Source organism: Pasteurella sp. P03HT, from assembly GCF_054052285.1.
Genome location: NZ_JBSIUM010000003.1, coordinates 173,015 through 219,848, shown reverse-complemented (window position 1 = coordinate 219,848; position 46,834 = coordinate 173,015). Strand labels below are relative to the sequence as shown.

Sequence of the window (46,834 nt, the reverse complement as noted above, 5' to 3'; positions counted from 1 at the left end):
CCATTCTTCAAAGGTTACCGTCCACAGTTCTATTTCCGTACAACTGACGTGACAGGTACAATCGAATTACCAGAAGGCGTAGAGATGGTAATGCCTGGTGATAACATCAAGATGACTGTAAGCTTGATTCACCCAATCGCGATGGACCAAGGTTTACGCTTTGCGATCCGTGAAGGTGGTCGTACAGTTGGTGCAGGTGTTGTAGCGAAAATTATCAAATAATTTCGTTTGACATATTGAAAAGAGGCGTACCCAAAAGGTATGCCTTTTTTGTTACTTAAATTTTAAAAAATAAATTGGTTACTTGATGTGAGGCATATCGTTAAAAATACGCTATATGCACCTAAAAAGTGAATTATCTGCTGTAATTTTAATATGCAAGTTTGAAATAAAGTGCTACAATCACGCGTTCAGAAATGAATCCCTATTTTTAGATCAAGTAATGGATTAAATTATGGCGTTAGAAATTGAGAAAAAGAAAAATACGCACGAAGATGACAACTTAAAATCAAAAGGCTTGAATAGCTTATTATGGGTTTTAGTGTTTATCGTTATTGCGGGAGCAGCATTAGGTAATATTTATCTTGTAGAACAGTTTTCTACTCCAATTCGTGTTGTTGGCGTAGTTGTTTTGTTGCTAGTTGCATTAGGTATTGCAGCATTAACAAATCAAGGTATGAAAGCGCGTCATTTTTTCAGTGAGTCAAAAATTGAATTAAGAAAAATTGTATGGCCGTCACGTCAAGAAGCAATGCAAACAACATTCATTGTGGCTGGCGTAACAATCCTTGTATCGTTAATTTTATGGGGATTAGATTCGGTTATTGTTGCGTTAATTACGTTCTTAACAGATTTGAGGTTCTAATATGACAGATACCGCACCAAAAAAACGTTGGTATGTATTACAAGCTTTTTCAGGTTTTGAAAGTCGCGTTGCGGCAACTTTACGTGAATATATTAAGTTACACCAGATGGAAGAGCAGTTTGGTGAAGTGCTTGTTCCAACAGAAGAAGTTGTTGAGAATGTGGCTGGGAAAAGACGTAAAAGTGAGCGTAAGTTTTTTCCTGGTTATGTGTTGGTTCAGATGGAAATGAATGATGAAACTTGGCACTTAGTACGTAGTGTACCACGTGTTATGGGTTTTATCGGTGGAACAGCTGATAAACCAGCACCAATTTCACAACGTGAAGCAGATCGTATTTTAAATCGTTTACAAGAAAGTTCAGAAAAACCACGTCATAGAAAAGAGTTCCAACCTGGCGAAGAAGTACGAGTTACAGAAGGTCCATTTGCTGATTTCAATGGTACAGTGGAAGAAGTGGATTATGAAAAAGGTCGCTTAAAAGTTTCAGTCTCGATTTTTGGTCGTGCGACACCAGTTGAACTTGAATTTGGACAAGTTGAGAAGACAAATTAGTTTTGATTGTGCTTTATTTTAATAAATAAAGTGCGGTCTTATTTTAAGTAATTTTACTTGAAGTTTGGGCTGTGTTTATTTAAAATACAGCCTTTTCGTAAACAGGGGAGCTAGTAATAGCGTGATTACCCATTCTAGAGGAAGCTAAAAATGGCAAAAAAAGTACAAGCCTATGTTAAGTTGCAAGTTGCAGCTGGTATGGCTAACCCTTCACCACCAGTTGGTCCTGCATTAGGTCAACAAGGTGTGAACATTATGGAATTCTGTAAAGCATTCAACGCTCGTACTGAGAGCTTAGAAAAAGGTTTACCAATTCCAGTTGTTATCACTGTGTATGCAGACCGTTCATTCACTTTCATCACTAAAACTCCTCCAGCAGCAGTATTATTGAAAAAAGCGGCAGGGATCAAGTCTGGTTCTGGTAAACCAAACAAAGATAAAGTGGGTAAAGTAACTTTAGATCAAATCCGTCAAATCGCTGAAACTAAAGCAGCAGATATGACTGGTGCATCTATCGAAACTAAGATGAAATCAATCGCTGGTACAGCTCGTTCAATGGGCTTAGTGGTGGAGGAATAATACGATGGCTAAATTGACTAAAAAAATGAAAGCAATCAAAGCTGGCGTAGACTCTACAAAAGCATATGAAATCAATGAAGCAATCGCAGTATTAAAACAATTTGCGACAGCTAAATTCGTTGAGAGTGTTGACGTTGCGGTTAACTTAGGTATCGATCCTCGTAAATCTGACCAAAACGTACGTGGTGCAACTGTATTACCACACGGTACTGGTCGTTCTGTACGTGTTGCTGTGTTCACTCAAGGTGCTAACGCAGAAGCTGCTAAAGAAGCTGGTGCTGATTTAGTCGGTATGGAAGATTTAGCTGAATTAGTGAAAAAAGGTGAAATGAACTTTGACGTTGTTATCGCTTCTCCAGATGCGATGCGTGTTGTTGGTCAATTAGGTCAAATTTTAGGTCCACGTGGTTTAATGCCAAACCCTAAAGTTGGTACTGTAACACCAAACGTTGCTGAAGCTGTGAAAAATGCGAAATCTGGTCAGGTTCGTTACCGTAATGATAAAAACGGTATTATCCACACTACAATCGGTAAAGTTAACTTTAGCGAAGAACAATTAAAAGAAAACTTACAGGCGTTATTAGCTGCTTTAGCTAAAGCAAAACCGACGACATCTAAAGGTGTCTTCATCAAGAAAGTAAGTATTTCAACAACTATGGGTGCGGGTGTAGCTGTTGATCAGTCTTCACTATAATCTGTAGAAAATACTAAAAAGAGACCGCATTTTAGCATATAAATTGCGGTCTTTTTATATATGAAAAAGACTTACCTCGATTTTGCTAATTGATATAATTTCGCAATATTTTGTGCTGTTGAAATAAGATTTTCACGCCCATTGTGTAATACTATATCTAACTTATCCAATTGACGTAGTATCGGAAAAACGGCATCTATGCCGATATCATAGATTATTTCGTAGTCTTCTTTTAAACTGCCTACGATTGCAATAACGGGTTTGTTAAATAATTTCGCGGTTTTAGCGACACCAGCGGCAGTTTTACCTTGTACAGTTTGACTATCCATACATCCCTCACCTGTGATGATTAAATCAGCATCCTTAACCTTTTCAACAAGATTAACAGCCTTGATGACAATATCTACACCAGATTGGAGTTGTACGTTAGGAAGTAATAACAGTCCCGCTCCCATTCCACCTGCGGCACCACTGCCTGCGAGATCACGAATAGCGAGTTGATATTGTTGCTCAACAAGAGTTGAAAAGTGATATAAAGCATGGTCGAGTTGTTTAATCATTTCTGTGGTAGCGCCTTTTTGTGGGCCAAAAATAATGGACGCTCCATTTTCACCACACAATGAGTTGGTGACATCACAAGCAATATATAACTCAATGTTGTGTAGGCGTTGATCTAAATTTGTAAGATCAATAAAGGAAAGCCTTTCTAAAGCAGCTCCACCAAATTTTAATTCTTGGTGTTGAGCGTCAGTAAATTTTCCACCAAGCGCCTGTAACATCCCTACACCAGCATCATTTGTTGCACTACCACCAATGCCTAAAATGATCTTTTTTACACCAGCATCAAGTGCTGCTTTAAGTAATTCTCCTGTTCCGAAACTGGTTGTAATGAGTGGATTTCTTTTTTCAAAAGGAACGAGATGTAAGCCTGATGCTGCAGACATTTCGATAAAGGCAGTTTGTTTATCGCCAGATAGTCCCCATACAGCAGAGACACGATTGCCGAGTGGTGCGGTCACTTTTGTTGAGATGAGGCAACCTTGTGTAGCATCCACTAGCGATTGGACAGTCCCTTCGCCACCATCAGCCATTGGAACTATAATGTACTCGGCATCAGGAAAGACTTTTTTAAAACCAAACTCAATTGCTTGAGCGGCTTCAAGTGCAGTTAAACTTTCTTTAAATGAATCAGGTGCAAGCACTATTTTCATCTTCTTATCCTATATAGCTTGATTACACAGCAGTAGGTATTAAAGAATACATCATAGCAACAGTTTATTTTTTGATAAATCGTATTTACAAAAAAATAAATTGTGATTATAATCTTGCATCTGAATTTTACCATTTGAGTGATGGTAAAGTAATTGATGGTGCTTGACCAATTTCAAGCCCCATCGAAGACCGTAGGGGAAAGGCATTATTTCTTAATTATCCTACGTAGATGGTGAACAGAATAAGAATTTTTCTTGCTTCTGTGCACCGAAGTCGTCCTCATAGTTATTGTTGTCTATGAGGTAATTTAAGTCCGAGAAATCGGAGTGTATTCAGGAGCTAAAAGCCAATGGCATTAAATCTTCAAGACAAACAAGCAATTGTTGCTGAAGTAAACGAAGCAGCCAAAGGTGCCCTATCAGCTGTTATCGCGGATTCTCGTGGTGTGACAGTAGATAAAATGACTGAATTACGTAAAGTCGCTCGTGAAAACGGTGTTTCAATGCGTGTTGTTCGTAATACATTATTACGTCGTGCAGTTGAAGGTACTGAATTTGAGTGCTTAAAAGATACGTTTGTAGGTCCAACACTTATCGCATTCTCTACTGAACATCCAGGTGCTGCAGCACGTTTGTTCAAAGATTTTGCAAAAGCAAATGATAAGTTTGAAATTAAAGGTGCAGCCTTTGAAGGTAAGATTCAAGATGTTGAATTCTTAGCAACATTACCAACTTACGACGAAGCAATTGCACGTTTAATGGGTACAATGAAAGAAGCTGCGGCAGGCAAACTTGTTCGCACTCTTGCAGCATTACGCGACAAATTACAAGAAGCAGCTTAATTCAGCCGTTTCTTTACTCGTTTAACTTTTTTACTTTAGGAATTGATTGTTATGTCATTAACTAACGAACAAATTATTGAAGCGATTGCTTCTAAATCTGTAACTGAAATCGTAGAATTAATCACTGCGATGGAAGAAAAATTTGGTGTTTCAGCAGCGGCAGCAGCAGTAGCAGTAGCAGCGGGTCCAGCAGAAGCAGCAGAAGAGAAAACTGAATTCGACGTAGTTCTTGCAGCAGCAGGTGCAAACAAAGTTGCAGTTATCAAAGCAGTACGTGGTGCAACTGGTTTAGGCTTAAAAGAAGCTAAAGACTTAGTAGAATCTGCTCCAGCAGTATTGAAAGAAGGCATCTCTAAAGCTGAAGCTGATGCACTTAAGAAAGAATTAGAAGAAGCTGGCGCACAAGTAGAAATCAAATAATTTTTGATTTATTTGTCAGCCCTTCAAGGCTCAATGGCTGGTGGTTTTTCCATCAGCCATTTTGTGCTATCAAAACAGGAATAAATTTTCTCCGTTTGATAATTTCTGTTTTTCTCAAATTAATTACGTTGACATAATTTGGGGTATCCGCTCATCAGAAGTAAGGTTCAGAGTGCGGTCATCTGGAAACGGTATCTTTTTACATACATCGCATACATAGTGTTAGTTGTATAGCATTATGTGTTTGGTTCACTGAAACACAAGCAGAGGAACCCTATGGTTTACTCATATACCGAGAAAAAACGTATTCGTAAAGACTTCGGCAAACGTCCGCAAGTTTTAAATGTACCTTATTTATTAACAATCCAACTTGACTCTTTTGATAAATTTATTCAAAGAGATCCTGAAGGCCTGCAAGGCTTAGAAGCTGCATTCCGTTCTGTTTTCCCTATTGTCAGTAATAATGGCAATACTGAATTACAATATGTGAGTTACCAATTAGGTGAGCCAGTGTTTGACGTAAGAGAATGTCAAATTCGTGGTACCACTTATGCGGCACCATTACGTGTGAAATTACGTTTAGTCAGTTATGACAAAGATGCTGCACCTGGCACAATTAAAGATATTAAAGAACAAGAAGTGTATATGGGTGAGATCCCATTAATGACCGATAATGGTACCTTTGTCATCAACGGAACTGAGCGTGTTATCGTGTCGCAATTACATCGTAGTCCAGGTGTATTCTTTGATAGTGATAAAGGTAAAACACATTCATCAGGTAAAGTACTCTACAATGCGCGTATCATCCCTTATCGTGGTTCATGGTTAGATTTTGAATTCGATCCAAAAGATAACTTATATGCACGTATTGACCGTCGTCGTAAATTACCTGCAACCATTATTTTACGTGCGTTAAATTATACGACTGAGCAAATCCTTGATCTTTTCTTCGATAAAGTTGTATTTGAAATTAAAGATAACAAATTATTGATGACGTTAGTGCCAGAAAGATTACGTGGCGAAACAGCAACATTTGATATCGAAGCAAATGGGAAAGTCTATATTGAGCGTGGACGTCGTATTACAGCACGTCATATTCGTGCATTAGAAAAAGATCATATCACCCAGGTTGAAGTACCAACTGAATATATTGTAGGTAAAGTTTCAGCGAAAGATTATGTTGACCTCGAAACAGGTGAGGTGATTTGTCCAGCGAATATGGAAATTTCGTTAGAGATGTTAGCGAAACTTTCACAAGCTGGATATAAAACGTTGGAAACTTTATTTACCAATGATTTAGATCACGGACCATACATTTCAGAAACGTTACGTGTCGATCCGTCTAATGATCGTTTAAGCGCGTTAGTTGAAATCTACCGTATGATGCGTCCTGGTGAGCCACCTACAAAAGAAGCGGCAGAAAGTTTATTTGATAACTTATTCTTCTCTTCAGACCGCTATGATTTATCTGCTGTAGGTCGTATGAAGTTTAATCGCTCTTTAGGTATTGATGAAGAGACAGGCAGCGGTATCCTAAGTAACGAAGACATCATTGGCGTGATGAAAAAACTGATCGAAATTCGTAACGGTCGTGGTGAAGTAGATGATATTGACCATTTAGGTAACCGCCGTATTCGCTCAGTAGGTGAAATGGCAGAGAACCAATTCCGTATTGGTTTAGTGCGTGTAGAAAGAGCGGTAAAAGAACGCTTATCTTTAGGTGATTTAGATGCCGTGACACCACAAGATTTGATCAACGCGAAGCCTATTTCTGCAGCAGTAAAAGAGTTCTTTGGTTCGTCACAACTTTCACAGTTTATGGATCAAAACAACCCATTATCAGAAGTGACGCACAAACGTCGTATTTCTGCATTAGGTCCAGGTGGTTTGACTCGTGAACGTGCAGGCTTTGAGGTTCGAGACGTTCACGCGACGCACTATGGTCGTGTGTGTCCAATCGAAACGCCAGAGGGTCCAAACATCGGTTTGATCAACTCACTTTCTGTTTATGCGCGTACTAATGACTATGGTTTCTTGGAAACGCCATACCGTAAAGTGGTAAATGGTCAAGTGACAGAAGAAATTGAATATTTATCTGCGATTGAAGAAGGTAAATATGTTATTGCACAGGCGAACTCAAATCTTGATGAAGAGTTACGCTTTACTGATGCGTTCGTCACTTGTCGTGGTGAACATGGTGAATCTGGTTTATATCGTCCAGATGAAATTCACTATATGGACGTTTCAACTCAACAAGTGGTATCTGTTGCGGCAGCGTTAATTCCGTTCCTTGAACATGACGATGCGAACCGTGCCTTGATGGGTGCGAACATGCAACGCCAAGCTGTACCAACATTACGCGCAGACAAACCACTCGTAGGTACGGGGATTGAGAAAGCGGTAGCGGTAGACTCAGGGGTAACAGTCATTGCAAAACGTGGTGGGGTTATTCAATATGTTGATGCGTCACGTATCGTCGTGAAAGTTAACGAAGATGAAACCATCCCGGGTGAAGCGGGTATCGATATCTATAACTTAGTGAAATATACCCGTTCTAACCAAAATACGTGTATTAATCAGGTGCCTTGTGTGTCATTAGGTGAGCCGATTGGTCGTGGTGAGGTGTTAGCAGATGGTCCTTCGACTGATTTAGGTGAATTAGCGCTTGGTCAAAACATGCGTGTCGCATTCATGCCTTGGAATGGTTATAACTTCGAAGACTCGATGTTAGTTTCTGAGCGTGTTGTACAAGAAGATCGTTTCACTACGATTCACATTCAAGAACTTTCTTGTGTTGCGCGTGATACAAAACTGGGTTCAGAAGAAATCACCGCCGATATTCCAAACGTTGGTGAGGCAGCATTAAGCAAACTTGATGAATCAGGTATTGTTTACATCGGTGCTGAAGTGAAAGGTGGCGATATTCTTGTGGGTAAAGTGACACCAAAAGGTGAAACACAATTAACCCCAGAGGAAAAATTATTACGCGCAATCTTCGGTGAAAAAGCATCGGATGTGAAAGATTCTTCATTACGTGTACCAAACAGCGTATCGGGTACCGTTATCGACGTTCAAGTCTTTACTCGCGATGGCGTGGAAAAAGACAAACGTGCGCTTGAAATTGAAGAAATGCAATTAAAACAAGCGAAAAAAGACCTTGTGGAAGAGTTAGAAATCCTTGAGGCTGGCTTGTTTACTCGTGTTCGTAGCCTTCTCATCGCAGGTGGTTTCGATGCGAAAAATTTAGATAAATTAGACCGTACTAAATGGTTAGAGCAATCATTAAGCGATGAAGCACAACAAAACCAATTAGAGCAACTTGCTGAGCAATACGAAGAATTACGTAAAGAATTTGAACGTAAGTTAGAAATTCAACGTGGCAAGATCATCCAAGGTGATGATTTAGCACCGGGCGTATTGAAAGTGGTTAAAGTATATCTTGCAGTTAAACGTCAGATCCAGCCTGGTGATAAAATGGCGGGTCGTCATGGTAACAAAGGGGTTATCTCAAAAATTAACCCTGTGGAAGATATGCCATACGATGAAAACGGTCAACCAGTTGACATCGTGTTGAACCCACTGGGCGTTCCATCACGTATGAACATCGGTCAGATCTTAGAAACTCACTTAGGTTTAGCAGCGAAAGGTATTGGTGACAAGATCAATGCAATGATCAAACAACAACAAGAAGTGGCAAAATTGCGTGAATATATGCAAAAAGCCTACGACTTGGGTCACGGTTCACAAAAAGTGGATTTAAGTACCTTCACTGATGAAGAAGTGATGCGTTTAGCACAAAACTTACGTAAAGGTTTACCGCTTGCAACCCCAGTATTTGATGGTGCACACGAAAGTGAAATCAAAGGCTTATTAGAATTAGGTGGCTTACCAACTTCAGGTCAAATTACCTTATTCGACGGTCGTACGGGTGAGAAATTTGAGCGTCCAGTCACCGTTGGTTATATGTATATGCTCAAATTGAACCACTTAGTTGATGACAAAATGCACGCGCGTTCAACAGGTTCTTATAGCTTGGTTACACAACAACCATTGGGTGGTAAAGCACAATTCGGTGGTCAGCGTTTCGGTGAGATGGAGGTGTGGGCACTTGAAGCATACGGTGCAGCATATACCTTACAAGAGATGTTAACTGTGAAATCCGATGACGTGAACGGTCGTACGAAGATGTATAAAAACATCGTAGGTGGCACACATCAAATGGATCCAGGCACACCAGAATCTTTCAACGTCATTATGAAAGAAATTCGCTCGCTTGGTATCAATATTGATTTAGATGAAGATTAATCTGAAATCATAACCAAGCTTGGTGTAAAGCAATGTACGCTCAAGTGCGGTGAAAATATTAGACGTTTCAACCGCACTTGAATAAGTTTAACTCCGACAGGAGCAAATCTGTGAAAGACTTAGTTAAGTTTTTAAAAGCACAATCAAAAACAAGTGAAGATTTTGATGTGATCAAAATTGGTTTAGCCTCACCTGATATGATCCGTTCTTGGTCATTTGGTGAAGTTAAAAAACCTGAAACCATTAACTACCGCACATTTAAACCAGAACGTGACGGTCTTTTCTGTGCACGTATTTTCGGGCCAGTAAAAGATTATGAATGTTTATGTGGTAAATACAAACGCTTAAAACACCGTGGTGTAATCTGTGAAAAATGTGGCGTTGAAGTAACGCAAACCAAAGTACGTCGCGAACGTATGGGTCACATTGAACTTGCCTCACCAGTGGCGCATATTTGGTTCTTAAAATCACTTCCGTCCCGTATCGGTTTATTATTAGATATGCCATTACGTGATATTGAACGTGTATTATATTTTGAATCATATATTGTGATTGAGCCAGGGATGACTGATTTAGAAAAAGGTCAGTTATTAACCGAGGAACAATACTTAGATGCAGAAGATCGTTGGGGAGATGAGTTCGACGCAAAAATGGGCGCGGAAGCAATCCAAGCTTTATTGCGTGATATGGATTTACCTCAAGAATGTGAGAACTTACGTGAAGAATTACAAGAAACGAATTCAGAGACGAAGCGTAAGAAAATCACAAAACGTTTAAAATTATTAGAAGCATTTATCCAATCTGGCAACAAACCAGAATGGATGGTGATGACAGTATTACCCGTATTACCACCCGATTTGCGTCCATTAGTTCCACTTGATGGTGGTCGTTTCGCAACTTCAGATTTGAACGATTTATACCGTCGTGTAATCAACCGTAACAACCGTTTAAAACGTCTTTTAGACTTAATCGCACCAGATATCATCGTGCGTAACGAAAAACGTATGTTACAAGAATCTGTGGATGCGTTATTAGATAATGGTCGTCGTGGTCGTGCAATTACCGGTTCTAACCGTCGTCCATTAAAATCACTTGCGGATATGATCAAAGGTAAACAAGGTCGTTTCCGTCAAAACCTATTAGGTAAACGTGTCGACTATTCAGGCCGTTCTGTAATCACTGTAGGTCCATACTTACACCTACACCAATGTGGTTTACCGAAGAAAATGGCATTGGAGTTATTCCGTCCGTTTATCTATGCAAAATTAGAAAGCCGTGGCTTCGCTTCAACAATTAAAGCAGCGAAGAAAATGGTTGAGCGTGAAGACGCAATCGTATGGGATATCTTAGCTGACGTTATTCGCGAACACCCAATTTTATTAAACCGTGCACCAACATTGCACCGTTTGGGTATCCAAGCATTTGAACCATTATTGATCGAAGGTAAAGCGATCCAGTTACACCCACTTGTTTGTGCGGCGTTCAACGCGGACTTCGACGGTGACCAAATGGCGGTTCACGTACCATTGACATTAGAAGCACAGTTAGAAGCGCGTGCATTAATGATGTCAACCAACAACATTTTATCACCAGCAAACGGTGAGCCAATTATCGTTCCATCACAAGACGTTGTATTAGGTCTTTACTATATGACGCGTGACAAAGTGAACGGTAAAGGCGAAGGTATGTTGTTACAAGACCCTCGCGAAGCTGAGAAAGCATATCGTACAGGTCAAGCTGAATTACATTCTCGCGTGAAAGTGCGTATCACAGAATATGTGAAAAATGCAGCAGGTGAGTTTGAGCCTCAAACTAACTTAGTGGAAACCACAATTGGTCGTGCAATCTTATGGATGATCGCGCCAAAAGGTATGCCATTCAAATTGTTCAACCAAACATTAGGTAAAAAAGCAATTTCTAAGTTAATTAACGAGAGCTACCGTCGCTTAGGTATGAAACCAAGCGTACTATTCGCTGACCAAATTATGTATACTGGTTTTGCGTATGCGGCACGTTCTGGTTCATCAGTTGGTATCGATGATATGGTAATTCCTGCGAAGAAATACGAAATCATCAATGCAGCAGAAGCTGAAGTGGCTGAAATCCAAGAACAGTTCCAATCAGGTTTAGTAACAGCAGGCGAACGTTATAACAAAGTCATCGATATTTGGGCTGCAGCAAACGAACGTGTTGCTAAAGCGATGATGGAAAACTTATCTACGGAAGAAGTAATCAACCGTGAAGGTAACCCAGAGAAACAAGCATCATTCAACAGCATCTTTATGATGGCGGACTCTGGTGCTCGTGGTTCTGCGGCACAGATTCGTCAGTTAGCGGGTATGCGTGGTTTGATGGCACGTCCAGACGGTTCGATCATCGAAACCCCAATTACAGCGAACTTCCGTGAAGGTCTAAACGTATTACAGTACTTTATTTCAACCCACGGTGCGCGTAAAGGTCTTGCGGATACAGCGTTAAAAACAGCGAACTCAGGTTACTTAACTCGTCGTTTAGTTGACGTGGCACAAGACTTAGTGATCATCGAAGATGACTGTGGTACACACGAAGGTATCGTGATGACCCCATTAATCGAGGGTGGTGACGTGAAAGAAGCATTACGTGATCGTGTATTAGGTCGTGTGGTCGCTGAAGACGTATTAAAACCAGGTACTGATGAAGTATTAATTGCACGCAATACCTTATTAGATGAGAAATTGTGTGATGTGATCGATGCTAACTCGGTGGATAGCATCAAAGTACGTTCAGTTGTAACTTGTAATACAGACTTCGGTGTGTGTGCGAAATGTTACGGACGTGATCTTGCACGTGGTCACTTGATCAACCAAGGTGAAGCAGTTGGTGTTATCGCAGCACAATCAATCGGTGAACCAGGTACACAGTTAACGATGCGTACGTTCCATATCGGTGGTGCAGCATCTGCGGCAGCGAAAGAATCAAGTGTTCAAGTGAAAAACACCGGTACATTACGTTTAGCGAATGTGAAATTCGTGACTAACAACGAAGGTAAATTAGTATTAACTTCACGTAACACAGAATTAACGATTATCGATGCATTCGGTCGTACGAAAGAGCACTATAAAGTGCCTTACGGTGCGGTATTAAGCAAAGCGGATGGTCAAGAGGTAACGGCAGGTGAAACAGTTGCAAACTGGGATCCACATACCATGCCAGTTGTCTCTGAGGTGAGCGGTTTCGTTAAATTCGTTGACATCGTTGATGGCTTAACTGTAACTCGTCAAACGGATGAATTAACAGGTTTATCATCAATCGTAGTGCAAGACGTGGGTGAACGTGCGACAGCAGGTAAAGACTTACGTCCAGCAATTAAACTGGTTGATGCGAAAGGTAACGATATCTTAATCCCAGGTACAGACGTTGTTGCACAATACTTCTTACCAGGTAAAGCGATCGTCACATTAGACGATAACGCAGAAGTTCATATCGGTGACCCATTAGCACGTATTCCACAAGAATCTGTGGGGACAAAAGATATTACCGGTGGTCTTCCGCGCGTTGCGGACTTATTCGAAGCACGTAAGCCGAAAGAGCCAGCAATCTTGGCTGAAATCTCAGGTATCGTGTCATTCGGTAAAGAAACCAAAGGTAAACGTCGCTTATTAATCACTCCAGCTGAAGGCGAAACTTACGAAGAAATGATTCCGAAATGGCGTCAGCTCAACGTATTTGAAGGTGAGATGGTTGAACGTGGTGACTTAATCTCTGATGGTGCAGAAACGCCACACGATATCTTGCGTTTACGTGGTGTTCACGCCGTAACTGAATATATCGTTAACGAAGTACAAGAAGTTTACCGCTTACAAGGGGTAAAAATTAACGATAAACACATCGAAGTTATCGTACGTCAGATGTTACGTAAAGCAATCATCACGAAAGCTTATGACTCTGAATTCTTAGAGGGTGAGCAAGTTGAAGTTGCACGTATTAAGATCGTGAACCGTAAGCGTGAAGCAGAAGGCAAACCATTAGTTGAATTTGAACGCGAGTTGCTAGGTATTACTAAAGCATCTCTTGCAACTGAGTCATTTATCTCAGCGGCATCGTTCCAAGAAACAACACGTGTGTTAACGGAAGCAGCGGTTGCGGGTAAACGTGATGAATTACGTGGCTTAAAAGAGAACGTCATCGTCGGTCGCTTAATCCCGGCGGGTACGGGCTTCGCGTATCACCAAAACCGTCAGAAAAAAGTTGTCATGTCTGATGAGATGCCTGTGAAACTTTCAGCAGCAGATGAAGAGGAAATCGCATCCGAATTTGTGATGACTTCTGAAGATGCAAGCGCAAGCTTAGCTGAAATGCTTAATATGGTTGAAGTGGATGATGCAGAATAAGCCTTGATTCACAACGAACCCCGAACAATCTGTTCGGGGTTTTTTATTCGCTAAATAAGTCAATTCCTTTTATAATGACCGCACTTTATTCATAAATGACCACTAATGTGCGGTTCATTTTTACAAAAATCTGTGAGTGTCTATGAAACCCATTCAACCCCATGATGTTGGATTTTGGCTATTAACACAAGGTTCATCGTTGCATCTTATTGATGGTAAGTTACCACAAGGACAGGCGAGTGATTTTAATCTGCAAGGTTTACAAGCAATGCAGATTGGTGAATTCGCGCAGCAACCACTTTATTTAGTGGCGGAAAATCATTTGGATAGTCGAGAGTACTTTTCACTACGTGATCAACTTTCCCTGCCTCGTGATGTATTTAATTTATTAGGTCGCGGCGTGGAATTAAATTATTTTTTTAACACACACCGTTTTTGTGGTAAATGTGGCGAAAAGACACGGATAGTGGAAAATGAGTGGGCGGTGGAATGTTTGAATCCAGCATGTGCATATCGAACATATCCTGTGATTCATCCTTGTATCATCGTTGCGGTACGTCGTGGTGCGGAGATCTTGTTAGCAAACCATGTACGTCATAAAGATGGCATGTATACGACGCTTGCTGGGTTTGTAGAAGTGGGTGAAACCTTTGAACAAGCAGTACATCGTGAAGTATTGGAAGAAACAGGAATAAAAATTAAAAATTTACGTTATGTCGATAGCCAACCTTGGGCCTTCCCCAACTCTGTCATGGTTGGATTTTTGGCTGATTATGATGGTGGCGAGATCTGTTTGCAAGAGGCGGAAATTTGTGATGCAAAATGGTTTCGCTATGATGCAAAATTGCCAGCATTACCTCCACAAGGCACGATTGCATTACGATTGATAAAGCACACGTTACAGTTGTGTGAAGAGGAAGAAAGGAAAGTAAAATGACACCATTAAAAAATGATCGTTATTTAAGAGCGTTATTGCGCGAGCCTGTGGATATGACGCCAGTGTGGATGATGCGTCAAGCAGGGCGCTATTTACCAGAATATCGAGCAACGCGTGCGGTAGCTGGGGATTTTATGTCATTGTGCCGCAATGCTGAATTAGCTTGTGAAGTGACCTTACAGCCTTTACGCCGCTATGATTTAGATGCAGCAATTTTATTTTCCGACATTTTAACGATTCCTGATGCGATGGGATTAGGTTTGAGTTTTGGCGCAGGCGAAGGCCCAAAATTTGCGCGCCCAATTGAAAGCAAAAGTGCGGTGCAAAATTTGCCAATTCCAGATCCTGAGGGGGAATTACAGTATGTGATGAATGCCGTGCGTACGATTCGCCGTGAGTTAAAAGGCGAAGTGCCGTTAATTGGATTTTCAGGTAGCCCTTGGACACTAGCAACTTATATGGTGGAAGGCGGCAGTAGCAAAGCTTTTACCAAAATTAAGAAAATGCTGTATACCGATCCACAATTGCTTCATCAATTATTAGCTAAGTTGGCGGATGCCGTTATTTTATATCTCAATGCACAAATTAAAGCTGGTGCGCAGTCAGTGATGATTTTTGATACTTGGGGCGGTGTGCTTGGCCATCGTGAGTATTTAGATTTTTCATTGCAATATATGCACAAAATTGTGGACGGTCTGATTCGTGAAAACGAGAGTAGAAAAGTGCCAGTGACTTTGTTTACTAAAGGTGGTGGTTTATGGCTAGAGGCTATGGCAGAAACGGGCTGTGATGCATTAGGGCTTGATTGGACGGTCAATCTTGCTGATGCTAAAGCGCGTGTTGGGCATAAAGTGGCATTACAAGGGAATATGGATCCTTCGGTGTTATATGCTTCACCTGAACGTATTGAGCAAGAAGTGCGGACAATTTTGACCGATTTTGGTCAAGGTAGTGGGCATGTATTTAATTTAGGGCATGGTATTCATCAAGATGTGCCAGAAAATCATCCGAAAATATTTGTTGATGCAATCCATCAATATTCCAAACCTTATCATCAATAAAGAGCAGTAATATTATGAGAAATCCAATTCATAAGCGATTAGAAAATTTAGAAGCTTGGCAACACGTAACGTTTATGGCGTGTTTATGTGAGCGTATGTTGCCGAATTTTCAACTCTTTTGCCATGTGACTCAACAAGAGGAAAATGCGAAACGCTATCAAAATATTCTGAATCTCGTGTGGGAGTCTTTGACAGTGAAAGGCGCTAAGATCAATTTTGAGAGTCAGTTAGAAAAATTAGAGCATATTATTCCTGATATTAATGAGTATGACTTTTATGGCATTGTTCCTGCAGTTGATGCATGTGAAGGATTGTCTGAGCTGTTACATGCGATCATTGCAGGGGCGACATTAGAACAAGCGATTAAATTAAGTCAATTATCTCTACAAACGGTCACCACTTTGTTGGAGGCGCAAGCAGAACAAGAATTGAGCGAAAATGCGTTGAAAGAAAGTGAAGAAATCCAGCAAGAATTAGATGTGCAATGGCAAATTTACCGTGTTTTAAAGGACTGTGAGTCACGCGATGTAGAACTGATATTAAGCTTAAAAAGCGAGCTAAGAGAAAGTGGAATCTCCAATATTGGTATACAAATTGAACAATAATGTGACGTTTATAACAATTTTTAAAAATCTTTCTTTGTTTTATCGCTAACTTAGATTAAGCTTGCTGTTGCTGTGGTTACAGTGATAATAGCGATTGGAAACACACAATGTCTTTCCTTAAAATTTGAATAAAAGTAGAAGGTATTTATTTATGAATAAAACGGATTTAATCGATGCAATTGCAAATGCAGCTGATTTAAATAAGAAACAAGCTAAAGCCGCATTAGAAGCAACGTTAGACGCCATCTCTGGTAGTCTAAAAGCGGGTGAGCCAGTACAATTAATCGGTTTTGGTACATTCAAAGTGAATGCACGTAAAGCTCGTACAGGTCGTAACCCACAAACGGGTGCAGAGATTAAAATCGCTGCATCTAAAGTGCCAGCATTCGTTGCAGGTAAAGCATTAAAAGACGCAGTAAAATAATTAAGTCATCCTTTTCACATTTCAAAAGCTCTGTAGTTCGCTACAGAGCTTTTTATTTTATCACATTACTCCAAATGATAGTATTTTATTTACATATTATCATTACCTCTATAATATGCTACTCCTTAAAATTAAACATATTTAGGCTTAAATAGATATTTTCTATTATAACCTTAAGTAATCAAATGAAATTTTTACAAGGGATAAAACATGTGTGGTATCGTGGGTATGGTTTCTCATCGTCATGTCGCTGAATCACTATTAGAAGGACTGCGCCGTTTGGAATATCGCGGTTATGATTCAGCAGGTATGGCTGTTGTAGATGAACACAATCAATTGCAGCGATTACGTTGTGTGGGAAAAGTCGAAGTATTAGCACAGGCAATGGAAACACAACATTTATTCGGTAAAACAGGGATTGCGCATACGCGTTGGGCGACGCATGGTGTGCCAGCTGAGCAGAATGCCCATCCTCATTGTTCTGGACATTTCGCATTGGTGCATAATGGGATCATTGAAAACCATCAAACGCTTCGTTTAGCGTTACAAAATAAAGGTTATCAATTTCAATCGGATACCGATACAGAAGTGATTGTACATTTACTAGAATGGGAAAGTCGTCGTTCGGCTAACGTATTAGAGGCTGTGCAACGCGTAGTACAACAACTGAAAGGTGCTTATGCAATAGTGGTGATGGATTATTTAAACCCAACACATTTAATTGCTGCTCGTTCAGGGAGTCCTTTAGTCATTGGTTTAGGGCAGCAGGAAAACTTTTTTGCTTCCGATCAGCTTGCTTTATTGCATATTGCGAATCAATTTATTTTTCTTGAAGAAGGAGATGTTGCTGAGATTACCTCGACTCAAGTCAATATTTATGACTCAATGGGACAACGTGTGCAGCGAGCTTGTCACCAGCTTGATGTAGTAGCAGAACAGGCAGAAAAAGGTACCTTTTCTCATTTTATGCAGAAAGAAATTTTTGAACAACCCACCGCTCTTCTAAACACGATGCAAAGGTGCTTTAGTGAGCGTGAGGTAAATATTGAGCTTATCGGGAGTGAGGCAAGAAAATTATTTGAGCAGATTGAGCATATACACATTGTTGCATGTGGTACTTCTTATCATGCAGGTATGGTGGCACGTTACTGGTTTGAGGGAATAGCGGGGGTGAGTTGTGATGTTGAAATTGCGTCAGAGTTTCGTTACCGACAAGCCGTAACGCGTCCAAATAGTTTATTTATTACGCTTTCGCAATCTGGCGAAACAGCGGATACTTTAGCTGCCTTACGTATCGCGAAACAGCGAAACTATATCGCCAGTATGACGATTTGCAATGTTGTAGGCTCTTCTTTGGTTCGTGAGTCTGATTTTGCATTCATGACACGTGCAGGTGTGGAAATTGGCGTTGCCTCGACTAAAGCGTTTACTACGCAGTTAGTCGCATTGTTGATGTTGGTGATTGCAATCGGTAAGCAAAAAAAGGCGATATGTGCTGATAAAGAAGCAGAGATGGTCGAGGCATTAACATTGTTGCCAGCAGAAGTGCAAAAATTATTGGCATTGGAACCTGCTATTGCGGCTATAGCACAAGAGTTTGCGGCTCAGGAGCACGCGCTGTTTTTAGGTCGTGGAGAATTGTATCCTATCATGCAGGAAGCGGCATTGAAGTTGAAGGAAATTTCCTATATTCATGCTGAAGCTTATGCAGCAGGCGAATTAAAACATGGTCCGTTAGCATTAGTGGATGCCGCAATGCCTGTCATTGTCGCGGCACCTAATAATGAATTAGTGGAAAAAGTGAAGTCCAATATTGAAGAAGTGCGTGCACGTGGGGGACATATTTATCTTTTTACGGACAAAGAGGCTGGGTTTACCGCGAGTCAACAGGTTCGTGTTATTTTCCTTCCAACGACTCATGCGCTATTGACCCCTATTCTCTATACGGTGCCTATGCAACTATTCGCTTATCATGTTGCGTTAGTGAAAGGGACAGACGTGGATCAGCCTAGAAACTTGGCTAAAGCGGTGACCGTTGAATAATGTCATGAAAAATTGAATCGAAATAGAAGGAAATTGAACCGCACTTTTAGATGTGAGATAACGGGAAGCGATAATTGAGGAATGATTATAGTTTGTCTGCGTGATGAATCATCACAAAGCGTTCCCACAATTGTTCATCTGTTTCGATATGGTCAGGGTCTGTAATGATACAATGACTAATCGGGCAGACTTTCTGGCAAGTTGGGATATCGTAATGTCCTACACATTCTGTACACAATGTGGGATCAATGACATAGATCTCCTCACCCATTGAAATGGCTTCATTGGGACATTCTGGTTCACACATATCACAATTTGTGCATTTGTCAGTGATTAAAAGTGCCATGCTGTTTGTCCTTTGCATTTGCTGTGTTAAAGTGAAAGTGGCAGATTATAATGAATACAGTTTAAAAGTGAAATAGGAATTTTATGAACGAGAAAAAAACGCTGCAACTTTCGATTTTTGTGGTTTGCTTCTTAATGTTTTTATTGTCAGGTTGGTATTATTTTTCTAAACAAAAACAAGCGGTTGTCGTCGTGATTGATCGTAATTACGACTATGTTATGAAAAATGATCCAATCGGTCAAAATGCGACGGCACCGATTGATTATTATACTTTTGTCTTATCGTGGTCTCCTGCTTTTTGTTCTAAACAACGTCAGCGTTATGGCGATGATTTACCCACTTCATTACAATACCAATGTGGTTTAACTCAACAATTTGGCTGGGTGATACATGGTTTATGGCCGCAAAACGAACGAGCGAGACGCGTATCTGATCATCCTCGTTTTTGTCAGGGCGATCTTCCTATCGTCGCCCAAGAGGTCATTGAGCAATATTTACCAGAATCACCGAGTGCAAGCTTACTACAAGGCGAATGGGAGAAGCATGGTGCTTGTGCTTTTCCTCAAGCTCAGGCGTATTTTGAGAAACAACGGGAATTATACCGTACGTTGAAATTACCTCCTTATGAATTAAGCCGTAATGAATTGTTTCAATGGTTACGTAAAAATAATCCGCAATTAAGTGATGCTTATCTTGGAGCAAGTCGTAATGAATTATTCATTTGTTATGATTTGAATTGGAAGGTAATAGATTGCCCAAGAAGTCGCACAGGATATTAATTTTTATTCATTAAATAATGAAAAATGTTTGATCTAACGCAGTTACACCCTAGTGATAAAGGGGTATAATAAAAGCAGTTTTTCCAAATTTTAATTTAACTAAAATAAGAGGATTAAATATGTCAGTAATCAAAATGACAGACTTAGATTTAGCCGGCAAACGTGTGTTTATTCGTGCAGATCTGAATGTGCCAGTCAAAGATGGCAAAGTGACGTCTGATGCGCGTATTCGTGCCACAATCCCAACATTAAAACTTGCGTTAGAAAAAGGGGCAAAAGTGATGGTGACGTCACACTTAGGGCGTCCAACAGAGGGTGAGTTTGATGAAGCAAGCTCTTTAAAACCTGTAGTTGATTACTTAAATGCACATTTAGATGTTCCTGTTCGTTTAGTTCGTGATTATTTAGATGGTGTAGAGGTGAACGCGGGTGAAATCGTTGTTTTAGAAAACGTGCGCATTAACAAAGGCGAGAAGAAAAATGATCCTGAATTAGGGAAAAAATATGCCGCACTTTGTGACGTATTTGTTATGGATGCATTCGGTACCGCTCACCGTGCACAAGCATCAACTTACGGCGTTGCAGAATTTGCACCAGTCGCTTGTGCGGGACCATTATTAGCAGCTGAATTAGACGCGTTAGGTAAAGCATTAAAAGAACCAGCACGTCCGATGGTGGCAATCGTTGGTGGTTCAAAAGTATCAACAAAATTAGAAGTATTAAATTCTCTTTCAAAAATCGCTGACCAAATTATCGTGGGTGGTGGTATTGCGAATACGTTCATCGCAGCAGCGGGTCACAATGTAGGTAAATCGCTTTACGAAGAAGATTTAATCCCAGTCGCGAAAAACTTAGCAGCAAGCACCGATATTCCTGTACCAGTGGATGTGCGTGTTGGCTTAGAATTCTCTGAAACAGCAGCAGCAACTGAAAAAGCTGTCGATGAAGTGAAAGATGATGAATCAATTTTTGATATCGGCGATAAATCGGCTGCACAATTAGCAGAAATTATTAAAAACGCCAAAACGATTCTTTGGAATGGTCCAGTCGGCGTATTTGAATTCCCTAACTTCCGTAAAGGAACAGAAATCATTTCTCACGCAATTGCCAATAGTGACGCATTCTCAATCGCGGGCGGTGGCGATACGTTAGCGGCAATCGACCTATTCGGTATTAAAGATAAAATTTCTTATATCTCAACGGGCGGTGGCGCATTTTTAGAGTTCGTTGAAGGTAAAGTATTACCAGCAGTAGAAATTTTAGAAAAACGTGCAAATGGCTAATATAATAGGGGCAGGCTGAATTGAGCCGCCCCTATCTTTTTATCTAAAAGAAAGATGACGTTCGTAAAGAAAAACATTTATTCCAATCAAATAAAAAAGGAAGCAGAAAATGGCTAAATTATTAGATATTGTGAAACCAGGTGTAGTAACGGGTGATGATGTTCAGAAAGTATTTGCTTATGCTAAAGCGAATAACTTTGCGATTCCAGCAGTAAACTGTGTGGGTTCAGACTCCGTTAATGCGGTATTAGAAACTGCAGCACGTGTAAAAGCACCTGTGATTATTCAATTCTCAAATGGTGGTGCACAATTCTATGCTGGTAAAGGTTTAAAACCAGCAAGTGGCGCGCGTGCTGATGTACTTGGTGCAATCGCAGGGGCAAAACATGTTCATGCGTTAGCGGAAGAATACGGTGTGCCTGTTATTCTTCATACTGACCATGCAGCGAAAAAACTGCTTCCTTGGATTGATGGTTTATTAGATGCAGGCGAAAAATATTTCGCAGAAACAGGTAAACCGTTGTTCTCATCTCATATGATCGATCTTTCAGAAGAGCCAATGGCTGAAAATATGGCTATTTGCCGTGAATATCTTGCTCGTATGGACAAAATGGGCATGACACTAGAAATCGAAATCGGCATCACTGGTGGTGAAGAAGATGGCGTGGATAACTCTGATGTTGAAGAAGCTAAACTTTATACTCAACCAGAAGATGTGCTTTATGTTTATGACCAATTAAGTCCAGTCAGCCCGCGTTTCACTGTGGCTGCGGCATTTGGTAACGTACACGGTGTTTATAAACCAGGTAATGTGAAATTAAAACCGTCTATTTTAGGTGCTTCACAAGAATTCGTTTCTAAAGAACGTAATCTTCCTGCGAAATCAATCGACTTCGTATTCCATGGTGGTTCAGGTTCAAGCCGCGAAGAAATTCGTGAGGCAATCAGCTACGGTGCAATCAAAATGAACATCGATACGGATACACAATGGGCATCTTGGGATGGTATCTTGAAGTTCTACAATGCAAACAAAGACTACCTTCAAGGTCAATTAGGTAACCCAGAAGGTCCTGATGCACCAAACAAAAAATACTACGACCCACGTGTTTGGTTACGTAAAATGGAAGAATCTATGTCTAAACGCTTAGAACAATCTTTCGAAGATTTAAACTGTGTTGATGTATTGTAATTGATTAAATTGAGTTAAACTAAGACCGCACTATCATGTGCGGTCTTTTTATTTTTTAGGGATAAGTTGATTATTATGTTGTTATCAAAAAACCTTTTTTTATACATTAGTATAAATTTTCTTATTTTTAGTTTTAGTTCAGCTATTTTTCTCGTAAAAGGTGGACATAATTTTGCCCCTTTATTTTTGAGCTTAATTGGATTCGGCTATCTGATTTATGCTGTTGCTAAGCGGCATACACTTTCCTTATCTGTTGCGGAAAAAAGTTGGATAGGCTGCTTGATTTTTTATTGTGCTGTTTTTTTTCTGTCTTTTTTCTGGCATTCAGAAAAGATAAGGGAATTAGAGCATATCGGTAAATTGTGTTTTTTTATTCCATTATTGTATTTATTTGCACAATATAAGCCAAATGTAGATTGGTTTCTTAAAGGGATAGTATGTGGAGCGAGCATTGCAGGAATTGTTGCGATTTATGATCGCTTTATTTTAAATGTGTATGCCGCCTATTCGCCGCGTATATTACAAATACAGGCGGGGGATATTGCTATGTCTTTAGGTCTCTTCTCATTTGCTATTGGGTTGTATTATTTTAGTTGTAAACAGTATCGAATGATGTTGTTTGCTATTATTGCTACTTTGCTTGGTATTTTCGGGAGTATTTTATCAACAGCGCGCGGCGGTTGGATTGGGCTTCCTTTTTTATTATGTTTTGTATTATTCAGCTATCGGCAGTATTTATCGAAAAAAATAGGCTTATTTTTGAGTGTGTTGTTTGTGCTGTTGATCGCAGCGATGGCAATCACCCCTAAAACGAAATTGGTTGCCCGTGTAACCGAAGCCTATACGGAAGTACAACAATATTTTAGCCCACAAGAACAGCAAGAGAAAACCTCTGTTGGTGCCCGTTTAGAATTATGGAAAAGTGCGTTGCTGATGGCAAAAGAAAGACCTGTATTAGGGTTAGGAAGTGCGGGTGCCACGCAAAAGCGGCAATTACAGAACCAAGAAGGGTTAATCAGTGAATATGCTGCCAGTTTTACGCATGCACATAATCAATATTTAGATAATTTATCAAAATTGGGTTTTTTAGGTCTTACTGCCTTACTGGCGGTATTCTTTGTTCCACTTTATCATTTTTATCGAAAACGTAGTGTGACGGATAAAATACAGAATCTTGTGGCAATGTTAGCTGTGGTTCACATCATTTCAGTGATGTTTTATTCTTTAACGCAAGCATTTCTGACACATAATTCAGGTAATATTTTTTATTTCTTTTTGATTTTTATCTTTTATGGTTTATTAAAAGATAAAAATCAGTCATCGAGCTAAAAAAGCATGTGATGTGGGGATTAATAAAAAATGACGATTCCCCATATTACCGCAACATTGACCATCGCAATAAAAACGGCAGCCGAACCCAGATCTTTAGCACGTCCAGATAGTTCATGAAACTCTAATCCAACACGATCAACAACAGATTCAATTGCACTGTTCACTAATTCTAAGGCGAGTACTACGAATAGTGAACCAAGCATCAATGCCATTTCGACCGCACTTTCTCCTAACCAACATGCAAGTGGAATGAGAAAGACGCAGGCAAGGAGCTCATGGCGAAATGCTGTTTCGGATTTGATAGCAAATTTGAGTCCTTTCATTGAATAACCTGTTGCTTTAATTAAATGCGTTAATCCTGTTGTTTTGTGCATACTTCTGTTCCTATCTGTCTTTATGGTTAGAGTCGTTTTGCTTCAATAACATCGTCTAATTTGGCTAGGCGAGCGAGAATTTTACTTAAAATTTGAACGTTATTCAGTTCAATTTCCATATCGATTGTGGCTAATTGCTTTTTCGTATCTGTTCGACTCGATACTCCTAGTACACTGATTTTATCGTTAGCGAGTACAGTAGTGATATCACGCAAGAGACCACTACGATCACTGGCGAGGATGCGTATACTAATACGGAATCCACTGGCATAGTTTTCTCCCCAGAGCGATTCAACGACACGTTCTGGGTGAGCCTGTTGTAATTCGAGAAATTGTTCACAATCACTTCGGTGTATTGAGATACCGCGTCCCATTGTAATGTAGCCCATAATATGATCGCCAGGAATAGGTTGACAGCAACGGGCAATATGGTGCATTAAGTTTCCTACCCCTTCTACGATGACATAGCCTTTGGGCTTTTCTTTTTGTTGGTTATTTGCCGCACTTTTATTCGCTACATGACGAAGAATTTCTTCATCGACTTCTTGTGCGGTTGCTTTGATGAGCTTATTTTGTAGAAAATTGATGAGGTGATTGAGACGGATATCACCTCCCCCTAAGCCTGCATATAAGTCCTCAAGATTTTTTAAGTTATAACGAGGTAGCGCGTATTGTTCTATTTGTTTTAAGCTAAGATTTAAGCGTGCCATTTCGTTATCTAGCATGTCTTTGCCTGCGGGGATATTTTTCTCACGATCCTGTTTTTTGAACCAAGCATGAATTTTAGCGCGTGCTTTGGCGGTATGCGTAAAGCCAAGGTTGGGATTGAGCCAATCTCGGCTTGGGTTTGGATTTTTCTGAGTAATGATCTCGATTTGATCACCCATTTGTAATTGGTAGGTGAAAGGAACAATACGACCTGCTACTTTGGCACCAATGCAGCGATGTCCAATTTCACTATGAATACTATAAGCAAAATCCAGTGGCGTAGACCCTGTTGGTAAATCAATGACTTCCCCTTTGGGTGTAAAAACATAAACGCGATCATCGAACACTTGGCTACGCATTTCTGCCATAATCTCACCTGAGTCGGTAATATCATCTTGCCATGCAAGTAGTTTACGTAACCATGTGATTTTTTCCTCATAACCTGAGCGCCCACCCACTGTGCCTTCTTTGTATTTCCAGTGTGCTGCGACACCAAGCTCCGCATCATCATGCATTTGTTGTGTGCGAATTTGTACTTCGACAGGTTTCCCGCCTTTACCTAACACAACGGTATGGATAGATTGATAGCCGTTAGGTTTAGGGTTCGCCACATAATCATCAAATTCTTTTGGAATGTGTTTGAAGTGTGTATGGACAATACCAAGGGCAGAATAACAATCTTGTAATTTCGGTACGATAATACGTACGGCACGTACATCATAGAGGTCGCTAAAGGCTAAATGTTTCTTCTGCATCTTGCGCCAAATACTGTAAATATGTTTTGGTCGTCCATAGACTTCGGCATTCTCAATATTTTCACGCAGATAGCCATTTAATTCGGCGACGAAATCAGCAATATATTGCTCACGGTCTAAGCGACGCTCTTGTAGTAATTGGGCAATATTTCGGTATTGTTCAGGATGTAAATAGCGGAAACAGTAATCTTCTAATTCCCATTTCAATTGTCCGATACCGAGGCGGTTGGCGAGAGGAGCATAAATGTTAGCGCACTCTTTAGCCGCTAATACTTTATCTTCTTCCGAGCAATCTTGTTCTGCGTCGCGGAGAAAAGTGATCCGTTCTGCCAGTTTAATAATGACACAACGGAAATCATCTACCATAGCTAATAGCATACGACGTACGTTGTCCACTTGAGAACTGCTAGCAGATTGGCTGACATTGAGTTGACGGATATTGTCCATTTCCATCACGCCTTTTGCTAACTTACTAATATTGCTACCAAACTCTTCACTCACTTGTGGTAATTCAACAAGTTTATGGTTAATGACAGGATACAGCATTGCGGTCAGTAAGCTGTCAGCATCCATATTCAAACTGTGCAGAATTTCTACCATTTCGACTCCGCCGTGTAATGAACAAGTTTTTTGCTCAGAAGCCAGTGCGGTGATTTTTTGTTGTGAATAGTACCAGGCACGAATGAGGTTATCTCTGACTGGTGCGGGCAAGTCTAACTGTCCACACCAGGTTTCAATCACAAAATCTTTAGGATTCAGTAAATGAGAACTTCGTACTGCAACCATAATCTATCCTTATTGTTTTTCAAATAAACTGATGGATTCTAAATGCCCTGTATGAGGGAACATATCAATCATCGCGACTTTTTGTAGGCGGTAGCCAAGAGTGTGTAACATTTCTGTATCTCGTACTAATGTAGCAGGGTTACAGGAAACATAGACGATTTTTTCTGCATTTAGTTCACATAATGCTTGAAGTGCAAAGGCTGCACCAGCACGAGGTGGGTCTAATAAAATCTTGTTAAATGGTTGTGTTGCCCACGCGTGATGCACAAAAGGTTTATCCAAATCAGCTTGGTAAAACTGAACGTTCGTGCATTGGTTCTGTACTGCATTTTTCTGTGCTTTTGCTACCATGGCAGAGACCCCTTCAATACCAATGACATGTTTGACATGACGACTAATTGGTAAAGTAAAGTTTCCCATTCCGCAAAATAAATCTAACACATTATCTGTAGATTTCAGTTCCAACCAGTCTAATGCCGTGCTGATCATTTTTTGATTTAACTGTTTGTTTACTTGAATAAAATCACGAATATCAAAATGGAGCTGTAAGCCATTATCCAGTTGGTAATAAGGCGAATCGCCACAGACTTGAAGGAGATGATGGTCATCTTGCAAAAACAACATCAACTGTTCTTGTTTGGCAAAATAGATGAGCGAAGAGCGGTCTTCTTCGGCTAATTTTCCAGTGTGACGCAACAACATAGCTATACCATTATCCGCTTGAACAAGTTCTATGTGTCCTAAGTTTTTCGGGGTAGACCAGTTTCTCAGCAAGACAATAAGTTTACTTAAAAGATGATTGAGTGGTTTCGTTAAAACATGACACTGTTGAATGTTGACAATCTGTTGTGAACGTTTTTGTCGAAAACCGATATCTAACTGTTTTGTTTTTGAATTGAAAGACAGGCTGAGTCGCATTCTGCGACGATAGTGCCATATATCACCTTCAAGCATGGGCATCACTTGTACATGGGGCTGCAGTTTTTGTAGGCGCTGAAATAAGGCATTTTGTTTAGTTTGGCGTTGTAAATCAATGGCAATATGTTGGGTCTGGCAACCGCCACATAAATGATAATCAGTACAAACAGGGCGTTGGCGCTGATGGCTGACTTGTAAAATTTTTGTCGCAATAGCTTGACCATAATGGCGTTTTTCTTCGACAACCTGAACTTCCACTTTTTCTTGGGGTAAGGCATTTTCGATAAACCACGTTTTGCCTTGTATTTTGGCTACCCCTAATCCTTGATAGTCTAAATCAACGATATCGGTGACGAATTTTTTTCTTGTTTGCTGTGATTTTGGAGGAGTATAACGTAATACCATAATCTATTTTTGATACAACTTATATTGAGTAAATAACTCTCGGCTTTTTAATGGTTTATTCCCTAAATAAGGTTTTAGTGCCATCCGAGTAAAACGTTTTGCCGCCTGTAAGGTCGCGGGTTCGTGAAATTGGCGAGCCTCAAATGCCAAGAGTTCTCGTCCATAAAATGTCAAATTATCTTGAATTAATGACGCAATAAAGCCTTTTTCTTCGCGATAACGGTAGGTCATATTCATATCAACAGGCTCCCCAGAGCCAGCACAATGGCAAAAATCGACGCCGTAACCTAAGGTTTGCAATAATTGAAATTCAAAGTGACGTAGACTTGGCTCCACTTGATCGGGAGTCGTTGCCAAACGCGTTAAACAATGTAAATAATCTTGAAACAACTGGGGATAAGCAGTTTCAGGCTCCAGTACACGACTCACTAACTCATTAACATAAAAACCACTGTAGAGGGCGGTGTGTTGGAGTGGTAAAGTAATGGCAGCGGGCTCTGCTCGCGTAAGCGTTTTTAACTCTCCTCGGCCCGTCCAACGTAATAGTAAAGGCGTAAAAGGTTGTAAAACTCCTTTTAATGCAGAACGCTTTGCACGAGCACCTTTTGCGAGCACAGTTAAACGCCCCGTTTCTTCTGTGAATAAGTCCACTAATAAGCTCGTTTCACTATAGGCTTTGCGATGTAAGACAAAACCCCGTTGCCAGTTTTCGATAATGTGCCTCGTTTTGCTAGTCAAATCGCGTGTATTTTAGCAGATTTTTGCGTGTTCTTTTTACTCTTTGTCATTTATTTTTTGAAGGAGGGATAGGAGCAAGGAAGAAAAGTGCGGTGGAAGAGACCGCACTTTTTAACGACTACATCGTGTGAATTTTGCCAAATTGACCATGTTGTACATCGTGGATTGCTTGTAGGATTTGCTCTCGTGTGTTCATCACGAATGGTCCATAACCTACAATGGGTTCATTTAATGGTTCTCCAGTCAAAATGAGCAATTTCACTTCATTATTAGCTTCAATATGCACATGTTTCCCGCCTTTTTCGAACGTGACTAATTCACCACGATGCGCAATATCATGACTATTGATTTGTAATGTACCGTCTAAGACCAGAATAATGAGATTATGGCTTTCAGGCACTGGAAATGTATACGCTTTGTTGGCATTCATTTTCACATCCCACATATTAATGGGACTGAATGTATTGGCTGCGCCACGGGTATGATTGAACTCACCTGCGATAATACGGGCAGAGCCCGCATGATTTTCTAGGTCGATCACGGGAATATCGGCTGATTTGATCGCTTGGTAGTTGGGTGGTGTCATTTTGTTTTTTGTGGGCAAATTGACCCATAGTTGCACCATTTCAAATATTCCGCCTTGTTGGGAGAAGTTTTCTGAATGAAATTCTTCATGCATGACGCCTGCGCCAGCGGTCATCCATTGGACATCGCCTGTTCCAATAATTCCGCCTCCACCAGCAGAATCGGCATGTTGAACTTCACCTTGATAAGCAATGGTGACAGTTTCAAAACCGCGGTGAGGATGTTCACCTACGCCACGAAAATCTTGACTACGCCCACCATCGAAATAACGAGGGGGGTTATAATCCATTAATAAAAATGGATCGATATTTTTATCTTTATCTTGATAAGTAAACATGGAGTGGACATGGAATCCATTACCCACCCAATGTTTTTCTGGTGCACTGTGAACCTTTGCGACATTTTTCATCTTGTCCTCTCTTTTTCGATGTTATTGTGACCCATTATATCTTTTCTTTATTTTGGATAAGTTGTGTTTATATTGAAATATTTTCAAATGGAAGTGAATAATCTTGGCGGTCCGAGCGGGATTACTCTCTGAAATCTGTCTTTTCTGATATGATATAGGGCTAAAAGAACTGTGAATCAAGATTATGAGAATACCGAGAATTTATCACCCTACATCCTTACAGCAGCTCACGCATTGTACATTAAGCGAAGACGCGGCAAATCATGTTGGTCGAGTACTGCGTATGCAGGTCGGAGAGCAAATTGAGTTATTTGATGGCAGTAATCATATTTATACCGCAGTGATTACCCAAGTCAGCAAAAGAACCGTTGAGGTGCACATTTTAAATCAGCAGTGGCTAGATCGTGAGAGTCCATTGAAAATTCATTTAGGACAAGTCATTTCACGCGGCGAGCGAATGGAGTTTACTATTCAGAAATCCGTTGAACTGGGGGTGAATGTGATTACACCTTTATGGTCAGAGCGTTGTGGAGTGAAACTGGAAGGGGAGCGTATGGATAAGAAGATCCAGCAATGGCAGAAAATTGCAATTGCCGCTTGTGAACAATGTGGTCGCAATGTTGTCCCTGAAATTCGCCCAATGATGAAATTACAAGACTGGTGTGCAGAAAAAGATGGGGCATTAAAGTTGAATTTGCATCCACGAGCCCAATATTCTATTCGTACCTTACCGCCCATTCAATCAGAAGGCGTGCGTTTATTAATTGGTTCTGAAGGGGGGTTGTCGCCACAAGAGATTGCCCAGACAGAACAACAAGGATTTACTGACATTTTATTAGGAAAGCGTGTATTACGTACTGAAACAGCAGCATTAGCCGCGATTACTGCGTTGCAACTGTGTTTTGGTGATTTAGGTTAGGAGAAGTATTATGGAACTACAAGATCATTTTCTCATTGCGATGCCACAACTGAATGACGACTATTTTTCTCATTCTGTTGTGTATATTTGTGAACATAATCCACAAGGGACAATGGGGTTAGTCCTGAATCAACCGACAGATTTAAGTATTGCAGAGTTATGTGCAAAAATGAATTTTATGATGAAAACAGACCGCACGTATGGTGACGATTTAGTGTTGGCAGGAGGGCCTGTAAATATCGAACGTGGATTCATTTTGCATACCAAAACAACACAAGATTTCAAGCACAGTTATAAAGTGACAGATCAATTAATGCTGACGACTTCAGCAGATATTATTGATACATTTGGGACAAAAAATGCGCCAGAAAAGTATTTGGTCGCGTTAGGGTGTGCGAGCTGGACGCCTAATCAGTTAGAAGAGGAAATTGCAAATAATGACTGGCTTGTTGTACCCGCCAACAATCGCATTTTATTTGATGTGCCGTATGAAGAACGTTGGGTAGAAGCCAATTTGTTACTTGGTATTCAACATCATAATTTTGCGTGTCAGGCAGGGCATTGTTAATGGGTATCACCGTATTAGCCTTTGATTTTGGCACCAAAAGTATTGGATGTGCAGTTGGGCAGAGCATCACAGGGACTGCTCAAGCACTACCTGCATTTAAAGCGCAAGATGGCGTGCCAAATTGGGAGGCAATAGGGAAATGTCTTTTAGATTGGAAACCTGATTTAGTTGTGGTTGGTTTACCTTTAAATATGGATGGAACCGCGCAAGCACTCACAGAACGAGCAAGAAAATTCGCAAATCGTTTACATGGTCGTTTTGGTGTAACCGTGGAATTACAAGATGAACGTTTGACCACAACAGAAGCACGAGCTGAGATTTTTGCACGTGGTGGTTATAAAGCGTTGAATAAAAGTAAAGTTGATGGCATCTCTGCATGCCTAATTTTAGAAAGTTGGTTTGAAAGCAAACTGTAATTGATTTTATTTTAATCTCAACTCATCGTACCTTTTCTTAATTCCCCTATTTTTGTATGTCTTTAGCATAGTTCGGGTTGATTTTATTACATAATAGGATAGAATTTGCGCCCCTTTAAACATAAAGCGAAACAGTGCAGATAGACATAAATGAGACAAAATATGTCTATCAAGTATACAAAATTAATGCATTTCTCGTGCGAACAGTAAGACGTGAAATGCGGATATCAATATAACCAAAAAGATTGGTTTCTTTCTCGATGTTTTGATGTTTTAAAGTAAAGGAAACAGGAGAGGGGAATACAGAAAGTTTTGCCTATCTTTATTTAAGAAGTTGGATGAAGTAACACAAGGAATGTGGTATGAGTAGGCAAAAAAACACCGCACTGAAAAGTGCGGTGTTCTTTTTTATAATTTTATCTGCGAATTATGCTTGACCTTTAACCGCTTTTAAACCTAAGAATGGCGCTTTGTCACCTAATGCTTCTTCGATACGGATTAATTGGTTGTATTTTGCGATACGGTCAGAACGGCTCATAGAACCTGTTTTGATTTGACCTGCAGCGGTACCTACTGCTAAGTCTGCGATTGTTGCATCTTCCGTTTCACCAGAACGGTGTGAAATTACTGCAGTATAACCTGCATCTTTAGCCATTTTGATTGCGGCTAAAGTTTCAGTTAATGAACCGATTTGGTTGAATTTGATTAAGATAGAGTTCGCGATACCTTTTTCGATACCTTCTTTTAAGATTTTAGTGTTAGTTACGAATAAGTCATCACCAACTAATTGTACTTTGTCACCTAACACTTTAGTTTGGTATGCGAAACCTTCCCAGTCTGACTCATCTTGACCATCTTCGATAGACACGATAGGGTATTCTTTGCATAAACCTTCTAAGTAGTGAGTGAACTCTTGAGAAGTGAATGATTTACCTTCACCTTTCATTTCGTACATACCGTTTTCTTTGTTATAGAACTCAGATGATGCACAGTCCATCGCTAAAGTGACATCTTTACCTAATACATAACCAGCTTTTTCCACTGCTTCTTTGATACAAGCAAGGGCAGCTGCGTTTGATTCTAAGTTAGGTGCAAAACCACCTTCGTCACCAACAGCAGTACTTAAGCCTTTACCTTTTAATACTTTAGCAAGGTTGTGGAACACTTCTGCACCGATACGCAATGCTTCTTTTAATGTTTTTGCGCCAACAGGTTGGATCATAAATTCTTGGATATCAACGTTGTTGTCAGCGTGCTCACCACCGTTGATGATGTTCATCATTGGTAATGGCATAGAATATTGACCTGGAGTACCGTTAAGTTCAGCAATCCAAGCAAATAATGGCATACCTTTCGCCGCAGCAGCTGCTTTCGCGTTTGCTAAAGAAACCGCTAAAATGGCGTTAGCACCAAATTTAGATTTGTTATCTGTGCCATCTAAGTCGATCATGATTTGGTCGATTTCAGCTTGGTTTGAGGCATCTTTACCTAGGATAGCTTGTGCGATTTCGTTGTTAACCGCTGAAACAGCTTTTAATACACCTTTACCTAAGAAACGTGCTTTGTCGCCATCACGTAGTTCTAACGCTTCACGTGAACCTGTTGATGCACCTGATGGAGCAGCGGCTAAACCAACAAAACCACCTTCTAAATGTACTTCAGCTTCAACAGTTGGGTTACCACGAGAATCGATGATTTCACGACCGATCACTTTAACGATTTTTGCCATTTTGTTTTCCTCTTTAAAATGAAAATTAAACTAAAACGAATGGGAAGTATCTTAAAATAATTCATGTCATTTGTCTTCTGAAAAATGCGGATTAATTGATTTACATCTAGTTTTTCCGACATAAAAAATGTTGGAAAAATTGACTGCACTTGACTGTTTTTTGAATAGCGATTTTGAGGAATGAAAATAAAAAAATCCCCGCAATGTGCGGGGAGAATATTTATTTTTTCTGATTCGCTTTAGCGGCTTTGACAAACCCAGCGAAGAGAGGATGACCATCACGTGGTGTAGATGTAAATTCTGGGTGGAATTGACAAGCTACAAACCAAGGGTGGTTTGGTACTTCAATAATTTCTACCAGTTTTTTATCTGCAGATAAACCTGTGATTTTTAGGCCTGCTTTTTCGATTTGTGGACGTAATACATTGTTTACTTCATAGCGATGGCGGTGACGTTCTTCAATGGTTTCTGCACCATATAATTCACGGGCCTTACTACCTTCGATTAAGTGACATTGCTGCGCCCCTAAACGCATAGTGCCACCTAAATCAGACTCATCAGAACGGGTTTCAATGTTACCTTCTGCATCTTGCCATTCGGTGATTAAGCCAACAACAGGATATTCACAAGTGCGGTCAAATTCTGTGGAGTTTGCATTTTTTAAACCTGCCACATTACGTGCATATTCGATGTAGGCAACCTGCATGCCTAAACAGATGCCCAAGTATGGCACATTGTTTTCGCGAGCATATTGTGCGGTTAAGATTTTGCCTTCTACACCACGGTTACCAAAACCACCAGGAACTAGAATACCGTCTACGCCTTGTAAAATTTCAGTACCTTTTGTTTCGACGTCTTGTGAATCAATATATTTGATATGCACATTTAAACGGTTTTTCAAACCAGCATGTTTTAAGGCTTCGTTGACTGACTTATACGCATCAGGTAACTCGGTATATTTACCCACCATACCAATAGTAACATCACCTGTTGGATTGGCTTCTTGGTATAACACCTGTTCCCATTCTGAGAGATCCGCTTCTGGGCAGTCTAAGTGGAAACGCTGACAAATGAACTCATCTAAGCCTTGTGATTTTAATAGCGCTGGAATTTGGTAAATTGAACTGACATCTTTTAATGAAATGACCGCTCTTTCTGGCACATTACAGAATAACGCAATTTTGGCACGCTCATTCGGCGGGATCATCCGATCTGAACGGCAAATTAATACATCGGGTTGAATACCAATAGATAATAATTCTTTGACCGAGTGTTGAGTAGGTTTGGTTTTCACTTCTCCAGCAGTCGGGATATAAGGCACTAACGTTAAATGCATGAAAATTGTGCGTTCACGACCAACTTGCGCAGCTAATTGGCGTAAGGCTTCTAAAAACGGTAATGATTCGATATCGCCAACCGTTCCCCCTACTTCAACGATAGCAACATCATGTCCTGCGGCACCGTCAATAACACGTGATTTGATTTCATTTGTAATATGCGGAATAACTTGAATCGTTGCTCCTAAATAGTCGCCACGACGCTCTTTACGTAGCACTTCAGAGTAAATTTTACCTGTAGTGAAGTTATTACGTTTTGTCATTTTTGTGCGAATAAAACGTTCGTAATGACCTAAGTCTAAGTCGGTTTCAGCCCCGTCTTGAGTAACAAATACTTCACCGTGTTGTGTTGGACTCATTGTGCCTGGATCGACGTTAATATAGGGATCCAGCTTTAGCATGGTTACATTTAAACCACGAGCTTCTAAGATTGCTGCTAATGATGCCGCGGCAATACCTTTACCTAGGGAAGATACAACACCACCCGTTACAAAAATATAATTTGTAGCCATATGAAACCTAACTATTGATTGATATGAAAAAAGGTTATTGGATAGAATAAATCATCGAGACGGGAGAGTAGTTTACAGCAAAGGAAACATTAACTCAATCACTGTCCATGCTTTTCTCTTACGAGAAAGATTGAATCTTATATAAAATAACCCTATTTTGAGTAAATATTTTTCTAGATAGATAAAATTAAACGGAATAATTGTTTGTTTTTTGGATTGTTTGTGTAGGTGATATGCCATTTTTATAGTAGAATGGCGCCTTTTATATTTTACGTATATTAAAGAATCTATTTTATTTTTGTTTGAGGGTTCATATGAACAAAAACACATTTGTCGTTGGCTTTATGTTATTCGCCATCTTTTTTGGGGCTGGAAACTTAATTTTTCCACCTAAGTTGGGCTTTGAAAGCGGTATTGGCTTTTGGTCTGCGATTATTGGCTTTGTTGCAACTGGAGTAGGATTACCGTTATTGGGTATTTTAGTGGCAACGCGTTATGAAGGCGGATATAAAAAAGCATTAGAAGATATTCATCCGTGGATTTCTGTTTTATTACTTGGTGCAATTTATTTGACCATTGGTCCTTTCTTTGCTATTCCACGTACGGCAGCAACCGCATTTGATATGGCAGTGATTCCTTTTATTGGTGGAGCGGATACGATAGCACTCTTTTTATTCACTCTGGTTTATTTTGGTATCACGCTATGGGTCAGTTTAAATCCAACAAAAATGGTTGATCGTATTGGCGCGATTTTAACGCCAGTACTGCTAGTCGCTATCATTGCATTGGTTGTTCGCATGGCAAGTATCTTATTAGGTGATGAAAATGTGAACACCTTAGATACGATGCAAAACCCATTGATCACGGGTTTTATTGAGGGTTATCAAACGATGGATGTTTTGGCATCTTTTGCGTTTTCTGTCGTTGTGATGAATGCGATTCGTGCGAAAAGTGATAAAAACAGTAGTTTTATTAAACAGGCAACATTAGCCAGCATTGTAGCGGCGGTCGCCTTAGCTTTCATTTATATTGCAATTGGTTGGATTGGAAACAATATGCCGTTAACGGTAGAAACGCTTGCAGATGTCAGTGCGAAAGGTCAGAACTTAGGCGTATTTATTTTAAATGAAGCCACGGCACAATCCTTTGGTGAGTTAGGTCGTAGTTTACTCGGTTTAATTGTTACGCTTGCGTGTTTGACAACTGCAATTGGTCTAGTTGTCGCAACTTCATCTTACTTCAACAGCATTTTCCCTGCGATTTCTTATCGTAATTACGCCATTTTATTTACCTTAATTGGATTTGGTTTAGCCAACCAAGGTCTAAATGCGGTGATCAGTAAGTCTGTTCCAGTACTTTTAGTCTTGTATCCAATTTCAATGACAGCGATGTTATTGTTGTTAGTTAATTTAGTGATGCCGTTACCAAGATTAGCAAAAGGGATGTCAATTGTACTGGTAACTGTAATTTCTATCCTTTCTGTAATGGGCGCTGAATTAGTGGCGACTTTACCACTTAAAGCTTATTCAATGGAGTGGTTACCGTTTGCGATTTTAGGCTGTGTGGTGGGATTGATTATTGCAAAATTAATACCAAACAAAACGCTTGATAACGTAGCAACGAAGTAGTTTTTTAACATCATAAAAAAGGCAGACTGGTTAGTCTGCTTTTTTTATGGGATCGGATGACACGAAGTTTAAACTAATGCATAAGGTAATGGGTGCAAAGTCAGTTCAGTGTTATCGGCTAATCTAAATGGTGTGCCATTTTCAATTGGATTCGTTAAAACAACTTGTAACCATAAAACATTGTCTAAATTGACCGTACTAATAATCGTGCCTGTTTTACGCCAGTTTGTTTCTAACTGCATTTCAATTTCACTGTTCACCATAGGGTGTGTTTGGCTTGCTGCAACAAAAGTAAACATCGCGCGTTTATTGGCGCCTCGGTATTTTGCACGAGCAACAATTTCCTGACCGATATAGCATCCTTTTTGGAAAGAAATTGCCTTTTCTAAACATTGCAGATTCAATGCTTGAGGAATAAATTCACCTTGTGTTTCAGCACTTAATAACGGGATCCCATCTTGAATATCCAATAAGTCCCATACAACATGGGCAGCATTCGTAGAAATATCCAATGTCGTTGGATGGATTAAAATGACACGTGGTTGCTGACTTCCGATGTTAATGCGGATTTTAGCCGCGATTTCATCACTGGCTTTGAGCATTTGTTCGCCAGCCAAACCAATAATTTGCCAATCAAGTTCTGTAAAGGTGACTTTTGAAAAAACGGCATATTTTTTTAATTGTGCTAAAGCGGTAGGCATCAGTGATTTTTTCACAAGAAGATAGAAACACTGTGTTTCAGTACGAATTAAGCGAAATAACGCAGTCATTTTCCCTTTCGGATCACAATGTGCAGCCAGTGTCGATTCCCCTTCAGCAAGCAGGCTTACATCACATGTTAATTGACCTTGTAGAAATTTTTCAGCGTCATCGCCTTTAATTTCGATGAGGGTATATTGTTGTAAATTGCACGCAATGATTTTTTGCGTAGAAGTTAATAATGAATAAGTCATATCCTTTTTCCTTACTCTAAGTTTTGAATTTGTTCACGCATTTGTTCAATTAATACTTTTAATTCAACCGCAGAATTGGTGACCTCAGCATTAATTGATTTTGATGCAAGGGTATTCGATTCGCGATTTAATTCTTGCATCATAAAGTCTAATTTACGACCAACTGCTCCCCCTTTTTTCAAAATAGATTGCGTTTCTTTGACATGCAGTTGTAGACGATCTAACTCTTCAGCGACATCCACACGTTGTGCCATCAGAACCATTTCTTGTTCAAGACGTTGCGAGTCGGCTTGTAAATTAATTTCCTCGAAGCGTTGGAGTAAGCGGTCACGTTGCCATTGTAAAATTTCTGGCATCATTGCACGCACGTTTTCCGCTTCGATAGAAATGGCATCTAAGCGCTGCTGGATTAACGCTTCTAATTTCTCCCCTTCTCTTGCACGCATAGCGATAAAATCTACTAACAACGTATCAAAAGCATTTAATAATTGTTGACTGATTTGGTCTAGGTCCTGCTCTGGTGTTTCTATCACGCCAGGATAACGTAATATCTCATTTAGGCTAATCTCACCTTCACCAGCTTGTTGCTTAATCCATTGTAATGATTGAATAACCTGCTGTGCGAGAGCCTTGTTTAAATTTAATTCTGTTACAGTTTGTTTTTTATTATCGATTCGTAAGCTACATTCAATTTTGCCACGAGTAAGATGGTGGCGTAGTTTTTCACGTAATGTATTTTCTAAACCACGAAATTGTTCAGGTAATCGGAAAAATGTCTCGAGATAGCGTTGATTGACTGAACGAATTTCCCATACAGCATCGCCCCATTCTTGTTTAATTTCAATGCGTGCGAAGGCAGTCATACTATAAATCATGTGGATTCCTTAGTGTTACGAAAAGATGAACGGTTAAACTCAGCTATTGTACTGGTAAATTTCGTTTCTGTCAGTTTGCATGCTAAAATAGCACGAATTTTTTATCAGAATCGTGAATAAATAAGGAATAATTTTATGCGTCCAAATGATCGTGCCAATCATCAGCCTCGTCCAATTCACATTACGCGTCATTACACAAAACATGCTGAAGGGGCGGTATTAGTTGAATTTGGAGACACAAAAGTATTATGTACCGCTACGGTAGAAGAATCCGTGCCTCGCTTTTTAAAAGGTCAAAATCAAGGTTGGGTCACCGCGGAATACGGTATGTTACCGCGTTCAACGCATAGCCGTATGCAACGTGAAGCGGCAAAAGGAAAACAGAGCGGACGCACAATGGAAATTCAGCGTCTCATTGCGCGTTCGTTACGTGCGATGGTGGATTTAGAGGCATTGGGTGAACGTTCCATTACTCTGGATTGTGATGTGATCCAAGCGGATGGTGGAACCCGTACAGCGTCGATTACTGGAGCATGTGTGGCATTATGTGATGCGATTCATACGCTCATTGAAAATGGTACGTTGAAAACCAATCCGATTAAAGGATTAGTTGCGGCGATTTCAGTGGGAATCGTCGATGGGGAAGCCGTCTGTGACTTAGAATATGTTGAAGATTCGGCTGCAGAAACGGATATGAATGTCGTGATGATGGAAGATGGCAGAATGATTGAAGTACAAGGAACTGCAGAAGGTGAACCATTCAGTCATGATGAACTCCTTACGTTATTATCTCTAGCAAAACAAGGTTGTGAAGTGATTTTTAATGCGCAACGTCAGGCATTAGCAAAATAAGGAGTACATGAATGGAAGCCTATAAATTTGACTTTATCCAGTTTGCGTTAAGTCGCCAAGTCTTAAAATTTGGGGAGTTTACTCTCAAATCAGGTCGTATTAGCCCGTATTTTTTTAATGCAGGGTTATTTAACACTGGCGCTGATCTGGCTCGTTTAGGGGAGTTTTATGCAAAAGCGATTCAGGCGAGTCATGTCGATTATGATGTCATTTTTGGACCCGCATATAAAGGAATCCCGATTGCAACGACGGTGTCTGTTGCGCTATTTAATCATTTTCATCTTGATAAGCCCGTATGTTTTAATCGCAAAGAAGCGAAAGACCATGGCGAAGGTGGTCAGTTAATTGGGGCAGGATTAAAAGGCAATATTCTATTGGTCGATGATGTGATTACTGCTGGAACAGCGATTCGTGAGTCGATGGAATTAATTGCTGCAAATCAAGCAAAGTTAAGTGCGGTGATGATTGCATTAAATCGCAAAGAAAAGGGTAAAGGGGATTTATCGGCGATTCAAGAAGTTGAACGAGATTACCAATGTCATGTTCTGGCGATTATTGATTTCGATGATTTGATGACCTTTATTGAGCAAGAACCATCATATCAGCAGTATTTGCCAGCAATGCGAGCGTATCGAGAACAGTATGGCGTGAAATAAAGGAAAAGTGCGGGTGACGTTAAGGAAATATTAAGCTTTGTTCGATAACGTAAAAAAGTCAACCGTATTTTGATGGTGTTGGGGAGAGAGAATGAGTTTTATTGGTAAATTTTTAGGATTGATTATTGGCTGGAAGTTAGGTGGCTTTTTTGGTGCAATTTGTGGGGTGATTCTCGGGCATCTTGGAGACAAAAAGTTGTATGAGCTCGGTACAGTGAATTCAAGCTTTTTTAAAAGCAAGATCACTCGCCAATCTTTGTTTATGCAGACCACTTTTGCAGTATTAGGGCATTTAAGCAAAGCGAAAGGTCGAGTGACAGAGGATGACATTCAGCTCGCAAATCATCTTATGCAACAGATGCAATTGGATGAAGTGAATCGTCGTTTAGCACAAGATGCCTTTACACGTGGTAAAGCCGCAGATTTTCCACTTCGTCAGGTGATTCGTGAGTTTCGATTAGGCTGTGGTCAACGTGCAGATTTGTTAAGAATGTTCTTACATGTGCAAGTGCAAGCGGCATTTGCGGATGCACAGTTAGAACCTCGAGAAAAAGAGGTGCTGTATGTCGTGGCAGAAGAGCTAGGCTTATCCCGTTTCCAATTCGAACAAATGTTAGCAATGGAGTTTGCCGCACGTCAATTTACTCGTGGTGGATATCAACAAGGGTATCAAGATAATTACCATTATCAACAGCACAATCAGCAACATTATGGTGGGTATCAAACGCATTCTGGTCCAACGGTTGAGGATGCTTATCAAGTGCTTGGTGTATCAGCGAGTGATGACCAACAAACGGTTAAGCGCGCTTATCGCCGCTTGATGAATGAAAACCATCCTGACAAGTTAGTGGCAAAAGGGTTACCAAAAGAAATGTTAGAGATGGCAAAAGAAAAAACGCAACAAATTCAAGCCGCTTACGATTTAATTTGTAAAACGAAAGGTTGGAAGTAATGGGAATACGGGCTTCGGATCGCTTTCCGTTTACGCTTGCGGTTATCATTGTCTCTCTTGCAATCTGGTCAGGTATCGATCCTTTTTCAAGAGCAGTGTGGTATGCGGAAGTGTTGCCTGTCTGCCTCGTATTCTGTTTATTAGTGGTAACTTATCGTGTGTTTCAATTTAGCCATTTGGCTTATTTCTTAATGAGTCTATGGATGATGTTACATTTGATTGGCGCACATTATACTTTTGAGCATGTGCCATTTGATTGGGCAAACCAATACTTAGGGTGGTTAGGTGAGGAACGTAACCACTTTGACCGAATTGCACATTATATCATTGGTTTTTATAGTTTTCCGATGGCTGAGTGGTTATTACGACGTCATTTATGTGGTCCTATCTTGGCAGGATGCTTCGCTTTATTTTTTATTATGAGTTTAGCTGCCAGCTATGAATTGATTGAATGGCAATATGCTGTGATTGCGGGTGGGGAAGCAGGAAATGCATTTTTAGGATCTCAAGGTGATCCTTGGGATGCGCAAAAAGACATACTTGCGGATACATTAGGTGCCCTTACTGCGTTATTCTTGTTTTATATTGTGAGAACAGATAAGCCATGCGCGTGATTTTAGCCCCTATGCAAGGTGTACTGGATCCATTTGTACGTGAGTTATTGACGGACGTAAATCACTATGACTTATGTATTTCAGAGTTCGTACGTGTTGTTGATCAATTATTACCAACCAAAGTTTTTTATCGTCTTTGTCCAGAACTGTATCAACAAGGCTTCACAGCTTCAGGTACTCCTGTTCGAGTGCAGGTATTAGGACAACATCCACAATGGTTAGCCGAGAATGCGGTACGAGCCGTGGAGTTAGGTTCGCATGGTATTGATCTCAATTGCGGCTGTCCTTCAAAAACAGTAAATGGTAGCCATGGCGGCGCATCGCTGTTAAAACAGCCTGAGTTGATCTATTCCGCGACAAAAGCATTGCGAGAGGCTGTGCCGCAATCATTACCCGTGAGTGTAAAAGTGCGTTTAGGTTGGGATGATGTCAACCAAGCCTTTGAAATTGCCGATGCAGTACAGCAAGGTGGTGCGACAGAAATCACGATTCATGGTCGAACTAAAGTGGATGGTTATCGTGCCGAACGGATTAATTGGGAAAAAATTAATGAAGTACGCCAAACATTGCATATTCCAGTTATTGCAAATGGGGAAATCTGGTCTTGGCAGGATGGACAAAATTGTCTCGCTGTTACAGGCTGTCAAGATTTGATGATTGGACGTGGTGCATTGAATGTGCCTAATTTGAGCTATGTTGTTAAACACAACCAAGCAAAAATGGCTTGGAGTCAAGTGCAACAGATATTACAGAAGTATGCACACACTGAAAATCAGTTTGATACGGGGTTTTATCATGTTGCACGCATTAAGCAATGGCTAGGTTATTTAAAAAAAGAATATCCTCAAGCAAATGCATTATTTGAATGCATTAAGACCTGCCATGATGGACAGGCTTTGAGAGCAAAAATAGATGGAGTAATAATACAATGAAATATGAGTGGCTTTTTTTCGATGCAGACGAAACCTTATTTTCTTTTGATGCGTTTGCAGGTTTACAAATGCTCTTTTCTGAATATGGCGTCGATTTTCAGCAAGCCGATTTTGATGAGTTCCAACGGGTGAATAAACCACTTTGGGTGCAATACCAGAATGGAGAAATTACGGCAGAGCAATTACAAGTAACACGTTTTTCCTATTGGGCAACACGTTTAAATAAACAACCTGTTGAGCTTAATGAACATTATTTACTGGTTATGGCGGATATTTGTAAGCCACTCGAACAAGTAGTTGAGACGCTTTCTGTGTTAAAAGAACATGCCCATCTTGGAATTATTACTAATGGATTTACGACATTACAACGTTTACGTTTAGAAAAAACAGGACTGGCAGATTGGTTCCAATTTGTCACAATTTCAGAGGAAGTGGGAATGGCAAAACCCGATCCACGTATTTTTGAGCATAGTTTGGATATCGCAAAAGTGAAAGATAGACGTCACGTGTTGATGGTGGGAGATAATTTAGACTCCGATATTCTAGGTGGGCATAATGCACAAATTGATACCTGTTGGCTGCATTATAATCGTGAGAATACAAGTCATATCATCCCAACCTACAGTATTGGGCGTTTTGATGAGTTATTGGATATTGTACAGCCGTAAAGTGCGGTTCGTTTTGTAGAAAAAAAGGGCAAATGGTAAATTTGCCCTTTTTGTTTATTAGAGATCTAACCCGAGTACTTTACGCCCATTGATACTGGCAATATTGACCATTGCGTCTAAATCTGGGAAGCGGCAACCTGCGGCAAGGAGGCTAAGCTCTTGCCACATATCTCCTTCACATAGCGGTACCATATAGTCACAAATATTATCTGTTCCAATCGCGACAGTAATCCCTTCAGGAATCATTTCATCTGCGGGAGTTAAGGCATTGTGGAAAGGCATTAGATCTTCTTTTCGGTTACTGTCGATCCAAGCCATTGGGCAAGCAATCATCATCATTTGTGCTTGGCGCATTTTTTCATATAGACGATAACGGTAATCTTTAGAATGAGCGCCAATGGAGATACCATGAATAGCAACCACCCGTCCTTGCATACCATGTTCAATTGTTTTATCACAAAGTTGCTCTGTTTCTTTTTCTTTGGGTGAGTTAAATTGATCCACGTGGACATGACACATGATACCGCGAGACTTAGCCGTATCTAATAAAATATCCATGGCTTCTAGCCCACGACCGTAATCTAATTCATCTCGGTACGGTAAACCGCCGATCATATCCACCATTTCAGCACCAATATCAAACCATTTTCGTGCAGTTGGCTCTATGACGCCTTTTAATGTCTGGTTAGCAAATTTTAATGTAATATCATGTTTATACACTTCGCGGGCTTTATGTGCGGCAATAATGGCACGATCTTCACAAATGGGATCAATATCCACAAAAGTTCCAAAAGCAGTGACTCCTTGTGAAATCATTAATTCAATAGATTGGCAAAAACGCGCATAGTAATCATCCACACTGGAGTTGCGTTTTACTTCATCAACTAAATCCCATTTTTGTTGTAAGTTACTGCTGTGGTAGATGCCAATTTTTTCTGGTGTCATGGTAAAGGCACGGTCTGCATGCGCATGTGCATTGACCCATCCGCCCTTTTTAATGATTTCATCTCTAATGTATGTTTTAAAACTACGAACATGGTTTTTCATAATAACTCCGTGAAGGCGTGAAAATTAGGGATTGGTTAGGTGTCGTAGATATAAAAAAATCCCCAATAAATGAGGATTTCTTATTAATTAAAAATAGAAATGAAAGCAATACACGAACGTGATTGATATAAGTGGTCGCAATGTTATGAAAAATTCTCTGATTTTTAATTAATAACATTATGTCTATGTCCTAAAAAATTGCTCGCTAGTATAAAGTGTTAAACGTGAAAAATATAATCGGTTTTGACTATTGGTCTCGCATAAAACGAAACTTATTTTTCAATAAACGAGCGCTCTTGGTTAAATACCTCAAGGAATAGGCCCAATGGAGGCCGTTGAGACGATTCTTTTTGGTAATCACGATTAAATTTCTGATAATTTCCTTGCTTATCGATATGATACTGAGTGCCATCAGGCGTCACAATCACATTCCAACGATAATTAGAGACTAAAACCCAAGGAGAATCTTGCGTTAAGTTAAAGAGATCCCGCCCTTGCGAATAATCTGAAATAGGATTTTGTGCATTAAAAATATGCTTCATTACAGCAGGCAGTAGATCAACATGGCTCGTGAGTTTATGGATTGTTTGGATAGGTAATGTTTTCCAATGAATAATCATAGGCACTTGAATTTCATCGCGAGCAAAATAATGATGGCGTGCTTTGGGGGTTAAATTCGCGAATTGATAGCCATGTTCTGCCGTGATGACAACAAATGTGTTGTTTAAATCCATTGTCGCCAAGACCTCCTCCAAGAGTCGATCAATTTCAGCTAATTCTAACGCATAGTTTTCCATGGATAGATTTGGTCGAATATCTAAGCTTAAATAAGCGGCAAAAGGTTTGGAGTTGCTTTTGGCTGTGTGTAACCACGTGTTAAAGCGGGCTACTTCAGATTGGTTGTTAGTTTGTCGCGCAGTACGACTGAGCGTTGGGAAAAGCGCTTGGTGGAAAAGCGTTGAGTTAAATTGCGTACTCGAAAATAATCCAAGCGCATATTGCTCTTGTTTCAATTTTTCTACGAGCACGGAGCCTGTTTTATTGCTCAATAAACTGTCTACATAATTAGCACTTAAGCCATAAAATAAGCCCGTTAATCCTGTGTTATTAGTATTTCCACTACTATAGTGATTCATAAATTGGGTAGATTGTTTAGCAAACTGGGCTAAATGAGGCATGTGTTGCTCAGTAATCGCATCATGGCGTAAACCTGAAACGGTGATGAGAACAAGATTAGGTGTTAAACCTTCAGAAAATTGTAACGCATGTTTTGGGTAATTCACTTTTAACGCGTCTAAACGTCCTTCTTGTTCAATGATCTGGTCATATTCTGCTTTATTTAAAAAACCCTGTTTTTCCAAAAACGAGCGTGCGGTCATTGGATAAGACAACGGAAAATTCGAACGTTGCATTGTAATCGGACGATAAATGAACGCATCTGACCACGCATAAATCAGATGTGTAGCGATGAAAGTGCATACAAAGAATACACCAACGGCTTTTAACCATTTTTGACGCTCTAAACTGCGTAATTTTTGCCATGCCCAACGAGAGAAAACCATTTGTACTAATAAAATGATTGGCATCGGGGCAAAGAAAATTTGCCAAGTGCGAGATAATTCGCCGTTTTCTGGATTGACTAGAAGGTTCCAGACGACAGTGGATAAGTGCAAATTAAATCGTGAGAACACCTCTGTATCAACTAGTAATAATGTGGCGCCAATCGTTGTTAAAATGACTGTAATACCACGAAAAGTGCGTTGATTTTTGATGATAAAACTGAGTGGAAAAATAATCAGTAAGTACAGCGCGAACACAACAAAACTAAAGTGTCCGAATAAACTGATGAAAAAATATAATTTGCCAAATAGCGTATCTGGCCAATCCATCACAAACGCGTAGCGTGTGCCAATGGCAATTGCCCATAAAATATTGAAAAAAGCAAACCAATGCCCCCACGAAATTTTACGTGATGTTTCTTCTCGGTATTGTTTGCTTGTTTTAATCCACATTCTGTTTACGATTTTTTGTCGTTAATTGAATTGAGTAGTGCATCCGAAAAGGCGTTTGCTAAAGCGGTGCGTTGTGCAGTCCCAACACTACTCATTAACAAATTGGTCACCATATTGCCAAGTACAACGAGTGATAAGTCCACAGGTGCATGATGTTTTTCTAAAACGGCGATCATATCATTTAAAATCGCATCTACTTGTTTATCTTGATATTTTGAGTTTTTTGCCATGCTTTCAGAACATTTAAAAATGAAGTTTGTGCTATATCATAACCGATTATTTTCTATATCCCAGCATTTTTTCGTATTTATAGTTAAAAAAGTGCGGTTATAATATGGCGATTTTTATCATGTAAATAATGGATTCACTATGAGTATAAATGTGAACGAAATTGTTCTTCACCAAGTGATTAAAACAGGTGAGGGCGATGCCTTGAAATTAAACACGTTGTTACGTGATCAAGTCCTTGCGATTACGCCAGAAGTGGAACAAATGATGTTGCAATTGCATCAAGCATACCAGAGTAAAAGCAAAGCATATGGAGTATTCCAAGAGGCATCGTTATTCGCACAAGACTTAAATCGCTTGTTGGAAAATGAGTGTACTTTTCTTGAGTTTACTCAAAAATCCACCGCACTTTTAGCAACC

General features: G+C 40.0%; 43 protein-coding genes (1 of these 43 only partly in view). 29 read left to right on the top strand and 14 right to left on the bottom strand.

Features of this window, described 5'->3' with window-relative positions:
* The 5 genes from ACWIT3_RS04295 to rplA form a co-directional block, all read left to right on the top strand.
* On the top strand, window positions 1-222 hold a 222-nt coding region (locus ACWIT3_RS04295; protein ID WP_042611807.1), incomplete at its 5' end, for an EF-Tu C-terminal domain-related protein.
* A gap of 232 nt (window positions 223-454) precedes the next feature.
* Window positions 455-865: a preprotein translocase subunit SecE gene (gene secE, locus ACWIT3_RS04290; protein ID WP_457161564.1), complete on the top strand. Its 411-nt coding sequence runs from the start codon at window positions 455-457 to the stop codon at window positions 863-865.
* Window position 866: 1 nt separating this feature from the next.
* Window positions 867-1,418 (top strand): transcription termination/antitermination protein NusG, encoded by a 552-nt coding sequence (gene nusG, locus ACWIT3_RS04285; protein WP_046339157.1) that lies wholly within the window; start codon window positions 867-869, stop codon window positions 1,416-1,418.
* A 150-nt stretch (window positions 1,419-1,568) separates the two neighbouring features.
* Window positions 1,569-1,997 (top strand): 50S ribosomal protein L11, encoded by a 429-nt coding sequence (rplK, locus tag ACWIT3_RS04280; RefSeq protein ID WP_046339156.1) that lies wholly within the window; start codon window positions 1,569-1,571, stop codon window positions 1,995-1,997.
* Window positions 1,998-2,001: 4 nt separating this feature from the next.
* Window positions 2,002-2,691 (top strand): 50S ribosomal protein L1, encoded by a 690-nt coding sequence (rplA, locus tag ACWIT3_RS04275; protein WP_046339155.1) that lies wholly within the window; start codon window positions 2,002-2,004, stop codon window positions 2,689-2,691.
* A 71-nt stretch (window positions 2,692-2,762) separates the two neighbouring features.
* Here the strand turns inward: rplA and ACWIT3_RS04270 are convergent, their stop codons facing one another.
* Window positions 2,763-3,902 (bottom strand): glycerate kinase, encoded by a 1,140-nt coding sequence (locus ACWIT3_RS04270; protein ID WP_457161563.1) that lies wholly within the window; start codon window positions 3,900-3,902, stop codon window positions 2,763-2,765.
* A gap of 350 nt (window positions 3,903-4,252) precedes the next feature.
* Here ACWIT3_RS04270 and rplJ point away from each other — a divergent pair, with 350 nt between their 5' ends.
* The 9 genes from rplJ to glmS all read left to right on the top strand — a co-directional run bounded on the left by rplJ (window position 4,253) and on the right by glmS (window position 18,909).
* Entirely contained in the window at window positions 4,253-4,744 is a 492-nt protein-coding gene (rplJ, locus tag ACWIT3_RS04265) for a 50S ribosomal protein L10 (protein WP_005718814.1), read from the top strand.
* 51 nt (window positions 4,745-4,795) lie between these two features.
* Window positions 4,796-5,164 carry a 50S ribosomal protein L7/L12 gene (gene rplL, locus ACWIT3_RS04260; RefSeq protein ID WP_046339153.1) on the top strand — a complete coding sequence of 123 codons (369 nt, stop codon included), beginning with the start codon at window positions 4,796-4,798 and terminating at the stop codon, window positions 5,162-5,164.
* Between the two features lie 276 nt (window positions 5,165-5,440).
* Window positions 5,441-9,469, top strand: coding sequence for a DNA-directed RNA polymerase subunit beta (gene rpoB / locus ACWIT3_RS04255; protein WP_457161562.1), 4,029 nt, complete (start codon window positions 5,441-5,443; stop codon window positions 9,467-9,469).
* Window positions 9,470-9,579: 110 nt separating this feature from the next.
* The gene (gene rpoC / locus ACWIT3_RS04250) at window positions 9,580-13,839 is read left to right on the top strand and encodes a DNA-directed RNA polymerase subunit beta' (RefSeq protein WP_457161561.1); all 4,260 of its coding nucleotides are present in this window, start codon (window positions 9,580-9,582) and stop codon (window positions 13,837-13,839) included.
* A 142-nt stretch (window positions 13,840-13,981) separates the two neighbouring features.
* Entirely contained in the window at window positions 13,982-14,776 is a 795-nt protein-coding gene (nudC, locus tag ACWIT3_RS04245) for an NAD(+) diphosphatase (RefSeq protein ID WP_457161560.1), read from the top strand.
* Window positions 14,773-15,837: a uroporphyrinogen decarboxylase gene (gene hemE / locus ACWIT3_RS04240; protein ID WP_457161559.1), complete on the top strand. Its 1,065-nt coding sequence runs from the start codon at window positions 14,773-14,775 to the stop codon at window positions 15,835-15,837. Before nudC ends, hemE begins: the two co-directional genes overlap by 4 nt.
* A 14-nt stretch (window positions 15,838-15,851) precedes the next feature.
* Window positions 15,852-16,442 (top strand): YjaG family protein, encoded by a 591-nt coding sequence (locus ACWIT3_RS04235; protein ID WP_457161558.1) that lies wholly within the window; start codon window positions 15,852-15,854, stop codon window positions 16,440-16,442.
* A 151-nt stretch (window positions 16,443-16,593) separates the two neighbouring features.
* Window positions 16,594-16,866, top strand: coding sequence for an HU family DNA-binding protein (locus ACWIT3_RS04230; RefSeq protein WP_046339147.1), 273 nt, complete (start codon window positions 16,594-16,596; stop codon window positions 16,864-16,866).
* Between the two features lie 210 nt (window positions 16,867-17,076).
* Window positions 17,077-18,909, top strand: a complete 1,833-nt coding sequence (gene glmS / locus ACWIT3_RS04225) for a glutamine--fructose-6-phosphate transaminase (isomerizing) (protein ID WP_457161557.1) — start codon at window positions 17,077-17,079, stop codon at window positions 18,907-18,909.
* Window positions 18,910-18,994: 85 nt separating this feature from the next.
* Here glmS and ACWIT3_RS04220 read toward each other — a convergent pair whose 3' ends face one another.
* Complete coding sequence (locus tag ACWIT3_RS04220; RefSeq protein ID WP_457161556.1) at window positions 18,995-19,255, bottom strand: YfhL family 4Fe-4S dicluster ferredoxin; 261 nt, start codon at window positions 19,253-19,255, stop codon at window positions 18,995-18,997.
* Between the two features lie 83 nt (window positions 19,256-19,338).
* Between ACWIT3_RS04220 and ACWIT3_RS04215 the strand changes: the two genes are divergently transcribed.
* The 4 genes from ACWIT3_RS04215 (at window position 19,339) to ACWIT3_RS04200 (ending at window position 23,835) form a co-directional block, all read left to right on the top strand.
* Window positions 19,339-20,034, top strand: coding sequence for a ribonuclease T2 family protein (locus ACWIT3_RS04215; protein WP_457161555.1), 696 nt, complete (start codon window positions 19,339-19,341; stop codon window positions 20,032-20,034).
* A 119-nt stretch (window positions 20,035-20,153) separates the two neighbouring features.
* Window positions 20,154-21,317 carry a phosphoglycerate kinase gene (pgk, locus tag ACWIT3_RS04210; protein WP_457161554.1) on the top strand — a complete coding sequence of 388 codons (1,164 nt, stop codon included), beginning with the start codon at window positions 20,154-20,156 and terminating at the stop codon, window positions 21,315-21,317.
* Window positions 21,318-21,426: 109 nt separating this feature from the next.
* Complete coding sequence (fbaA, locus tag ACWIT3_RS04205; protein ID WP_457161553.1) at window positions 21,427-22,506, top strand: class II fructose-bisphosphate aldolase; 1,080 nt, start codon at window positions 21,427-21,429, stop codon at window positions 22,504-22,506.
* Window positions 22,507-22,866: 360 nt separating this feature from the next.
* Window positions 22,867-23,835 (top strand): O-antigen ligase family protein, encoded by a 969-nt coding sequence (locus ACWIT3_RS04200; protein WP_457161552.1) that lies wholly within the window; start codon window positions 22,867-22,869, stop codon window positions 23,833-23,835.
* 20 nt (window positions 23,836-23,855) lie between these two features.
* On the opposite strand, the gene ACWIT3_RS04195 is transcribed toward ACWIT3_RS04200, so the two are convergent.
* The 5 genes from ACWIT3_RS04195 to ACWIT3_RS04175 all read right to left on the bottom strand — a co-directional run bounded on the left by ACWIT3_RS04195 (window position 23,856) and on the right by ACWIT3_RS04175 (window position 29,516).
* Window positions 23,856-24,212 carry a diacylglycerol kinase gene (locus ACWIT3_RS04195; protein WP_457161551.1) on the bottom strand — a complete coding sequence of 119 codons (357 nt, stop codon included), beginning with the start codon at window positions 24,210-24,212 and terminating at the stop codon, window positions 23,856-23,858.
* A gap of 26 nt (window positions 24,213-24,238) precedes the next feature.
* Entirely contained in the window at window positions 24,239-26,461 is a 2,223-nt protein-coding gene (gene relA, locus ACWIT3_RS04190; RefSeq protein WP_457161550.1) for a GTP diphosphokinase, read from the bottom strand.
* A gap of 9 nt (window positions 26,462-26,470) precedes the next feature.
* The gene (gene rlmD, locus ACWIT3_RS04185) at window positions 26,471-27,784 is read right to left on the bottom strand and encodes a 23S rRNA (uracil(1939)-C(5))-methyltransferase RlmD (protein WP_457161549.1); all 1,314 of its coding nucleotides are present in this window, start codon (window positions 27,782-27,784) and stop codon (window positions 26,471-26,473) included.
* Between the two features lie 3 nt (window positions 27,785-27,787).
* Window positions 27,788-28,522, bottom strand: a complete 735-nt coding sequence (gene recO / locus ACWIT3_RS04180) for a DNA repair protein RecO (protein ID WP_457161548.1) — start codon at window positions 28,520-28,522, stop codon at window positions 27,788-27,790.
* A gap of 118 nt (window positions 28,523-28,640) precedes the next feature.
* Complete coding sequence (locus ACWIT3_RS04175) at window positions 28,641-29,516, bottom strand: pirin family protein (RefSeq protein ID WP_457161547.1); 876 nt, start codon at window positions 29,514-29,516, stop codon at window positions 28,641-28,643.
* 184 nt (window positions 29,517-29,700) lie between these two features.
* Here ACWIT3_RS04175 and rsmE point away from each other — a divergent pair, with 184 nt between their 5' ends.
* The 3 genes from rsmE to ruvX are packed head-to-tail and all read left to right on the top strand — an operon-like array spanning window position 29,701 to window position 31,419.
* Window positions 29,701-30,435, top strand: coding sequence for a 16S rRNA (uracil(1498)-N(3))-methyltransferase (gene rsmE, locus ACWIT3_RS04170; RefSeq protein WP_457161546.1), 735 nt, complete (start codon window positions 29,701-29,703; stop codon window positions 30,433-30,435).
* Between the two features lie 10 nt (window positions 30,436-30,445).
* Entirely contained in the window at window positions 30,446-31,003 is a 558-nt protein-coding gene (locus ACWIT3_RS04165) for a YqgE/AlgH family protein (RefSeq protein ID WP_457161545.1), read from the top strand.
* Window positions 31,003-31,419 (top strand): Holliday junction resolvase RuvX, encoded by a 417-nt coding sequence (gene ruvX / locus ACWIT3_RS04160; RefSeq protein WP_457161544.1) that lies wholly within the window; start codon window positions 31,003-31,005, stop codon window positions 31,417-31,419. The genes ACWIT3_RS04165 and ruvX overlap by 1 nt, the downstream gene beginning before the upstream one ends.
* Window positions 31,420-31,846: 427 nt before the next feature.
* Here ruvX and eno read toward each other — a convergent pair whose 3' ends face one another.
* Both eno and pyrG read right to left on the bottom strand, forming a co-directional pair.
* Window positions 31,847-33,148: a phosphopyruvate hydratase gene (gene eno / locus ACWIT3_RS04155; protein ID WP_457161543.1), complete on the bottom strand. Its 1,302-nt coding sequence runs from the start codon at window positions 33,146-33,148 to the stop codon at window positions 31,847-31,849.
* 220 nt (window positions 33,149-33,368) lie between these two features.
* Entirely contained in the window at window positions 33,369-34,997 is a 1,629-nt protein-coding gene (gene pyrG, locus ACWIT3_RS04150) for a glutamine hydrolyzing CTP synthase (protein ID WP_457161542.1), read from the bottom strand.
* Window positions 34,998-35,311: 314 nt separating this feature from the next.
* On the opposite strand from pyrG, the gene brnQ reads away from it, so the two are divergent.
* On the top strand, window positions 35,312-36,625 hold the full coding sequence (gene brnQ / locus ACWIT3_RS04145) for a branched-chain amino acid transport system II carrier protein (RefSeq protein ID WP_457161541.1): 1,314 nt from the start codon (window positions 35,312-35,314) through the stop codon (window positions 36,623-36,625).
* A 68-nt stretch (window positions 36,626-36,693) separates the two neighbouring features.
* On the opposite strand, the gene ygfZ is transcribed toward brnQ, so the two are convergent.
* Window positions 36,694-37,578: a CAF17-like 4Fe-4S cluster assembly/insertion protein YgfZ gene (ygfZ, locus tag ACWIT3_RS04140; RefSeq protein ID WP_457161540.1), complete on the bottom strand. Its 885-nt coding sequence runs from the start codon at window positions 37,576-37,578 to the stop codon at window positions 36,694-36,696.
* Between the two features lie 11 nt (window positions 37,579-37,589).
* Window positions 37,590-38,453 (bottom strand): YicC/YloC family endoribonuclease, encoded by an 864-nt coding sequence (locus ACWIT3_RS04135; RefSeq protein WP_457161539.1) that lies wholly within the window; start codon window positions 38,451-38,453, stop codon window positions 37,590-37,592.
* Window positions 38,454-38,588: 135 nt separating this feature from the next.
* Here ACWIT3_RS04135 and rph point away from each other — a divergent pair, with 135 nt between their 5' ends.
* The 6 genes from rph (at window position 38,589) to yjjG (ending at window position 43,127) form a co-directional block, all read left to right on the top strand.
* A complete protein-coding gene (gene rph / locus ACWIT3_RS04130) occupies window positions 38,589-39,305 on the top strand; it encodes a ribonuclease PH (RefSeq protein ID WP_457161538.1) in 717 nt (238 codons plus the stop codon).
* An 11-nt stretch (window positions 39,306-39,316) separates the two neighbouring features.
* Window positions 39,317-39,961: an orotate phosphoribosyltransferase gene (gene pyrE, locus ACWIT3_RS04125; protein ID WP_457161537.1), complete on the top strand. Its 645-nt coding sequence runs from the start codon at window positions 39,317-39,319 to the stop codon at window positions 39,959-39,961.
* Window positions 39,962-40,052: 91 nt separating this feature from the next.
* Window positions 40,053-40,913, top strand: a complete 861-nt coding sequence (gene djlA / locus ACWIT3_RS04120) for a co-chaperone DjlA (protein WP_457161536.1) — start codon at window positions 40,053-40,055, stop codon at window positions 40,911-40,913.
* Entirely contained in the window at window positions 40,913-41,527 is a 615-nt protein-coding gene (locus ACWIT3_RS04115; RefSeq protein WP_457161535.1) for a DUF2238 domain-containing protein, read from the top strand. Before djlA ends, ACWIT3_RS04115 begins: the two co-directional genes overlap by 1 nt.
* Entirely contained in the window at window positions 41,518-42,459 is a 942-nt protein-coding gene (gene dusC, locus ACWIT3_RS04110) for a tRNA dihydrouridine(16) synthase DusC (RefSeq protein WP_457161534.1), read from the top strand. The genes ACWIT3_RS04115 and dusC overlap by 10 nt, the downstream gene beginning before the upstream one ends.
* Window positions 42,456-43,127 (top strand): pyrimidine 5'-nucleotidase, encoded by a 672-nt coding sequence (yjjG, locus tag ACWIT3_RS04105; RefSeq protein ID WP_457161533.1) that lies wholly within the window; start codon window positions 42,456-42,458, stop codon window positions 43,125-43,127. Before dusC ends, yjjG begins: the two co-directional genes overlap by 4 nt.
* A 57-nt stretch (window positions 43,128-43,184) precedes the next feature.
* Here yjjG and ACWIT3_RS04100 read toward each other — a convergent pair whose 3' ends face one another.
* From ACWIT3_RS04100 to ACWIT3_RS04090, 3 genes are all read right to left on the bottom strand, one after another.
* Window positions 43,185-44,174 (bottom strand): amidohydrolase family protein, encoded by a 990-nt coding sequence (locus ACWIT3_RS04100; RefSeq protein ID WP_457161532.1) that lies wholly within the window; start codon window positions 44,172-44,174, stop codon window positions 43,185-43,187.
* Window positions 44,175-44,446: 272 nt separating this feature from the next.
* Complete coding sequence (locus ACWIT3_RS04095) at window positions 44,447-46,186, bottom strand: DUF3413 domain-containing protein (RefSeq protein WP_457161531.1); 1,740 nt, start codon at window positions 46,184-46,186, stop codon at window positions 44,447-44,449.
* Window positions 46,187-46,191: 5 nt separating this feature from the next.
* The gene (locus ACWIT3_RS04090) at window positions 46,192-46,416 is read right to left on the bottom strand and encodes a YejL family protein (protein ID WP_046339119.1); all 225 of its coding nucleotides are present in this window, start codon (window positions 46,414-46,416) and stop codon (window positions 46,192-46,194) included.
* A gap of 139 nt (window positions 46,417-46,555) precedes the next feature.
* On the opposite strand from ACWIT3_RS04090, the gene yejK reads away from it, so the two are divergent.
* Window positions 46,556-46,834 carry the start of a nucleoid-associated protein YejK gene (gene yejK, locus ACWIT3_RS04085; protein ID WP_457161530.1) on the top strand. 732 nt of this gene lie beyond the right edge of the window, so 279 of the gene's 1,011 nt are visible here — the first part of the coding sequence; it begins with the start codon at window positions 46,556-46,558; the stop codon falls past the right edge of the window.

Coding starts and splice junctions, on each gene's coding strand:
- ACWIT3_RS04195 (WP_457161551.1), bottom strand. CDS start 24,212: ATGCACAAAACAACAGGATTAACGCATTTAATTAAAGCAACAGGTTAT.
- secE (WP_457161564.1), top strand. CDS start 455: ATGGCGTTAGAAATTGAGAAAAAGAAAAATACGCACGAAGATGACAAC.
- brnQ (WP_457161541.1), top strand. CDS start 35,312: ATGAACAAAAACACATTTGTCGTTGGCTTTATGTTATTCGCCATCTTT.
- ACWIT3_RS04270 (WP_457161563.1), bottom strand. CDS start 3,902: ATGAAAATAGTGCTTGCACCTGATTCATTTAAAGAAAGTTTAACTGCA.
- ACWIT3_RS04165 (WP_457161545.1), top strand. CDS start 30,446: ATGGAACTACAAGATCATTTTCTCATTGCGATGCCACAACTGAATGAC.
- rpoB (WP_457161562.1), top strand. CDS start 5,441: ATGGTTTACTCATATACCGAGAAAAAACGTATTCGTAAAGACTTCGGC.
- ACWIT3_RS04115 (WP_457161535.1), top strand. CDS start 40,913: ATGGGAATACGGGCTTCGGATCGCTTTCCGTTTACGCTTGCGGTTATC.
- fbaA (WP_457161553.1), top strand. CDS start 21,427: ATGGCTAAATTATTAGATATTGTGAAACCAGGTGTAGTAACGGGTGAT.
- glmS (WP_457161557.1), top strand. CDS start 17,077: ATGTGTGGTATCGTGGGTATGGTTTCTCATCGTCATGTCGCTGAATCA.
- pyrG (WP_457161542.1), bottom strand. CDS start 34,997: ATGGCTACAAATTATATTTTTGTAACGGGTGGTGTTGTATCTTCCCTA.
- rlmD (WP_457161549.1), bottom strand. CDS start 27,784: ATGGTATTACGTTATACTCCTCCAAAATCACAGCAAACAAGAAAAAAA.
- ACWIT3_RS04095 (WP_457161531.1), bottom strand. CDS start 46,186: ATGTGGATTAAAACAAGCAAACAATACCGAGAAGAAACATCACGTAAA.
- ACWIT3_RS04090 (WP_046339119.1), bottom strand. CDS start 46,416: ATGGCAAAAAACTCAAAATATCAAGATAAACAAGTAGATGCGATTTTA.
- relA (WP_457161550.1), bottom strand. CDS start 26,461: ATGGTTGCAGTACGAAGTTCTCATTTACTGAATCCTAAAGATTTTGTG.
- ACWIT3_RS04235 (WP_457161558.1), top strand. CDS start 15,852: ATGAGAAATCCAATTCATAAGCGATTAGAAAATTTAGAAGCTTGGCAA.
- ACWIT3_RS04215 (WP_457161555.1), top strand. CDS start 19,339: ATGAACGAGAAAAAAACGCTGCAACTTTCGATTTTTGTGGTTTGCTTC.
- eno (WP_457161543.1), bottom strand. CDS start 33,148: ATGGCAAAAATCGTTAAAGTGATCGGTCGTGAAATCATCGATTCTCGT.
- ACWIT3_RS04100 (WP_457161532.1), bottom strand. CDS start 44,174: ATGAAAAACCATGTTCGTAGTTTTAAAACATACATTAGAGATGAAATC.
- yjjG (WP_457161533.1), top strand. CDS start 42,456: ATGAAATATGAGTGGCTTTTTTTCGATGCAGACGAAACCTTATTTTCT.
- rplK (WP_046339156.1), top strand. CDS start 1,569: ATGGCAAAAAAAGTACAAGCCTATGTTAAGTTGCAAGTTGCAGCTGGT.
- nudC (WP_457161560.1), top strand. CDS start 13,982: ATGAAACCCATTCAACCCCATGATGTTGGATTTTGGCTATTAACACAA.
- ACWIT3_RS04230 (WP_046339147.1), top strand. CDS start 16,594: ATGAATAAAACGGATTTAATCGATGCAATTGCAAATGCAGCTGATTTA.
- ACWIT3_RS04175 (WP_457161547.1), bottom strand. CDS start 29,516: ATGAAAAATGTCGCAAAGGTTCACAGTGCACCAGAAAAACATTGGGTG.
- rsmE (WP_457161546.1), top strand. CDS start 29,701: ATGAGAATACCGAGAATTTATCACCCTACATCCTTACAGCAGCTCACG.
- dusC (WP_457161534.1), top strand. CDS start 41,518: ATGCGCGTGATTTTAGCCCCTATGCAAGGTGTACTGGATCCATTTGTA.
- rplJ (WP_005718814.1), top strand. CDS start 4,253: ATGGCATTAAATCTTCAAGACAAACAAGCAATTGTTGCTGAAGTAAAC.
- rplL (WP_046339153.1), top strand. CDS start 4,796: ATGTCATTAACTAACGAACAAATTATTGAAGCGATTGCTTCTAAATCT.
- pyrE (WP_457161537.1), top strand. CDS start 39,317: ATGGAAGCCTATAAATTTGACTTTATCCAGTTTGCGTTAAGTCGCCAA.
- djlA (WP_457161536.1), top strand. CDS start 40,053: ATGAGTTTTATTGGTAAATTTTTAGGATTGATTATTGGCTGGAAGTTA.
- ACWIT3_RS04135 (WP_457161539.1), bottom strand. CDS start 38,453: ATGATTTATAGTATGACTGCCTTCGCACGCATTGAAATTAAACAAGAA.
- pgk (WP_457161554.1), top strand. CDS start 20,154: ATGTCAGTAATCAAAATGACAGACTTAGATTTAGCCGGCAAACGTGTG.
- ruvX (WP_457161544.1), top strand. CDS start 31,003: ATGGGTATCACCGTATTAGCCTTTGATTTTGGCACCAAAAGTATTGGA.
- ACWIT3_RS04220 (WP_457161556.1), bottom strand. CDS start 19,255: ATGGCACTTTTAATCACTGACAAATGCACAAATTGTGATATGTGTGAA.
- rplA (WP_046339155.1), top strand. CDS start 2,002: ATGGCTAAATTGACTAAAAAAATGAAAGCAATCAAAGCTGGCGTAGAC.
- hemE (WP_457161559.1), top strand. CDS start 14,773: ATGACACCATTAAAAAATGATCGTTATTTAAGAGCGTTATTGCGCGAG.
- rph (WP_457161538.1), top strand. CDS start 38,589: ATGCGTCCAAATGATCGTGCCAATCATCAGCCTCGTCCAATTCACATT.
- ygfZ (WP_457161540.1), bottom strand. CDS start 37,578: ATGACTTATTCATTATTAACTTCTACGCAAAAAATCATTGCGTGCAAT.
- nusG (WP_046339157.1), top strand. CDS start 867: ATGACAGATACCGCACCAAAAAAACGTTGGTATGTATTACAAGCTTTT.